The organism is Nocardia sp. NPDC102475 (genome assembly GCF_055584605.1).
Genome location: NZ_JBVJLS010000011.1, coordinates 1 through 55,323 on the forward strand (window position 1 = coordinate 1; position 55,323 = coordinate 55,323).

The following is a 55,323-nucleotide window of genomic DNA, read 5'->3' on the forward strand; positions in this document are numbered from 1 at the left end:
TGGCAAGCCACCCAACGGCAAGAACCGATCAGCCACACCCTGCCGCCCTGGGCATTCAAGGCGTCTGGCCCTGAACACCTACAACCTTATGGAGATTCCGATGATTTCCGATGGAGTTGTGTGATGCGGAAGTACTCCGAGATCCAGGCGATCTCACCGGTCCCCGCACACCTGGACCTGGTGATCCGCGCGGAGCGGATCATCGGGACGGCGGGGGAGGCCGGCGGCTCGATCGGCGTGCGCGACGGCCGGATCGTGGCGATCGAGCCGCTGGACTCCATCCTGACCGCGAAAACGGTCGTCGAACTGGCCGCCGACGAGGTGCTGCTGCCCGGCGTTGTGGATGCGCACGTGCACGTCAACGATCCCGGCCGCACCGAATGGGAGGGCTTCCCGAGTGCGACCAAGGCGGCCGCGGCGGGCGGTGTCACCACCATTATCGATATGCCGCTCAACAGCATTCCGCCGACCTGTGATCTCGCGGCACTCGAAGTGAAGCGCAAGACCGCGCAGGACCGCGTGCATGTCGACGTCGGATTCTGGGGCGGGGCGATCCCCGGAAATCTGGCGGATCTGCGGCAGCTGCAAGACGCAGGGGTATTCGGCTTCAAATGCTTTGTGCTGCACTCCGGTGTCGACGAATTCCCGGCACTGGACGCCACCCAACTGGAACTGGCCATGCGGGAGATCCGCTTGTTCGACGGTCTTCTCATCGTGCACGCCGAGGACGCGCACTCGATCGAACACGCACCGATTCCACAGGGGGACAAGTACTCCGGCTTCCTGCGTTCGCGCCCGCGCGGTGCGGAGAACCTGGCTGTCGCCCAAGTGATCGAACTCGCCAGGTGGACCGGCTGTCGCGTGCACATTCTGCACGTGTCGAGTTCGGATGCGCTGCCGATGATCGCCTCGGCCCGCCGCGACGGCGTCCGGATCACCGCCGAGACCTGTCCGCACTATCTGTCGTTCGCGGCGGAGGAAATTCCGGACGGTGCAACGCAATTCAAATGCTGCCCGCCGATCCGTGAGAGCGGCAATCGCGAATTGCTCTGGGAAGGGTTGCGCGAGGGCACCATCGATATGGTGGTCTCGGATCACTCGCCTTCGACCGCCGACCTGAAGTGCTTCGACACCGGCGACTTCGCCCGCGCCTGGGGTGGCATTTCCTCACTGCAGCTCGGACTTTCGGCTGTCTGGACCGAAGCGCGACTGCGCGGATTCACCCTGGTGGATGTCGCGCGCTGGATGAGCCGAGCGCCCGCCGAATATGCGGGCCTGCGGCGCAAGGGCGCCATCGCGGTCGGCTACGACGCGGATTTCTGTGTCTTCGCACCCGATGACGCCTTCGTCGTCGACGTGCATCGCCTGCACCACAAGAACGCCGTCACACCGTACGCGGCCCGCCCACTCGCGGGTGCGGTCCGCGGTACCTGGTTGCGCGGCAACCGAATCGATATCGACAACGAGCCGCAGGGGCGGCTCCTGGCCCGAGGAGAAGCATGACCGATCAATCCGCCCCCGCCTTCAGACGACTGCCCGATCTCGCCTCACGCGCGCTCGCGGGCAGTGTGGTCTACGCCAATGACGAGTTGTTCGCCGAGCGGGAGAATCTGATCCGGCCCGGCCGTGCGGTTTTCAGCACCGAGGACTTCGGCCACAAGGGCAAGACCTACGACGGCTGGGAAACGCGGCGTCGTCGCGAAACCGGCAATGACTATGCGGTTGTCCGGCTGGGTGTGCCGGGGCGGGTGCACGGTGTCGTCATCGACACCTCCTGGTTCATCGGCAACTACCCGCCCTTCGCCTCGGTCGAGGCGACGAGTATGGAGGGGCAGCCCTCGCCTACGGAACTCCAGCAGGCCGAATGGGTGACACTGGTCGCGAAGTCGGATATCGCGGGCGATACCGACAACTTCTTCGAGGTCGCCGACGAGCGCCGCTTCACCCACGTACGGCTCTCGATCTACCCGGACGGCGGCGTGGCCCGCTTCCGCGTTCACGGCACGCCGCTGCCCGATCCCCGTTTCCTCAGTGGCACAGTCGATCTCGCTGCCCTGGAACACGGCGGCGATGTGGTCGACTGCTCCAACATGTTCTTCTCCGCGCCGACCAATATCCTGCTGCCCGGCCGGTCGCGGCAGATGGACGAAGGCTGGGAGGGCGCGCGTCGCCGCGATGTGGGCAATGATCACGTCACGGTGCGACTGGGTGCGCGCGGGGCGATTCGGCGTGCGGAAATCGATACCTCGAACTATGTCGGCAATGCGCCGGGTTGGGCGGTGCTGCGCGGTGCCGATGCCGATTCCGGTGCGGATCTGGATGATCCGTCGACATGGACCGAACTGCTGCCGCGCACGCGGTTGCAGCCGGATGCGCGTCACTTCTTCCGGATCGGGGCCGGTGCGCCGGTCACCCATGTGCGGCTCGATGTTTACCCCGACGGCGGCGTGGCCCGGTTGCGGGTCCTCGGCGAGATCGATCCGGAGACCTTGATCGGTAACACCATCGCTTGGCTCGGCGCCCTGCCCGAAGCGCACGCGCTGCAGGTGCTCACCACCGATGGTGGGTTGTCCCGTGACGAAGCACGGAAGTTGCTCGCGGAACGGCCCTTTGCTAGCCCCGACGCGGTGCCGTCGGCTGTGATCGACGCGCTGCTCGCGTTGTAGTCGCTGGTCGGCCGGGCGATCGGAGCCCCCCACCGATCGCCCGGCCGACCGGCTCGGCCCGCGTCCGAAAACCGCTGGCACTTGTCGACCAGCTGATCTACGTTCGGCCCATGATGCGTACGGATGGGTCGGTCGAGCGGCAAGCCATTGTCGCCGCCGCCGTGACGGTGGTCTTGTGGGCTTCGGCCTTCGTCTTCATTCGCAGTGCGGGACACGACTTCTCACCGGGTGCGCTGGCACTCGGGCGATTGCTCGCCGCATCGATCACGCTGGTGACGGTGCTGGTCATCCGCGGTGAGGGCCTGCCGCCGCGGGCCGCGTGGCCGGGCGTCGTCATCTCCGGGGTGCTGTGGTTCGGCGTCTACATGGTGGCGTTGAACTGGGGTGAGCGCAATGTCGACGCCGGGACCGCGGCGATGATCGTCGGCATCGGTCCGGTGCTGATCGCGGTGCTCGGCGGATTGGTCCTGCGGGAAGGGTTTCCGACCCGGCTGATGGTCGGGCTGGTCGTGTCGTTCGCCGGAACCGTTGTTGTCGGACTGTCGACCTCCGATGGCGGCGGCGCGGCGGTGCTCGGTGTCGTGCTGTGTCTGCTCGCGGCCATCGTCTGGGCCGCATCGACCATCGCGCAGAAACCGGCGCTGGCGAGCGCATCCGCATTGCAGGTGGTCACCTTCGGCTCGGTCATCGGAACAGTCGCGTGTCTGCCGTTCTCCTGGCAACTGGTCACCGAGGCGGCCGACGCGCCGCTATCGTCGACGCTGAGTCTGGTGTACCTGGGTGTCTTCCCCACTGCTCTGGCTTTCACCACATGGGCCTACGCACTAGCCCGCACGACGGCCGGGAAAATGGGCGTGACAACCTACGCGGTCCCGGCGCTCGTCGTGTTGATGTCGTGGATTGCACTGGACGAGGTACCCGGCGTGCTGACCATCATCGGTGGCGTCCTGTGCCTGGCCGGTGTGGCCGTCACGCGGTCCCGGCCGCGCCTCACCCCATCCGTCGATCCGGAAACTGTCGAACCCGCTCCACGCTGATGGCGGTAGCCGGCTGAGTTGCGCGTTCCGCGGTGTGTGCGGCGGACGCGGGGCAGAATCGAAAGGCGTGGATACCGTTGACCCCACCGTGGACCTATTGGACCGCGCTTTGACCCAGATGGGCGAGGTCATCGCGGCGATTCGGCCGGAACAGGCGACTCTGCCGACACCCTGTGCCGGTTGGGATGTGCAGGCGCTCGTGCGACATGTCATCGGGCAGAGCCTGCGGAATTTCCTGGATTCGGCGCGTGGCGAGATGGCCGATTGGGCGGCGCCGCCCGCCGAGCTGAGTCCGAACTGGGCGGCGGAGTACCGCGCGGCCGCCGCACCCGTCCTGGACGTCTGGCATCATGCCGACCTCGAACGCCCGGTTCCGGTACCCGGCGGCGCACAAGCACCGCTGCGCAGCCGAGCCGACCAGCAGATCACCGAATTGGCCATGCACACCTGGGATCTCGCCCGCGCGACCGACCAGCCCATCGACTTCGACCCGGAAATCGCGGAGTACGGACTGGCCTGGTCGCACAAGCTGCTGCGCCCGGAATTCCGCGGACCGGAGAAGGCCTTCGACCTCGAGGTGCCCGTGCCCGCCGACGCTCCCGCATACGACCGGCTCGCGGGGTGGTTCGGCCGCGACCCTTCCTGGAAGTCGCCGGGGCCGCAGAACTGAACTGTCCCAATCGGTGTCCGCCTTGAAGGTTCCGGGGGCGGCCGGTGTGCGCGGCACGACAGTTGGCACTCGGATCGGCGCGCAGGAAGTCGGATCCCGGCACCGAGAAGCACCGCAAAGCTACCGCGCCAATACGACAGGCAACTCGAGCGGTCCGCGATGCCGAAAACCGGAGCGCCACCGAATTTCTCGTGGATCGCAGACGAGCGTCGGTGTTCGGCCGTCCAGCATCAAGGTCTCCAGCACGGCCCCGGCGATGGTCCGGACCAACGCGGTGCCGAGGCATGCATGCCCGCCGTGCCCAAGACCCAAGTGCGGATTATTCGTGCGCGCGAGATCGAGCTCGGCCGGATTCTCGAAGATCTCCGGATCATGGTTGGCCGATGCCAGACAGAGCAGCACGGTGTCACCGGAACGGATGGTGTGCCCCGCGAGATCGAGTTCGGTGGTTGCGAATCTGGGCCCCGAAACCACCTGCGGCGACAGGTAGCGCAGCAGTTCGTCCACCGCCGGTCGAGTATCGGCCATGGTGCGCAGCAACGCCAGCTGATCCGGATGGGTGAGCAGCGCCGATGCGGATCCGGCGATCAGGTCGACGAGCACTTCGTACCAGACGAACAGCAGATAGAAAATCATCGAGGCCAGCTCGTGCGCACTCGGCGAACCGGTCTCGTCACTCGAACGCACCAGCCGCCCGAGCACATTGTCGGCCCGCGCCCCCTCGATCGTCGCGATGACGATGGTGCGCATGGTGGTGAGCGTGTCGCGAGCACGCGGGGGAGTGGCGCTCGGCAGCAATGTCGAACGTGCCCAATGCAATAGCGCCGCGCGCTCCGGTGCTGCCAACCCGAGCAATTCGCCGAGCACGGCCGCGGGCAGGACAACGGCGAACCGCTCGATGAGATCGATCGTGCCGCCGCTGTCCACCTCCGGCAGACAAGCCGACACCAATCCCGGTGCCGTGCGCGCCCATTCGGCGAGCCGTCGCGGCGACAACTCGGCGGTGACGGCCCGGCGCAGCCGAGCGTGGTCCTCCGGTTCGCTCTCCAGGAATCCGAGGTCCAAGGGTGGCGGCACCACGAACCCGCGATAGTCCGTCTCCCCGGCATAGCGCGGCTGGGTGGAGAGCCGATTGTCGAGCAGTCCGGCCCGGACATCGGCGAACCGGGTTACCAACCAGGCGGGTGGGCCGTCTGGTGTCCGGACCCGATGCACCCCACCGTCCTCGCGCAATCGCCGCAGCGTAGGCCATGGATTCGCGGCGAACTCGGCGTCGAAGATCTGCAATGTCACGCCGCCATCATCCGGGGCGAGATATCGGCGAACCCGAGGTGTGGCGAAGGTCGCAGAATTTGCTGGTCATTTGGTCGGTGAGGTGCGAGGCTTAAGCGGTGACACATCCTCCGGATACCACGTCGGTCGCAGCGGACCCCGCGACCGACAAGCTCGACAGCGCGGTCTTCAAGGTGGCAGGGGTGGTCGTGCTCGGCGCGATCATGTCGATCCTGGACATCACCGTCGTAACCGTCGCGATCCCGAAATTCCAGAACGAGTTCCACACCACCACCGCGATCGCGGCCTGGTCGATGACCGGCTACACCCTCGCGCTGGCCAGCGTCATCCCGCTGACCGGCTGGGCGGCGGACCGGTTCGGCACCAAACGGCTGTACATGCTCGCGCTGACGCTGTTCGTGCTCGGATCGGTGCTGTGCAGCCAGGCCTGGAGCATGGAAACGCTGATCGCCTTCCGCGTTGTCCAGGGTCTCGGCGGCGGCATGCTGATGCCGCTCGGTATGACGATCATGACCCACGCGGCCGGTCCGCAACGCGTCGGGCGGGTGATGGCGGTGCTCGGGGTGCCGATGCTGCTCGGCCCGATCTGCGGCCCGATCCTGGGCGGTTGGCTGATCGACAGTTACGGCTGGAAGTGGATCTTCCTGATCAATGCTCCGGTCGGGGTGGTCGCGCTAGTTCTCGCCTTTGTCGTGTTCCCCGCGGATAACCCGGAGCCGTCGGAATCCTTCGACTTCCTCGGCATGCTGCTGGCCTCGCCGGGTCTGGCGCTGTTCCTGTTCGGCGTCTCCTCGATTCCGGGTGAGGGCACGGTCATGGCGGCGAAAGTGCTCATACCCGCCGCCATCGGTCTGGTGCTCATCGTGCTGTTCGTCTTCCACGCGCTGCGCACCGAACATCCGCTGATCGATCTGCATCTGTTCCGCAACCGATCGCTGACCTTCGCGGTGCTGACCATGGTGCTGTTCGCGACCGCCTTCTTCGGAGCGGGCCTGCTGCTGCCGACCTATTTGCAGCAGGTGCGCGGCGAAACGGCCATGGCGGCCGGTCTGCTGATGGTGCCGCAGGGCCTGGGTGCGATGTTGACGATGCCGATCGCCGGCCGACTCGTCGACAAGATCGGTCCGGGCAAGATCGTGTTGACCGGTATCTCGCTGATCTCACTCGGCACGGTGTTCTTCGTGCAGCTGAAGTCCGATACCTCGTATCCGTTCATGTTGGGCGCGCTGTTCGTGATGGGCCTCGGCATGGGCTGCACCATGATGCCGACCATGACCGCGGCGATCCAGACGCTGACCCACCAGCAGGTCGCGCGCGGTACGACGCTGATGAACATCATCAACCAGTCCGCAGGCTCCATCGGCACCGCGACGATGTCGGTGGTGCTCAGCAGCCTGCTGAACCGGCATCCGTTCGCCAAGCCCGCGATCGCGTCGAACTACGATCCCTCGATCGCGGCGCAGCTGCCGCCCGGTGCGGTCGAGACCGGATTGAGCCAGGCCGCGACGGCATTCAGCCACACCTACATCGTGGCGCTAGTGCTCATGGTGCTGACCTTGGTACCCGCGGCGTTCCTGCCGCGCACCAAGCCGCAGATGCCCGCGGTCGCCGACGCGCCGACCCTGGTGCATTAGCCGAAGGGTCCGAGTTCGCCTGTGCACCAGGCGAACTCGGACTACCTGCGGGCCCCGAGAAAATCCAGAACAAGCGGGCTTGCGGTGCTTCGGAATTCGTCGAAATAGGCGTGCCGAGCCCCCGGGATCCACGCCAGCCGCGCACCGGGAATCCGTTCCGCGAGCAACGGTGCGTTCGCCGCGGGATTGAACCGGTCCTCGCTCCCGTGCACGATCAGCGTCGGAACCGCGATATCCGCGAGCACATCCCATGCGTCGTGTTTATTGCTCGCGTAGAGATGTCTGCGCTTCGCGTAGGCGGGCATGCTCGGATCGCCGAGGGTGTTGAACGGCCCGGACGTGCTCGCCAGATACCCCGGGGTGTACATCAGTTCCAGCAGCGCCTGCCGTGCCGCCACCGGATCGGGCTGGGCCAGCGTCTTCCGTACCTCGGCGTCCCGCTCGACAGCGTGGCGACCACCCGGTGACGTGCAGCCGAGCACCAGCGCATGCACCCGATCCGGGAACCGCGCGGCCAGCCACTGCGCGACCCGGCCACCCATGGACGTGCCGTACACCGCCGCCTTCTCGATGCCGAGTTCGTCGAGCACCGCAACGGCGTCCTCGGCGAATCCGAGGGTGCTGTACGGGATATCCGGCTTATCGCTGCCACCGGTCCCGCGATAGTCCAGTGAGACGGTGCGATACGCGGTCTCGAAGTCGGCGCGGACTCCATCCCACCAGTGGTGATTATTGGCCTGCCCGGTGAGCAGCAGCAGCGGCGGACCGTCACCGCCGATCTGATACGCGATCCGGGCGCCGTCCGCGGCCTCGGCATACGGCACGTTCGGACTCCCCTCAGCTGTAGAGCGCGACGAAACGCTCCAACGAGCGCTCGATATCGCCCTTCAGCGCCCGCGCGACACCGGAACCGATCGGACCGAACAGGGGCGCGCCGCCCAGATCGATATCGACGGTGACCTCCGAGCCCGCACCCTTCGCGGCGACGAGCAGTTCGAGCTTGAATTTGGTACCGCCCTTGCCCGTGCCGTTCAAGGCGAGTCGCCGCGGGGGTTCAGCGGCCTTGACCGTCCAGGTGACCCGATTGCGCAGTCCCTTGACCGATGCGACACCGACCAGTTGGGTGCCGACGGTCAGTTCGGCGGGCACCTCGTTGCGCCACGCCTCGTGCATGATGAGCCATTTGTCGAGTTCGGTGAGGTTGGAGGTATGCGCCCAGGCCTCCTGCGGGGGAATCGGCACGTCGACGGACACCTTCAGCTTTGCCATTCGCGCATAGTATCCGGTACCCGCGGTTCGCTATTTATGGCATTCGGTCATACCGATCGGGCGGTACGCGAAATGCAATGGGGGCGCTGGCGGTTCGAGGAATCGGAATGTGGTCCTCGGATCGAGAGAGACTTCCCGGCGATGCTGCTACTGTGGGCGGGTCGTCGGGTGCCGAGCTACTTATCGGCTCGATCCGCCCGGTTGGTGATTCATCGAATCGCTTGCCGTGCGGGCACTCTGGGGTTGGTGCCGGTGTCGATGTGGCCGCATTCGACGAATGTTGATCCTGGTCGGCGTCGCGAGGAAGGCAAGACAACGCGTAGTGACACCGGCTGTCGCAACGACGAGAGAGCTGATGAATCAAGATATCGCCGTGGTGCTTTCATGGATCCTCGCCCCCGCTCTCATTATTGCCGTGGCGGCGGCGTTGTATGTAGCGCAATACGCGAAACAGCAGAAGATCCGCGCCGACACCCTCAATAGAGCGAATCGGGCGCAGGAGGAAACCCTCGAGCACTTCGCCGGCCAGACACTGCCGGCGATGACCGAGGCGGTGCGCCGCTTCGAGGCACCGGTTTCGGCCATCGAGGTGCCGACGGGTCAGGAGACCTCCCGATTCACCCAGTGCCTGCAATGGATTTCCGAGCGGTACGCCGACGACCTGCGCATGGTGCAGTCGGAGGCGCACGAGCAGGCCGTGCGTGAGGCCGAGGAAAAGGCGCAGCAGGCGATCAAGGCGACCGAGGAGGGCACTCGGGCCGAGATCGAATCCGCTTCGCGGGCCGCGACCAGTGCGGCGGTGCGTTCCTTCGGCACCTCCGTGGTCAGCCTCGGCGCGGATGTCAGTCAGGTGGTGAGTTCCGCGCTGCGCGAGCACCGCGACGACGAGGTCTATGCCACTCTCACCCGCATCGACCACACTGTGCAGCAGATGCTGCGGCAGGCCCAGTCGTATGTGATCGTCTGTGGTGGTCTGCCGGGTCGGCGCTGGCCCGCGCAGTCGCTCACCGATGTGGTCGGCGGCGCGATCGGGCGTGTGCGTGACTACCTGCGGGTGCGGGCCAACCAGCTCGACCGCATCGTCATCAGCCGCGCGGTGGAACCGCTCGTGCACACCCTGGCGACGCTGCTCGACAACGCGCTGCGCTACTCCCCGCCGACGTCTTATGTGGATGTGACCTTCCAGGAGGGCCATCACGGCGTCACCGTCATCATCGACGATGCCGGTGTGCGGATGAACGCGGAGCAGATGGAGGAGGCCAGGCAGGTGCTCGCCAACGAGCGCCCGATCGACATCCACCAGCTCGGCCCGTCCCCGCGCGTCGGTTTCCCGGGCATCGCGGCACTGGCCCGACGCTACGGATTCACCGTCTACATCGACGGCCCGAACGTCTACGGCGGTATGCGGGCGATGGTCTACATCCCCGAGGCGCTGCTCGTCACCGCGGTGGCCAACGCCGAACCGGTCGTTCCCGCCGTCACCCCGGCCCCGGAACCCGTGCCGACCACTGCCGCCGAGGATAAGCCCTTCGAATTATCCCCGGTTCCGGTCTTGGCCGGGGTGGGCGAACAACCCGCCGAGAACGAGGAGTTCGCTGTGCACGAGATCACCAGTGGCGGCCTACCCAAGCGACGCCGTCGGGCGGTGTCTTCGGTGCCCGCGCAAACCGGCACCGAATCCGAAGCGGGACAGGCTCGTCCCGAAATCGCCTCCGCCTGGCAGATGGGTTCCAAGAGCGGCCGTGAGGCTGCTGCCTCCGATAACAGCGAAGGGATGTCATCCTGATGAGCACACCGGTGACCGACAGCAGCAATCGGCTGGGTTGGCTACTCGAGGATCTCAGCAACGTTCCCGGCGTCCGGTTCGCGGTGCTGCTGTCCGACGACGGACTGCGGATCGCGCACTCCGACGGTGTCAACAAGGATGATGCCGAGCGTTTTGCCGCGGCCGCCTCGGGTCTTCGCTCACTAGGTAAGGCGCTCGGCGAATTCTGTGGTGGCCTCGACAATGGTGTGCGCCAGAACATGACCGAATACGACCAGGGCATGATCCTCATCACCGCGGCGGGCGAAGGTGCACTGCTCGGTGTTTCGACGACGCCCGAGACCGATATCGGGCTGGTCGCGCACCGCATGAACGAACTCGCCGGGCGGGTCGGGCACGAATTAGGCGCCCAGCCGCGCGGGAGGGTTGAGGGCGGCTTGACGTCATGACGAGGTCCCGGCGAGACCCCGACTTGGTCCGGGCCTACGTGCGCACCGGGGGGCGAATCCGTCCCAGTCGTGAGTTGGACCTGGTCACCCTAGTCGTCGCCGCCAAAGATCCGGCACCTGGTGCGACACCCGATGCGCGCCAGGTGCTGAACCTGTGCAGCCGTCGCAGTGCCCTGTCCATCGCCGAGATCGCCGCCTATCTCGACCTGCCGCCGTCTGTGGTGAAGATCGTCGTCGCCGATCTGCTGGACAGCGAACATCTGGCCACTCCGACCCCGGCCGAAGTCATGCCGGAGATCACCCTGCTCGAGGAGGTACTCAATGGGCTCCGCGCTCTCCCGGCCTGAGCGCACTGTCGACTATGTGCCGGAGACCGTGACCCGGTCGGTAAAGCTCTTGGTGGCAGGCAATTTCGGCGTCGGCAAAACGACATTCGTGAACAGCGTTTCGGAGATCCGGCCGCTGCGCACGGAGGAGACGATCACCGAGGCCAGTGTCGGCGTCGACGATATGGCCGGGCTACCCGGCAAATTGCAGACGACCGTAGCGATGGATTTCGGCCGTATCACGCTGAATCCCACACTCGCGCTCTATCTTTTCGGAACGCCGGGACAGCGGCGTTTCGTCCCGCTGTGGGAGGAGTTGGCACGCGGTGCGCTCGGCGCCCTGGTCCTGGTGGACACCCGGCGCATCGAGAAGGCCGACGAGGTGCTGTCCGTGCTCGAGGAGCGCGGGGTGCAGTATTCGGTCGCGGTCAACCAGTTCGAAGGCGCACAGCGCTATCCGCTCGAAGAGATCCGGGACGCATTGGATCTTGCTCCGGATACTCCGTTGACCTCGCTCGACGCGCGGCAGCGCAGCACTTGTCTGCGGTCGCTGATCACGCTCGTCGAGTTCCTATTCCATCGCCAGGAGTCTCGGAAGTAACCACGCATTGCACACTGATTCAACAAAGCCCGGCCCTGTCGCGTTGGGGTCGCCGATCGATACCGACGGCCCGCGCGTACCGCTCTACTCGGAGGAGTTCGCAGCAGATCCGCACCGCGCGTACCGTGATATGCGCAACCAGTTCGGATCTCTGGTACCGGTTGACCTATCGCCCGGTGTACCAGCCACTTTGGTGATCGGCTATCACACTGCCGTACGAATCCTCAACGATCCCGACCACTTTCCGGCGGATCCGCGGATCTGGCAGCGAAAAGTTCCCGGTGAATGCCCGGTCCTGCCGATGCTGGAATGGCGGCCGAATGCCTTGCGCAGTGCGGGAAACGAGCATTTGCGCTATCGACAGGCAAATGCGGCAAGCCTGGCCGAGGTCGATCTGCACGCACTGCATGCCGTCGTCGAAGATGCCGCCATTCCACTGATCAATGCCTTCTGCGGTGACGGTGCGGCCGATCTGATCAGCCAGTACGCATTTCCGCTCACCTTTCAGGTGTTGAACGACATGCTCGGCTGTCCGCCGGAGATCGGCCAGCAGGTCGCCACCGGGATGGCGGCCATCTTCGAAGGTGTGAACGCCGACAAGGGCAATGCGATGCTCACCGACGCGCTGTTCGAACTCGTCACGCTGAAGCGCAGCGTTCCCGGCGACGACATCACCTCGCGGCTGATCGCGCATCCGGCCGTGCTGTCGGACGAGGAGATGATCCACCAGCTCGTCACCGTGTACGGTGCGGGCATCGAACCGCAGCAGAACCTGATCACCAACACACTGCTGCTGATGATGACCGACGACCGGTTCGCGGGCAGCGTGCACGGCGGAAGTCTTTCCACCCGTGACGCACTCGACGAAGTGCTGTTCACCGACCCGCCGATGGCGAACTACTGCGTCTCCTATCCGAGACAGCCGATCCTCATCGACGGCGTCTGGCTGCCCGCGCACCAGCCGGTCGTCATCAGCATGTCCGGATGTAATAACGATCCCGCCGTCGGGGTGAGCGAATTCGGGCCCAATCGTTCGCATCTGGCATGGAGTGTGGGCCCACATTCCTGTCCGGCGCGATCGGTCGCCTATCTCATCGTCCAGGACGCCATCGACCAACTGCTCGACGCACTTCCCGAAATGCGTTTGGGGACAGAGCCCGAACAACTCGCCTGGCGGCCGGGGCCGTTCCATCGGGCCCTGGTATCCCTCCCGGTCACTTTTCCCAAATCCCCTCCGCTAGCCATGCTGTAAGGAGATTTCTGTAGTGCAACAACCTATTACCCTGGATCTCACGGGAACAGATATCCAGGGCGAATCCGCACGCCTGCGCGAGTGTGGGCCGGTGGCGCTGGTGGAATTGCCCGGCGGTGTGCGGGCGTGGTCGGTAACCGATGCCGGGCTGCTCAAGAAGTTGCTTGTCGACGCGCGGGTATCCAAGGATGCGAGCCAGCACTGGCCCGCGTTCATCAACGGCGAGATTCCGCAGGACTGGCCGCTTTTCCTGTGGGTCGCGGTGAACAATATGTTCACCGCCTACGGTGCGGACCACAAGCGGCTGCGCAAGTTGGTCGCGCCCGCCTTCACGCATCGGCGCACCGAGGCGATGCGCGGGCAGATCGAGCGGATCACCCAGGAACTGCTCGCCGATCTCGCGAAGACGTCCGCGGGCGAATCGGTCGATCTGCGTGAGGGTTTCGCGTATCCGCTGCCGATTCAGGTCATCTCCGAATTGATGGGTGTGCCCGAGGAACTCAATCCGGGCTTGCGCAAATGCGTCGACGGCATTTTCGACACCTCGCTCGGTCCGGAGGAGTCGCAGGCGAACTACATGGAGATGTATCGGATCCTCGGTGAATTGGTGGCGTATCGGCGCGACCATCCCGGCGACGATATGACCAGTCTGCTGATCTCACACCGCGACGAGGACGACGGGTCCCAGCTCACCGAGCAGGAATTGATCGATACGCTGCTGCTTGTCATCAGCGCCGGGCACGAGACCACGGTCAATCTGCTCGACCAGGCGATCTTCGCACTGCTGACCAATCCGGAGCAGCGCGCCGCACTGGTCGCGGAGCGGGCGACCTGGGCCGATCTGGTCGAGGAGGCGTTGCGGTTCGAGGCGCCGGTCGCACATCTGCCGTTGCGGTTCGCGGTCGACGATATCGAGATCGACGGGGTGCATATCGCCAAGGGCGAGCCGATTCTCGCCTCGTACGCGGCCGCCAACCGTGATCCGAGAGTTCACGGTGACACCGCTGATCAATTCGATGTGGCCCGAGATAGTAAGGACCACTTGGCTTTCGGCTACGGGGTGCACCATTGCCTGGGGGCGCCGTTGGCTCGGCTCGAGGCGCTGGTGTCATTGCCCGCGATCTTCGCGCGCTTTCCGAATATGCGGTTGGCGGCGGATCCGTCCGAGTTGGGGACGGTGGTCAGTTTCATCTCGAATGGGCATGCCAGGCTGCCGGTTACCCTGGAGTAGTCCACCTGAAAAGCCGGGCCCCCTTCCGATTTCGATCGGGAGGGGGTTCGTGTCTTTCCGGGGTCAGCTCAATGCGTCGATGCGGCCCTGTTTTCGGGCTTGGGCCAGTCCGCGGCGGGCCATCAATCCGTTGGCCAGCAACAGCAGTGTCTTGTTCGGGGGTGCGATGAAACCGGACTCGGTGTGGGGTGCGTAGGTCGCATCGGTGCCGTCGATTTCGATCCAGCCGGTGTGCTGGCGGCATTCGAGGCCGACGAGCTGTGGGCGGTAGGCGTGGGCGAGCAGGCCCGCGCGGCGGCCGCCCTGGGCGATTTCCGCTGGGACCGTGAGGTTTACGCCTGCCTCGCTCGAGCCGGTGACCTGCGCGGGGACCACCGCCGGATAGCCGTCGGACTGGCGGTAGGCGAGCAGACAGTGCGGCAGTTTCGTGGCGCGCGCGGCGGCCTTGGCGCTGTCCACCCGGGGGCCGGCGCCCTTGGCGGGCGGCTTCTGGGAATCCACGGTGGCGGGCAGCGGTTCGCCGAAAACCTCCGGTTCGCCGGTCGCATACAGATCCGGCCAGGCGATGATCCTGGTGACCGCGACCGTCACCAGCACCCGATCGGTGTAATACGCGCTCAGCCAGCGATCCCAGAAGAGGCCGCGCCGTGGTGCGCCGAGATAGGGCGTCGCCTGCTCGCCGACGCGGTCGAGGGTGTCGGGGTCGGGCTTGGCGTCGAAGGTGGCGATGCCCTGTACCAGTACGAAGCTCTGATTATTCGGGTCGCCGAGACCGTGCTCACGCGCGTGATATGCGAGCGCGACCTTCGGCTCTCGTTTGATCCGCTCCAGCTTGCGACCGAAGCCGAGCGAGGTCGTGAACCCGACCGTCCCCAACTCCCGATCCCGCATCCCGATCGGCGAAACCGCCGTCACCACCGCCCCACCGGCCGGAGTGATATAGGCCAATCCGACGGTGAGATCACCGTGCAAGACATCATCGATTTCGTCCGGCCACGTAACTGCCATGCGCCGCAGGTTAGTCCCCTTACCGGGGACCCATGTCGCTTATGCGCAATCAGCGGCGATTCGGTTGCTCCGGACGGCGATTCGCGCGCCGAGGTCGCTCGGACGCGCAGGCCGGTTCAGCTATCCTGCGCAAGATTGATCTATGGCGATCGGGGTGGATTATGGCGATATATGCCGAGGTTCGGAAGCTGGACGAAACAGCCGAGCAGGTTCGCTACGGGTACAGCAATGGTGTCGGAGGGGCCGAGGAGATCATCATCCTGGACAGGGCGACGAAGACGCTCGAGCCTGGGAGCGGGCAGGCCGAGACCATCCTGTTCAGGGCGGTCGCCCGCAAGATCGCGATGACTCGGGCGCAGACAGGAGCCCTGCCCGAACGCCTGGTGGTCGCGCACTAGGGGCCGTAGTAGTCAAACTCACCCCGACGACCCGCAAACCGGCCCTGCGCTTGCGGGCGTGGGGCTACTTGCGGCCGAGACACAGCGTATAGCTCCCGATTCTGCTGTCGCTACGCGAGTAATACTTGACAGTGCCGGGGAACTCTTTGCAGGCATACATTCTGGCAATCTCGGTAGCCCCGGTGGAGTAGTCCAGTTTGCCGAGGACACGGTACTGCGCGTCGGGTCCGAAGCAGTCGACCTTGGCGATGGAATCTCCGCCCGTCTCCATCACACATTCCCCGACATCGGCGACATCATGCTGGCGAATTTCCTTGTTCTCGCACGCCTTCAGGCCGAGGAAGTACGCGAGCATGATGCCGACGACGGTGGCTACCCCCAGCACGTTCTTCACAGGTGTCCGATTCGCGTCGGTCATGGCTTCTCTCTTCGCAGTCGTTCGTGCACTTCGAAGGGAACAACAGACACGACGTGCAAAAGGTTGGGTTGGTCCGGCTAGCGAGATGATCTCGACCCGTTGATCTTTGGGGATGCCGTGTGCCGAGCACCGTGGCACCGCTCGAGAGGCGGGTGAAGCGTCGGTGAGCTGCTCCTCGCGTCGCGAAAATAGTCTCATAATTCTCTCGGCCGCTTGCTCAGGTGCCGATAGAGCGTTGCGCGTGAGATGTGGAATTCGGCGGCGATCTCGTCGATGGGGCGGCCGGAATCTCGCATGTGGCGGGCGGATTCGATCATTTCCGAGGTCATTGCGCCTGGGCGGCCGCGGCGGTTCGGGCGGGTGGTGGGGACCTTGGCGGCCGGTATGTGGACGGGGTCGCTGTGGGCGGCCGGAGGCTGTGGATGGGCAGCGGTGCCGAGTAACCGCCGGGCACCATCGAGAATGGCCTCGCGTAGTTCGTCGGCGGGCCGGTCGGCGAAGATGACCACCGGATCGCTCAGTGCCGCATAGACCTGCGCGGCACGCACGCGGGTGGTGAAATCGGCGCGGGGCCCGGCGATCAGGTCCTGTGCAGACAGTGCGATGGTTCGTAGTCGCGCGAAGGTCGCCTCGTCGGCGGATAATGCCTGGTCCTGCATCTGCATCCGCAATAGCTGACCGTGCGAAAGCCACACCTCGAGCAACCCAGCCACCACCGCCCAGCGGCGCGCCTGCGCGTCCCGCCCGCGTGCCGCCGACTCGAGCACCGCTTCGCTGTCGACCAGCAGCGGCTCCACGAGTGCGGCAACGATATCGCTCTTGCTCGGGAAGTGGTAGAGCACAGCGGTTTTCGTCAGCCCGACCCGTTCGGCGATCTCGCGCACGGAAACCGTGTGGTATCCCCGCTCGGCGAACAGGTCGAGCGCGGTCTGCAGGATGCGGGCACGCGAATCATCGGCCATGGTTACCGATCCTACCGCTTGACTGACCGTTGGTCAGCGTCATACAGTGGTATCACTGACCAATGGTCAGATGATTTCGAGACAAGGAGTGGGCAATGCGGATTCTGATCTCCGGTGCGAGCATCGCCGGACAGACCCTGGCGTATTGGCTTGTGCGGCACGGCTTCCAGCCGACAATCGTCGAGCGTGCGGCCGGTCTGCGAGTCGGCGGCCAAGGGGTGGACGTGCGGGATCAGGCGATCGAGGTCGCCGAGCGCATGGGCATCATGTCGCAGATCCGGTCGGCGGCCGCCGATGTCGCCGGGATGCGGTTCGTGAACACCACCGGCGACTCCATCGCCCAGGTGGATATGCAGAAGATCAAGGACAAGTACGCCAGCGCCGAGGTGGAGATCATGCGCGGCGATCTCGTCCGGATCCTGCACGACAGCAACAGTGACGTGGAATACCTGTTCGGCGATTCGATCCGCGCCCTCGACGAGGAGGACGACGGCGTCACCGTCACCTTCGAACGCGTCCCGCAACGGCGGTTCGACCTGGTCATCGGCGCGGACGGACTGCACTCCACCGTGCGGCGCCTGGCCTTCGGTCCGGAATCGAATTTCGTTCGCCACCTGGACCACTACTTCGCCTTCGGCAACGCCGATGCGGCGCTCGGGCCCGACCGCTGGGTCAGCGTCTACAACACCCCGGGCGCGATGGCGGGCATCTACCGTTCCGGCAATCACGCACAGGCCAAGGCCTACTTCATATTCCGCAGCCCACTCCTCGATCTCGATCCGCGCGATACCGCCGCGGCCCGCGCGCTGCTGACCGACCGGTTCGGCACCGAATCCGCCTGGCACGTGGCACGGCTGCTCGACGGCGCACTCGCCGATCCGGACTTGTATTTCGACTCCCTGGGCCAGGTCCACATGGATTCCTGGTCGACCGGCCGCATCGCTCTCGTCGGTGACGCCGCCTATTGCGCCTCACCGGCATCCGGAGCCGGTGCCGAACTCGCCCTCGTCGGCGCCTACCGGCTCGCGGGTGCGCTCGCCGCCGCGAACGGCGATTACCGCACCGGTTTTCGCCGCTACGAGCAGAGCCACCGCGCACTGGTCGACCGCAAACAGCAAATCGGACCGAACCTGCGGCTGATGGTGCCGAAAACCCGCTCGGGCATGGCAATTCGGAATACCATCACGCGGCTCCCCGTGCTGGAGTCCATGGCAGGTATGGAACGCATCATGGCGCCGAAGACGAACGAGTCCTTGGCGGAATACCCGCAGATTCCGGTCACTGCCAAGGCATGCCGTCCGGCGCGCCAGGTCTGAACTCAGCGGCGCAGGAATTCCAGGGTGGCGCGTTCGAAGGCCGCCTTGGCCTCGATCATGACCCAGTGCCCGCTGTTCGGGAACACGTGCAGTTCCGCATTGGGAATCTGCCGCATCGGCACCAGCGCCATATCGGGCGGGCTGACCCGGTCGTCCAGACCCCAGGTGAGCAGGGTCGGGCATTGCACTTTGTGCAGCATCGACCAATAGGGCGGCGTATTCGAACTCGCCAGGAATTTCTGCTGCATCGCCCACGCGGCCGAGCCGTACATCATGGCGGCGGTCTGCTGGGTATCCGGATGCTGCGCGGCCGCCCAGCGTTCCTCGATGATCTCATCGGTGATCACCGCGGGGTCGTAGACCATAGCCCGCAACCAGCGCAGCAACTTGTCCCGATCGGGTTTGTCGGAGAATTCCTGCAGCAGCCGAATCCCTTCGCTCGGACTGGAACTGAAGATATTCGGACCGATCCCGCCGATGGTGACCAGCTTGCGCACCCGCTGCGGATGCTGAATCGCCAGATTGGCCGCGACCACCCCACCCATCGAATTGCCGACCATGGCAGCGGATTCGATGCCGAGCCCGTCCATGAATCGCAGCACCGCCGCGCCCGCGGTCAGCACGGGGTGTCCGTCCACCGGGTCGCTCACGCCGAATCCGGGGAATTCGAGGATGTAGCAGTGGAAGTGCTCGGCGAAGACCGCGAGATTCCCGCGATAGTTACGCCACCCGTTCACGCCGATCCCGGAGCCGTGTAGCAGCAACAGAGGTGGCCCGTCGCCCGCCTCGTGATAGCGCAGCACGCCCTGATCGGTGGCGAGCTCCCGTTTCGTGCCTTCGAATGTCACGTCCATACCCGACACGTTAGAACACGTTCTAGCTCGGATCGTGCACGACCGCTGATATCGACCCGCAAAACGAACCGTCGGGTACATAATGGCGCAACGCTGGGCGATTCGTGATGTAGCGCCCGCGCGAGAATCTATGATCTCCGCTTGGCAACTCGGCACCGCACGACGAGGACCGAATCATGAGCTACCGAACGATCACGACCGCGACCGTGCTCGGCACCACGATCGCCGCACTGGCCTGCACTGCGCCGACGGCGAATGCCGCGGTGACCAGGGTGGGGGTGATGCCGGATTCGAATTACGGCATGGCGACCAACTACGGCACCGACTGCCCGGCCACCGCCGAGGCCTATGTCAGCAATGCCGCCGAACTGGTCTCCTTCTACGACAACGGCGTCCTGTTCGGAGTGGTCCGACCGCTGGGCGGCATCGCCCTGCTGACCTGGATCCCGAAGACCACCGGCCCGCACAGGCTCAGCGCCGTGCAGGCCCCGGACGTCACGCCTATCGGAACGGTCGACGTCCGGGTCGGCACCGGCGTACATGTCGGCTTCGCCTGCGTCGTCTTCGGCAACTGATTCAGGCTGTTCGGCCTCGGGCGCTCAAAGCACTCCGATGGCCTTGAGTAGTAGCAGGGTCAGTCCGGCCGTGCCCGCGAAGGCGACGCCGCCGTCACGGATCACGATGCCTGCGGGCGAGCCGCTGACCTTGGACAGAATTCCGGATATCACCGCGACGATGATGCCGACGAGCACGGCGACGACAACGAACAAGACCTGAACGGTAGTGGACACTCGACGCTCCCTCGATGTGGATCGTCGCAGTGTAAAGAGTGCGGTGGCTATCGCGTAGCAAAGTTGCGGGATGTGCTGCGGCTAGGCCGGTTTGGTTGCCGCCAATCCGTACAGCAATGGGAGGATGGGGTCCGTCGGCGGGAGCCGGAACCAGCCGTTGTCGGTGCGGATCATGCGCGACCAGCGCGGCCATGGCAACATCTCGGTTTCGGTGAGATCGGAAATGCGCAGGCCCGCGCCGATCAGGGCATTGATCACCTCGCCGAGCCCGTGGCGCCATTCGTACACCGTCGTGTTGCTGGTCAGTGCCGGGCCGTCGGTGTAGGTGTGGTCGCTGTCGCGACGCTGCGCACCACGCCCCTCGAGGTAGTCATCGTGCAGGACAAGCGAATCCGGATCGACGCCAGCCGGTGGAGTCGGTCCGAGGGAGTGCAGCAGCGGGTGGAATTCGACGATGTACACGAGGCCGCCCGGGCGCAGCAGTTCGGCGAGCACCGCCGCCCAGCGCGGCAGGTCGGGCAGATAGCAGAGCGCACCCTTGCCGGTGTAGACGATATCGAATTGCCTGTGCCCCAACGCATTCGGCGCATCGTAGACATCGGCGCACACGTACTCGACGGCATCGGCGGCGAGTTCTCGGGCGTGCCTCATGGAGGCGGGGGAGAAGTCGAGACCGACCGATGTTGCCCCGCGCTTGGCGAATTCGATTGTCTCGGTACCGAGATGGCACTGTAGATGCAGCACATCGCGGTCGCGCACATCGCCGAGGACATCCCATTCGAAGGGTGCGAACCAATATGACGAATCGCGATCGCGATAGAACTCGCTGGCCGCGTGAATCGGGGCACGGGCATCCCAGTTACCGCGGTTCGCCAGCAGTTGATCGAGGCCGTCGTCGCTGTCCACCGAGCCATCGTATTTCGGGAGCCGGATGCCCACGGCGGGTCCGCCGACGATTCAAAGGATTCTCTCACGTAATTTTGGCACGGTACACGGAAAACCGAGGTTCACTGGAGTTACAGAGTTGTGCGGATCGGCAGTGTTGGGGCAGGTCCAGCCCAAGGAGGTCAGACCTTGCAGACAACCGCTTCGATCGCCATCGTCCGTCCGGATCCGGCAAAGCTCGGCGGTATCACGCCCGGTGTGGTGAGCGCCCGTGGGCGGCGTTCGCTCAATGCCGACGCCTTCGCCACCTACACCGACCCCACCGTCGGGCGTACCGCATTCGTTGTCGCCGACGGGGTCGGCGACAACCTGCCCGCGGCCAGGGCGGCGCGGACCGCGGCTTCGGTCGCCGCGCGAATCGGTGCGGGCAATGGTGCCTTGGCCGGAGTGATCGCGGCCCAGCAGGAGTTGCTGCGTGAATTCCCGGAAGAGCAGGCCGACAGTGTGCTCGTGATCGCCGTGTTGCCCGCCGCCGATCAGCCCGACGGGCCCTGCGATATCGCCTGGGTCGGGGACTGTCGCGCCTACCGCTGGAACGGCCGGGTGCTGCACCAGATAACCACCGACCACACCGTTGCGGAGTTCATGCGCGCCAGGGGGGTTCGCCCGGCGAACCGCATGGACCACCTCGTCACCACCTCCACCCGCACCGCGAGTCCGGATGTCATCGGTCGCGCCGCCACCGGATCGAGCCGGGGCCGACTGCTGTTGAGCACCGACGGCGTGCACAAGCGGCTCGATATGATCGAGATCAAGTCGATACTCGTCGCGGGGCAAACCGCCGCCAAAGCTGCGGAGACCTTGGTAGACAACGCATTACGGGCTGGCAGCACCGATAATGCGACGGCACTCGTCGTGGACTGCCGGTAACCCCGATTCCTGCTAGAACTAATTCGTCGGTGTGTCTAGTGGGAGTGTGGGGTTATGCGGGCGATTCAGATCAGTGAACTGGGCGGACCCGAGGTGTTGCAGGAGGTGGAGCTCGATGCTCCGGAGCCGGGTCCAGGTGAGGTTGCGATCGATGTCGAATATGTCGGGGTGAACTTCGCCGACCTGCAGGCGCGTTCGGTCGGGTATCGGGTCCGGGATCTGCCGTTCGTGCCGGGACTCGAACTTTCGGGGCGGGTGCGCTCGATCGGCGCCGATGTCGACGGGTTCACGGTCGGCCAGTCGGTGGCGGCGATCACCGATGGCGGCGCCTACGCCGAGGTCGCCGTGGTGACTGCCGCGACGGTATTCGCGGTGCCCGATGGTGTCGATTTGCGAACGGCCGCAACGCTTCCCACGGTCCTGCCGACCGCTTACGCGCTGATCAACACCGTCGGCAAGGTGCAGCCGGGGGAGACCGTGCTGGTGCAGGCCGCGGCGGGCGGGGTGGGCACCGTGGTGGGGCAGGTGGCCAAGCTGGCGGGGGCCGGCGCGGTATATGGCGTGGTCTCCAGCGAGGCCAAGGCGGAATACGCGCGCAAACTCGGTTATGACGACGCCTTCCTGGCCGAGACCTTCGAGACCGATGTCCGGGAGGCGACCGGTGGTCGCGGTGTCGATATCGTGCTCGACCCGGTCGGCGGGCAGACGTTGCGGCGCGGTCTCGAATCGCTGGCGCTGTTCGGTCGGCTGATCTCCTACGGCAATGCCAGTGGCGAGCCGGGCTGGCAGATCGGCCAGCCCGAGCTCTACCCGAGAGGTCTGTCGATCTCCGGATTCTCGATCCTCGGCCTCACCGCCGATGCACCGCAGGTATTGCGCGAGATTGCCGATCGGGCCTTCCGGTTGGTCACCACAGGTCAGGTGGAGTTGCCGATCACCGCGGAGTTCCCGCTGTCCGAGGTCGCCGAGGCGCACCGGTTGATGGCGAGTCGCGCCTCGACCGGCAAGCTGGTGCTCGCGGTCAACGGCTGAACTTATTTGTCGGCCAGCCAGTTTCCGTGAAATCCGTAGGGCACTCGGGCGGGTAAATGGATGGTCGCGACCGGTGGCGCGGCCAACTCGGACGCGTCGACGATGACGAGGTCGCTTCGGTCGGTGTCGGCGTTGTAGACGTAGGTCATGAGATAGCCGTCGCCGCCGGGGCGGTCGTCCGCGGGTGCGAATGCGGCCTCGGCCGGAATGCGGCCCGGACCGAATTCGTGTGCCGTGCTGGTGCCGGTGTGCAGGTCGTAGCGCAGTAATGCGCCGCTGTCCCCGGCGACGGTGGCGTGGCCGAAGCGGGAATCCAGACCCGCGAGCCGGTCGTCGATGCGCGGGAATTCGGCGTCGCGATCGTCGAGCTGTTGTTCTGCGACGGTGCCGGTGGCCAGATCGATGGTCCAGCGCCAGAGCGAGGCGTGCTCCGGAAGGTGCGCATCCTGCCGCCACAGATTGGGATAGCGGATCACATGCAGCACGATCCGGCCGGGCTCATCATGGGCATTGAGGGTGTGGAAGACGTAGCACGGATCGATCGGGAACCACCGGATCGCGCCGTACGGATCGTCACGTCGCAGCACCCCGAGCCGGGCCTGGTAATCGTCGCGCCACCGGAACGGCATGCCGCCACCGGATTTCGCGGTCTCGAGATCGAAAACCACTGGCAGATCCATGAATACGACATGGGTGGCGGTGAGGTTGAAGTCGTGGTGCATGGTCGCGGCGGGCACCTCGATCGGGCGGCTGACCACTAGATTGCCTGCGGCGTCCGCGCGGTGATAGGTCAGATAGGGCGCGGTAAAGGCGTAGCCGAAGAAATGCAGTTCGCCGGTGGTCGGGCAGGTCTTGGGATGCGCGGTCATGGCGGTGCGCAACTTGCCGTCGAAGTCGTAGGGCCCGACCGTATCCAGCTCGCGGGTCAATTCGTACGGATAGGACGATTCGACGAGTGCCAGGGTGCGTCCGGCGTGCCGGATGACATGTGTATTGGCGAGCCCCGCGGTGAGATCGAGGTTGCCTTCGGCATCGCGGACCTGAGCGCCGTCGGTGAAGGTTGAGGTGCGGACCCACCGGTTGCGGTAGGAGACCGCGCGGCCCTGTTCGAGCCGGACGCCGTGCACCATGCCGTCGCCGAGGAACCAGTGTGCGGAGGCCGCGGCATGCGGATTCGGGCCGTTGCGCAGGTACCAGCCGGTCAATTCGGCGGGAATCGTTCCGGTGACCGGTAATTCGTAGGCGGTGAGTTCTTCGGTGACGGGTGCGTAGTTGCCGGTGAGATGCGGAACCGAGGTGGACATGATGGGGCCGATCTGTTCAGGATGCGGAAGGATTGAGCGAGTTCGCCTTCGCCCGGATGTAGGCGACGTAGCGGATCGTGAAGAGCACCGGAAGGACGAAGGCGAGGACCTGCACGATGGTGCGCACACTCGAGGCGGAGTGCGCGAGCGCGGTCAGTGCGAGGCAGCCGATGACGAAACTCGCGGTCCACACCGAGGTGATGACATACGCCGTGCGGATGAAGACCGGATGATCCCAAAGTTCCTGCGGTGTGGTCTGTTTGGCGATCGGCAGCGTGAACGGCACGCGCACCGCCAGCGATAAGCCCGCTACCACGGCGAGCACTCCGGAGGACAGCGCCGGGGTGTATGGGTGCAGGGCGCTGTCCCGATCGGCGAAGGCGACGACGGTCAGCGCTGCGAAGAAGACGACCGAGCCGATATCGATGGCCATGGCTTCCGGTCGCTGACCGGCTCGGACCTGCTGGGCGATACCGAGTACCGAGACGCCGAGGGCGGCGAGCGCGGCCCACTGCCAGTACTGCGACGGGACTACCGCGAAGACGATCCATGGGGCGAAAGCGCGCAGATAGGACATGTCCGAGAACTCCTCGATATTCCAGTTTTGACATGTCTAAGTTAGAGGCTCAGCTTTCGACATGTCAATAGTGGAATGTAGGCTGATGGCATGAGTCTCCGGTATGCCCTGCTCGGACTGCTGGCCGATCGTCCGGCCAGTGGTTACGACCTGCTGCAACGATTCAAGGTGTCGCTGGCCAATGTCTGGCCCGCCACTCAGAGTCAGATCTATACCGAACTCACCAAGCTTGCCGATGCGGGCTCGATCGCGGTATCGGATGAGGGGCCGCGCGGCCGCAAGGAATACACGATTACCGACGCGGGCCTGGCGGATCTGCGGGAGTGGCTCACCACGACCAAGCCGAAACGTGTGGCGCGCAATGAAATGCTGCTGCGCGTCTTCTTTCTCGGCGCGGTCTCGCGGGCGTACGCCCGCGACTACCTGTCCGATATCGAAACCGGATCCAAGAAGGCCGGGGCCGAACTGGCCGCACTCGAGGCGTCGATCGACTGGGACGATGACGATCTGTCCGTTTACGGACGCATCGCGATGGAGTGGGGCAAGCGGTTCCACGCGATGAGCCAAGAGTGGGCCGAGTGGGCCATCGGTCAGATCCCGCAGCGCTAGGCCGAATATGTTTCGAACCGGGACTCCAGCCGGTCCTCGAATATGAATATCCGGATGCTCTGCTCACGAGGTAGAGAACTATCTTCACCAATATAGACCTGATCTTGAATGATCTTCATACTCGCACTGAGGTGATCGAATGGATCACATGTCGCCAATCCGCCGGATCGACGTACAGGAGTGTTGATGAAGATCGGAATTCCCCGCGAGGTCAAAAACCACGAGTACCGGGTCGCGTGCACACCCGCCGGTGCGCACGAGCTGGTTTCGCGCGGACACGAGGTGTACATCGAGGCCGGTGCCGGTCAGGGGTCGGCGTTCGAGGATATGGCGTATGCGGCCGTCGGGGCGCGGGTGCTGGACACCGCCGATGAGGTCTGGGGCACCGCGGAGATGGTGCTCAAGGTGAAAGAGCCGGTGGCCGAGGAGTATTCGCGCATGCGCGCGGGGCAGCTGCTGTTCACCTACCTGCATCTGGCGGCATCCAAGGAGTGCACCGACGCACTGCTCGACTCAGGAATCACCTCGATCGCCTACGAGACCGTCACCGGTAGGGACGGATCACTGCCGCTGCTCGCGCCGATGAGCGAGGTCGCGGGCCGGCTCGCGCCGCAGGCCGGTGCGTACCACCTGATGCGCAGCGGCGGCGGTCGCGGCGTGCTGATGGGCGGTGTGCCGGGGGCGCGTCCGGCGAACGTGGTCGTGCTTGGCGGTGGTGTCTCGGGGAGCAATGCGATCGCCGTTGCGGTCGGCATGCACGCGGACGTGACCGTGCTGGATCTGAATATCGCGCGACTGCGTGCCCTCGACGAGCAGTATCGCGGTCAGGTGCGGACCATCATCTCCAACTCCTTCGAGGTGGAGAGTCTGGTCCGGGAGGCGGATCTGGTGATCGGTGCGGTGCTGGTGCCCGGTGCGAAGGCGCCGACGCTGGTGTCCAATGACCTTGTCGCACAGATGAAGCCGGGTTCGGTGCTGGTCGATATCGCCATCGATCAGGGCGGTTGCTTCGCGGATTCGCGACCGACCACCCATGCCGAGCCGACCTACCGGGTGCACAATTCGGTGTTCTACTGCGTGGCCAATATGCCCGGCGCGGTGCCGTACACCTCGACCGTCGCACTCACCAATGCCACACTGCCGTACGCGATTTCGCTCGCCGAGCGCGGCTGGCGCGATGCGGTCGCCGCGGATCCGGGCCTGGCCGACGGTCTGAGCACACACCGCGGCCACCTGCTGTCCGAATCCGTTGCGGCGGCACACGATTACGCCGCCGAGAGGCTGGCCGCCTAGGGGATGGCCGCCGGGCGGGGTGGTGAGCTAAGCCATCGGGCTGGTTCGCGGGCGCACGTGCTCGAAGATGAGGATCGTCTCGGTGGAGGCGACCGCGGGATGTGCGCTCAGATGTTCCAGTACGAAGACCCGCAGCCCCTCGCTGTCGGCCGTGGCGACATGGATCAGATAGTCGTCGGCGCCCGCGATGAAGTAAACGTTCAGCACTTCGTCGAGTACGGCCAATTGCTCCCCGAACTCGGCGAGGTGCGGACGTGCGTTGGCATGCACCCGGACCGCGATCATGGCCTGTAGATTCCGCCCGAGTGCCGCCGGATCGATATCGGCGTGGAATCCGCGAATCACGCCGCGCTCCACCAGCGACCGCACCCGCCCCAGGCATGTCGAGGGCGCGATCCCCGCGACATCGGCGAGCGCACTGTTGGTCATGCGCCCGTCGCGTGCGAGCTGATCGAGCAGTATCCGGTCGATATCGTCCAACTGCACCGCCGGACGAGGCGTGGTCCGCACTGCACCGACCGCAGGCCCGATCGGTGAATCAATCTTCCTCACCAGGCCAACTGTATCGAAGATCATTCGATCCAGGGCCGGTCATCGCGCTAGGATCGTCGCGTGGATATCTATTGGCATGCTGTTACGCCGCCGCCGTGCGCCTGATCGGGCGCACCTGCTGAATTTCTGATTCGCGGTCCGGGCTGTTCCAGAGGGCGGTCTCGAGGTGATGTTGTGCGCCCGTTTCGAATCCCTGTCGAATTCGATGACGGAAGTGCATGGCCTTGTCTGATATCAAATCTATTGTTGCGGTTGAACATTCGGGTGTCGGCGCGTTCAGTGGTCCGGTTCCCATCCTGACCGCGGCGGTGCTGTGGGGGACCACCGGAACCACCAGTTCATTGGCTCCCGCGGGTGCGCCCGCGGCGGCGATCGGATCTGCCGGGTTGGTGCTCGGTGGGTTGTTGTTGTTCTTGTCCACCGGTGCGCGGTTGCGATGTACGCGCAGCGAGTGGTGGTTGGTCGTCGTCGGGGCGTTGGCCGTGGCGGGGTATCCGGTGACCTTCTATCCGGCCGTGGTGCGGACGGGCGTGGCCGTCGCCACCGTGATCGCCCTCGGTAGTGCGCCGGTTTTCGCCGGGCTATCGGCCTGGGTTGCCGGGCAGGGTAAACCGACCCGGCGATGGGTCGGTGCCACCGCGGCGGCGGTACTCGGCTGTGCTGTCCTCGTGCTCGGGCCCGAAATGATGGGCGGGACCGCACCGGTCGATCTGTTCGGCATCGTGCTCGCCGCATTCGGTGGACTCACCTACGCCGTCTATTCGCTGATCGGTGGAAGGCTCATCGCGCACGGCCATTCGTCGAATGCGGTGATGGGCACGATGTTCGGCATCGGCGGATTGCTCGTGCTGCCGGTTGTGGTGTGCACCAATACATCCTGGCTGCACACCGGTCGCGGCATCGCGGTGGCGCTGCATCTGGCAGTGTTCACCACCTTCGTCGCCTACCGCCTGTTCGGTTACGGTCTGCGACATACGTCCGCGCAGGTGGCGACGACATTGACGCTCGCGGAACCCGCCGTGGCTGCGGTGCTCGGTGTGGTCGTGGTCGGTGAGCGGTTGCCGATCGCGTCGTGGTGCGGGCTGGCGGTGCTGGCGCTCGGGCTCGCATTCCTGACACTCGGCGCGCGCGACCGCTGACAGGCGGCTCGACGCCTACCGATTCGCCTGGGCCAGTGCGGATTCGGCGGCGTCGAGCACCTTGCCGAAGGAGTAGAGGATCACCGGTTCGGCGAGCACGCGGGTGAACCATGCGGCCGCGAAGGGCAGGCGCGCTTCGGCGGTGGTGGTCCAGGTGACTCGCGTGCCGCCGTCGACCTCGGTGAAGATCAGCTGGCCTTACTGACCCGGGGCGGGCGCTTTGGCGCGCAACACCTCCAAGAACGCGCGCATCCACTGCGGATGGTCCGGCCAGGCGCGACCCGTCACGATATTGCCGTCGATATGGGCCGGACTGTCTTCCCATTGTGCGCCAACGGCATTCAGGTCAGGTGCCAACGCCGGATAGGCGCTCGACGAGCGCCCGTTCAGCGCGCCGACGGCAAGGAGAATCAGCGGACCATGGCACAGCGCCGCGATCGGTTTGTCCTCGTCGACGAAATGTTTGACGACCCTGCGGCACTCCGCATTGCCGCGCAGATACTCCGGCGCCCGTCCGCCGGGCAGTACCAACGCCGCGTACCGACTCGGATCGACATCGGCCAGCGCGATATCGGCGGGCCAGGTGTGTCCGGGTTTCTCGGTATAGGTATCGAAACCGTCGACGAAGTCGTGCACGACGAACTGCAGTTTCTTGGCGGTGGGGGCGGCCACCTGGACCTCGTACCCCTCCTCGAGCAGCCGCTGGTAGGGGTACATGACCTCCAGGTCTTCGGCCGCGTCTCCGGTGATCAGCAATACGCTTGTCACGGCACATCACCTCCGGTGCGAATTTTATCGACAATGGCAGCGCAGGCACGGGCTTTCGAGTTATGCGGGACGGGGGTGCGGGCGGATCTGTTCGAGTTGGGCGGCAACGGACAGGATGGTGGTCTCACCATTCGCCGGTCCGACCAGTTGGACCGCCAGCGGGAGCCCATCACTGGCCATGCCCGCGGGCAGTGACGCGGCGGGATGCCCGGTCACATTCCAGAATCCGGTGAAGGCGACCATGGGGACCGAGGCGAGTTGGGCGCGGACGGGGTTCGCATTGTCGAGGACGCCGACCCGCGGCGGACGGTGCGCGATAGTGGGGGTCAGCAGCAGATCGCACTTGTCGAAAATGCGATCGGCCTTGCGCGCCAAGGCTTCACCGCGACGCATGGCCCATTCGACGACCGGCCGGCGAGCCCAGGAACCGAGCATCAGGTTTTGGCGAGTGCGGCGTTCGAGCCGTTTCGGATGATCGACGAGGGGGATCTCGGCGTGCACGCCCCCGTAGAACTGCGGATAGAAGGCGGATGTGAAATCGGGATAGTCCGGATCGATCTCGGTGACCGTATGCCCCAGTTGGGCAAGGAGTTCGGCGGTGTCGTGTACCGCGCGCACATGTTCGGGAACCGCCTTGGCGAGCACCGTCTGTGATTTCGTGGAGTAGCCGATGCGCAGGCTGGTCGGTGTGCGCCGGGCGGCCTCCTCGAACGACAGCTCCGGATCGGGGGCGCGGAAACGGTCGGCCGGTGTGGCGCCGCGGATGACGTCGTAGACGATCGCGGAATCCAGCACGCTTCGGGTGAGCGGGCCGATGACGCCCAACGCCCACCACAGATGTTCGTTCGGTGCGGTCGGCACCCGTCCGCGCTGGGTTTTCAGGCCGAAGAGTCCACAGCAGGCGGCAGGAATCCGGATCGAGCCGCCGCCGTCACCGCCGAGTGCGGCGGGCACCAGCCCCGCCGCTACCGCCGCTGCGGAACCACCGCTGGAGCCGCCGGCCGAGCGGGTCCTGTCCCACGGATTGCGGGTCAGCCCGTAGGTGGTGGATTCGGTGTAGGGCCACTGCCCGAACTCCGGCATGGTGGTCTTACCGACGATGACCGCACCCGCCGCCCGGAGCCGCCGCACCACCTCGGCATCGGCGACCGCCGGAGTGAGGTTGGCGCGGGTGCCGAAGGTGGTCGGGACGCCCGCAACGTCGATCTCGTCCTTCACCGCGATCGGCACGCCGTGCAGCGGTCCGCGCGACGCGATGTCCTGCTGATCGCGTTCGATGGCTTCGGCGACGGCTTGCTCGTGCAGGACGCTGGTGAAGGCATTGAGCTCGCCCGCCTGGTCGATCCCGTCGAGGGTCGCCTCGATCAGTTCACGGGCCGTCAGCACCCCTTGATCCAGCAGCTGTCGCTGCTCCCACACACCCGCGGACACGACCTCGCGAAGATCCATCTCTACCGCTCCCTCCGACCCACACGTCGTGTCGATGCGAGCTGCGAGCAGTCGCCAAGCTGGCGTGACCTGTGGAATCAGTCATTGATCCGAGCACCCGACAGTAGATAGTCAACTGACCATTCCGCAATCGATACGGTCCGCACGTGCGCTGGGTTCAATGTTGCAAGTAACAATATTTCTGAACGCTACAGCCAGGGCACCCCGGCCCGCAGCAACACATTGGCATACGGGCGGGCCTCACCGGTGCGCACCACGAACCGGCAGGCCCCGATGCGCTGTTTGAAGTCGTCGTGGTCGATCAACTCCGCGTTCAGGCGGCCGCTGAGCAAGGCCGCGGCCTCCGGATTCTGGTCTGCGACGTCGCGGCTGCCCCAGGCGGCTTCGACGGTGACCTCGTCGAGGATCAGGTCGAGGATCGGCTCGAACCGGGGGAATCCATAGCTGATGCCCAGGTCGATGACCGGCACGCCGACGGGTGTCGGTAGACCGGAGTCGCTGACGGCGAAGAGGTCGGTATGGCGCAGCGCCGTGAGCGCGGCGAGCAACTCGGCGTGAATGAGTCCGCTGGTGCGCAAAGTTCGGTTCCTTCTCGAAGAGGGTCAGACAAGTGGCTGGGCCACGGGGATGGCCGCGAGCGCCGTGACGATCTGGTCCCCGGTGGGGTAGGAGGCGTGGGTTCCCGGCGTCTGGACGGCGAGCGCGCCGGCCGCGGTGGCGTAGGCCACGGCGCCGCCGAGCGGCATACCATCGGCGAGCGCGGTGGCCAGCGCACCGACGAAGGCATCGCCCGCTCCGGTGGAATCCACCGAATTCACCTGTGGCGCAGCCTGATATCCGCCTGCGACCGGTGCGGGCACATCGCAGCGGTGCGCCCAGACCGAACCGGCGGCGCCCAAGGTGGCGACGACGGATTGGACCCCGCGCAGGCAGAGTGAACGGGCCAGGTGGAATGCCTGTTCGGGTGTCCGCGCGGTGTTCCCGGTCAGTGCCGACAGTTCGGATTCGTTGACGATCAGCGGGTGGCAGCGGCGCAGCAGCTCATCCGGCAGCGCCGTGGCGGGCGCGGCATTGAGGACGAACCGGCGTGCCCGCCGCGCGGCCCATTCGACCACGTTCGGCGGCACTTCCAACTGTGCGACAACGACTTCCGCCGACCGCAGCAAGTCGGCCTCGGCCATGGTGTCGAGTTCGGATTCGGGTTCCCAGCGGAAGTTGGCGCCGGGATCGACCACGATCTGGTTCTCGCCGTCGGCGACGGTGATATAGGCCGTGCCGGTCCGTACGTCCCGCACCTCGCGCAGCGCGGTGAGCTCGATACCATACTCGCGCAACGATTTCCGCAATCCGGGATCGGCGTCACGACCGATTCTGCCGATGAATTCGACCCGGCCGCCCGCTCGGGCCGCCGCGACGGCCTGATTGGAACCCTTGCCGCCCAGGTTGGTTCGCGAGCGCAGCGCCAGCACGGTTTCCCCGGGCCGTGGCAGCTGCTCCACCTCACAGACGATGTCCTGGTTGACCGAGCCGAGGACGACAACCGTCACGACTCGGCTCCGTTCGCGGTGACCTCCAGATTGCCGGGTGCGGCGCCGGTGATCAGGGCGACCAGCCGGTCACCGTCCACCTCGTCGATCCGATGTGCCGCAACGGATCTGCCGCGCCGCAGCACCACCACGTTGTCACAGATCCGCATGACCTGTGCCAGATCGTGGCTGATGATCAATACGGTGATCCCGCGCTCGCGCAGGCCGCGCACCAGCTTCTCGACCGCCGCGGTCTCCCGCACGCCGAGTGCGGCGGTGGGCTCGTCCATGATCACCATGGATTTGCCCCAGGCCACCGCGCGGGCGATGGCGATGCTCTGGCGTTGACCGCCACTCATCCGGCGCACGGTGGTGCGCACCGATGGCACATCGACATCCAGATCGCGCAGGATCTCACCGCTGCGGGCGATCATCGCCCTGCGGTTGACGATGCCGAGCGGATATACCAACTCGCGGTTGAGAAACAGGTTCTGCCACACGGCCAGATCGTCGATGAGGGCGAGATCCTGATACACGGTCTCGATGCCCATCTTGCGCGCGACCTCCGGCGAGCGCAGGCGCACCGGTTCGCCTTTGAACAGGATCTGCCCGGTATCCGGTGTCTGCACGCCCGTCAGGCAGCGCACCAACGTCGACTTGCCCGCGCCGTTATCACCGACCAGCGCGGTGACCTCGCCCTCGGGAATCGTCAGCGAGACCCCGGCCAGCGCCCGCACCGAGTCGAAGGACTTGGTGAGCTCGCGCGCTTCTAGCAATGGAATCGTCATGTCCTGGGTCTACTTTCGGAAGCGGGCGATCCCGGCGGCCAGCAGCAGCACCGCGCCGACGGCGACCGGCTGGTAGTACTGCGAGATGCCGAGAATGGTGAACCCGTTGATCAGCGAGGTGAACAGCACCGCACCGCAGACGGTGCCGAGCACCGACGCCTTGCCGCCGGACAATGACGAACCGCCGAGCACCACCGCGGCGATCGAGCTCAGCAGGTAGGTGGTCTGCAGCGACGGATCCGCGCCGCCGTTGCGGGCGACCAGCATGACACCGGCAATGCCGCACAGCAATCCGGACATGGCGTAGGCGAACAGCCGGATGCGGTTCACCGAGATACCGGTGTCGCGCGCGGCCTCGAGTCGTCCGCCGGTGGCGAGCAGATGGGTGCCGATCCGGGTGCGGAAGATGATGCCCGCCACGACCAGTGCCGCGAGCAGTGCCAGCAGCCAGAACCAGCGCACCGGTCCGATGCCGTCGAGTGCGAGCCGTTGCAGGAAGCGGGAACTCACGGCCTCGGTATTGCCGTGCGTCAGCAGCAGTGTGATGCCGTTGAGCACGCTCAGCATGCCGAGTGTGACGACGAAATCGGTCATATGCAGTCGGCCGACCAGCACACCGTTGACGACGCCGACCGCCAGTCCACTCAGGATCGCGGCCCCGATGGCGACCGCCATCGGGTAGCCGTGGCTGGCCAGATAGCCGAGAACGGCTGCCGCCCATGGCAAGTTGGCGCCGACCGACAGATCGATGCCGCCGACGGTGATCGCGAACTGCTGACCGAGCGCGAGCACGGTGAGGATGGTCGAGGCGACCAGCAGATCGCCGATATTGTCCGCCGTCAGGAAGTTCGGGGTGGCGATGAAGAACGCCACCCACAAAACGACCAGGGCGAGCGGTGCCGCGAATTCGGCGACCTTGGCGAGGATCTCCGTGCGCCCCTCACGCGCGCGGAGTTCTTCGGTTGCCTCTGCGGTCACTTGTTCAGTAGCCCTTCCACTGGGTTGTCGAAGGCGACGATCGGACGCGGGAACGCCGCGATCTGCTGGTCGACATTGTCTTTGCCGATGAAGGCGATGGGGGAGACCACGCGCTCGGGCAACTTCTTGCCCTGGTGCTCGGCCAGGCAGCTCTGCACCGCGAGTTGTCCTTCGGCATACGGGTATTGGGTCACCGTGCCGGTTAGGGTGCCCGCCTTGACAGCGTCGAGGGCGGCCTGGATGCCGTCGACGGAGATCACCTTGATCTGACCGGTCCGGCCCGCGTTCTTGATCGCCTGTGCGGCGCCGAGGCCCATGGTGTCGTTGGCGGCGAAGATGCCGGTGATATCCGGATGCGCCTTCAGGATCGCCTCGGTGACCTGCAGCCCCTTGTCCTGTTCGTAGTCGGCGGGCGCCTTCTGGACGATCTCCAGCTTGCCCGTGACCGCATCGGTGAAGCCCTGATCACGGTTGATGCCGTTCTGCTCGCCCGCGATGCCCTGCAGGATGGCGACCTTGCCGGTGCCGCCGAGCGCCTCGAGCATCTTCTGCCCGGCGATCCGGCCCGCATCGAGATTGTCCGAACCGATGAAGCTCGCATACGACACCCCGGCCTGCGCGGAGGCCTTCGCGTCGATCTGGGTGTCGAGATCGAGGATGGGAATGTTCTTGCGCGCTACCGGCGTCAGCGGAGTGATCACATTCGTGGCATTGACCGGCACCACACCGAAGCAGTCGTAACCCTGCGCGGCCAGGGTGGAGATCTGGGCGTTCTCACCGTCGGCGTCCGTCTCGGACTGACCGGCCTGCACCGTGACCTTCACCCCGAGCTTCTGTCCCTCCGCGAGGGCGCCGTCACGCAACGCCGCCCAGTAGGGGTTGGTGAAGTTCCGGGTGACGATCGCGATCTTGAAGTCGCCGTCGCTCCCGTCCTGTCCACCGCGACCGCAGGCAGCGGCGGCAAGCGCGCCGATGAGGACAAGCGGCGCCATTGCACGCCTGAATCGAGCATTCATCGTGAGTTCGACCTATCCATCTCAGGTATCAACTCGTGTTGATCAACGCGAGTTGATGAGTAGTGTGTGACCCGAGTCACCGGCTGTCAAGTACTTGCGCGCAGTGCTTGGATGGACGGTCGGAGCAAGGAGAGATTTCGGATGGTAGTCACACGAGCCGACGTGGCGCGGCTGGCCGGCACGTCACCGGCGCTGGTGAGCTATGTGCTCAATGGCGGACCGCGGCAGGTCGCGCCCGCGACCAAGGCTCGCATCGAGGCCGCCATCGCCGAACTCGGCTATCGGCCCAATATGTCCGCGCGCAGCCTGCGCATGAACCGCGGACATGCACTGGGCATGGTGATTCCGGACGGCGCGAACCCGTTCTTCGCCGAACTGTCCGCGGTCATCGAGGCGGCCGCCTTCGCGCGGGGCTACCCGCTGTTCGTCGGCAATGCCGCCGGTGACGCGGAACGCGAACGAGCCTATGTGCGCACCTTCATCGATCGCAGAGTCGAAGGGCTGCTTGCGATTTCGTCGTCCTGGGAGACCGGCATCGCCGATGCCTGCGAGGAGGCGGGCATGGTGCTGGTGGCACTGGACCGCGTCATCGATCCGGCGCGTTGCGCGCACGTCATGTGCGATTCGGTGGCGGGCGCGGAGCATGCCGTCGCCCATCTCATCGAACACGGCCACCGCGAAATCGCCTGTCTGAGCGGCCCGCACGTGTCCACCGCCGAAGACCGCGTGCAGGGCTATCGAAATGCGCTGGCCGCCGCTGGACTCGCTGAAGGACGCATCGTGCGAACGGATTTCGGCGGAGCTTCTGGCTACCGCGCACTAGCCGATCTGATGGCCGACTCGCCCCGCCCCACAGCGATTTTCGTCACCAGCGACCTGCAGGCAATGGGTATGCTCCGCGCCGCCTACGATGCCGGTCTGCGCGTACCCGACGACCTCGCGGTGGTCGCCTTCGACGGAATCGAATACTCCCGCTACACCCGCCCGGGTCTGACAACTATGGTTCAGCCCACCCGTCTCATGGGCGAAACTGCGATTGATCTGCTGCTACAACAACTCGACGACCACACACCCCGTCCCGGAGTGGTGAACCTCGAAGCGGTACTTCACACCAGAGGTTCGTGCGGCTGTCCCGACGAGTTCTGAGGGTTACTGATCGACGGTGAGGCCCTTGGCTTCCAGGATCGCGGCCAGGTTCGAGACCTGGATGGGGGTCTCACCCGTTTTGTAGCGTTCGATGTAGGTGGCCTCGGCGGAGTCGCGGTCGCGGGAGGCCGCGATTGCGGATCGGATTTCTTCGCGTCGGATGACGACGACGCCGTCGCAGTCACCCTTGACGATATCGCCGGGGTAGATGACTTGGCCGCCGAAGACGAGGGGCTGATTGATGGGGCCGAGGGTTTCCTTGACGGTGCCCTCGATGCAGACGTGTTTGGCGAAGACCGGGAATCCGAGTTCGCGGATTTCTCGGGTATCGCGTACGCCGCCGTCGGTGACGAGAGCGGAAATGCCGCGGGCGGTACACGCATTGGCGAGGACGTCGCCGAATTGCCCGGCCGGCTGGTCGCCGGACGCCACGACGAGGACATCGCCGGGCTGGGCGTAGCTGATCGCGACCTGCAGCATGATGTTGTCGCGGGGATGGCAGACGACGGTGAATGCGGATCCGCAGAAGGACATGTCGCGGTCGATGGGTTTGATATCGGAGTCGAGTGCACCCTTGCGGCCTTGGGCCTCGTGGATGGTGGCCGCCGAGAAGGTGCCGATTTCGTCGATGAGTGCGCGGTCGGCGCGGTCGATCTTGGTGGTGATGTGAACCATGGTTTCTCCGTGATGGGTCGGGCTGTGGTCAGCTCAGTGCGGCAACGGCTTTCGCGATTTCGGCGGCGGCGGTGCGCAGCACGTCCTCCGAGGTGGCGAAGGAGATGCGCAGGTATGACGGTGCGCCGTAGGCGGAGCCCTGGATCGTCGCGACCGACGCGGCCTCGAGCAGATACAGCACGACGTCCTGGTCGTCGTGCAGCACTCGCCCGTCCGGTGTCCGCTTGCCGAGGAGTCCGGCGCATCCGATGAACAGGTAGAACGCGCCCTGCGGCCGCACCGGTGCGAGTCCTTCCACGTCGGCGAGCAGGTCGAACATGAGGTCGCGGCGCGCGCGGTAGCTCACGATCGACTCGGCGACGAATTTCTGGTCGCCGGAAATCGCTTCGGCCGCGGCCGCCTGGCTGATCGAGGACGGACAGGACGAGCTCTGCGACTGCAATTTGTTTATCGCCGCGATGAGCTGCGGGTGCCCTACTCCGTACCCGACTCGCCAGCCGGTCATCGCATAGGACTTGGACACTCCGTTGACGACGAAGATCTGATCGCGCAGTTGCGGCGCCACGGACAGCAGGCTCGGGGTGCGCTGATCGGTGAAGACGATCTCGTCGTAGATCTCGTCGCACAAGACGCTCACGTGCGGGTGCCGCTCCAGCACGGTGGCGAGTGCCGAGAGTTCCCTCGCGCTGTACACCGCGCCGGTCGGGTTGGACGGCCCGTTGAGGATCACCCATTTCGTGGCGGGCGTGATCGCCGCCTCCAATCCTGCTGCGGTGAGCAGGAATCGGTCCGATTCGGGACAGTCCACGACAATGGGCGTGCCACCGTGCAAGGTGACCATATCTGGGTAGGACACCCAGTACGGCGACGGCACGATGACTTGGTCGCCTTCTTCGACCGTCGCCATCAGTGCCATGAAGATGACCTGCTTGGCCCCGCCGCCGACGGTGATCTCGCTGTCGCCGATCGTGATTCCGGTCCGGTCCAGTATCCGCGCCGCAATTGCCTGCCGCAGCTCCGGAATACCGTTCACCGCAGTGTATTTGGTGAGCCCGGAGTCCATGGCCGTGATCGCTGCGGCTTTCACATGATCGGGGGTGTCGAAATCCGGTTCGCCGACGGTCAGGTCGAGGATCACCCGACCCGACGCGCGCAGCTCGCGAACCAGTTGTGCCGCAGCAGAACTCGGCGACTCACGCATCCGCTGGACACGGACGGCGAGGGCGACAGGGGACATGCTTCCTCCAGGGATCGACATAGGGGTTCAGAACGCCAGCAGCACTTTGGCGGAGGCCGCGGCATCCTTGGCGACGGCGAAGGCCGCCAAGGCATCTCGAACGGGGAACTCGTGGCTGATGACCGGCTCGACGACCAGGCTCCCGTCGGCGAGTGCGTCGAGCACCGCGTCGATCTCGTCGTTGAACCGGAACGATCCGACGACCTCGAGTTCGCGCGTGATGACCAGCGACAGCGGTGCGGGCTGAAGTCCGGTGGGCAGTAGCCCGAGCAGCACCACCCGGCCACCTCGGGTGGCGCCGCGAATGGCGGATTCGAGTCCGAAGCGGTTGCCGGAGCATTCGATGACGATGTCGGCGTCCACCGCGGCGATCGTGTCGGTGTCGTCGGCCTTGAATGTTGTGGTCGCGCCGAGTTCGCGAGCGATGGCCAATGGATAATCGTGGATGTCGACTGCCGTGATCGCGGCGGCACCGGCCCGGCGCAGCACCGATACCACCAGCGCGCCGATCGGGCCGCAACCGATCACCAGTGCGGTCTTTCCCGCGACGTCCCCTGCGCGCGAAACTGCATGCCAGGCAACCGAAGCCGGTTCCGCGACGGCGGCCGTTCGCAGCGAAAGACGATCGGGCAGCGGACGGAGCATCCGGGACGGTATCACCGCATACCGCGTGAATGCGCCTTGCGTATGGGGGAATTGGGCCGCGCTGCCGAGATAGGTGCACCCGGGTGAGAGGTTGGGGCGATCGGCCGGATAGCGCGGGCTGTCGCCGCCGGGTGTCGCCGGATGCACCGCCACCCGGGTGCCCGCCCCTGGCCCGCTCTCATCCGCGGCCTGCAGGACCACCGTGCCGACCACCTCGTGTCCGAGCAGCATCGGCGCCTTCAGGATCGATTCGCCTGCGGCTCCGTGGGTCCAGTAGTGCAGGTCGGAGCCGCAGATACCGCCGTACGCGATCTCGACGACCGCATCGGAGGATCCCGGCGGTGTCAGGGCGATGGCTTCGACGCGAAGATCGCCTGCGGCGTACGCCACGACTCCCATTGTGCGAGAAAATAATTCGGTTGACGACATCGCCGTCTCAATCCTGTCGCCGGACGAATTCGAGTCCGCCAGGCACCTGGAAGGTGGGCGTGATCTCGATCAGGCCCAGGTTCACATGCCGCGGTGCGTCGATCGCGAATTCGATGGTCTCGGCGATGTCCTTTGTCGTAATGGATTCGTAGCCTTCGTAATAGGTCTCCCAGGCCGCCCGCATCGCCTCGGGTGTGCCACCGAGATTGCGTCCGAAGATTTCGGTCTCCACCCGGCCGGGGCAGATCTCGGTGACCCGGATGCGCTTGCCGATGACATCGTTGCGGAGCTGGCGCGAGATCTGGTGGATCGCGGCCTTTGTCGCGTGATAGGCCGTGTGGCCGTAGAAGTTGTACAGACCCGCGATGGAGCTGATATTGACGACATGGCCGAGGTCTCGTTCGACCATGCCCGGCATCAGCAGCCGGCACAGATGCAGCACGGCACGGAGATTGACATCGACCATGGCATCGACCGATTCCGGTGCTGCGTCGAGGATATTCCCGGTGGCCGATACCCCGGCATTGTTGACCAGGATGTCGATTTCGAGGTGGCCGACCGCACCGGTGAGTGCGGCGGTGTCGGTGATATCGACGGCCAGGGGGATCATTCCGGTCCGTGCGGCCACTTCGTCGAGCCGCGCGGCATCGCGGGCGACGCCGTAGACGGTGAGGCCACGTTTGGTGAGCGTCTCGGTGATCGCGGCACCCATGCCGGTATTGGCTCCGGTGACGAGGGCGGTTCGGTAGTCGTCGAAAGGCATGACACTCCTTGTCTCGGGTGAGGCCGGTCTGCTTCTGGTCAGAGCGTGTCGCGCAGGGGCAGGTGCGCACGGTCGGTGACGGTGCTGACCGCCGCGAGTGTGCCGAGGGCGGTGGCGACGGCATAGACGGCCGGGACATAAATGCCGAAATGCGGGATGAGCCAGGTCATCAGCAGCGGTGCGGTACCGCCGAACAGCGCCGAGGAGATGTTGTAGCCGAGGCCGTAAGCGGAGTACCGGACCCGGGTCGGGAACAGTTCGACGATGAGGATGTGGATGACCGCGGTGTGCCCGGCGAAGACGACCGCCATGATGCAAGCGCCGAGCACCGCGAGTGCGAAGCTGCCGGTCGCGATGAGGGCATAGCAGGGGATGGCGCCGACGGCCATCGCGAACGCGGCACCGGCGATCACCTTCTTGCGGCCCAGCTTGTCCGACAGTGCGCCCATGAACGGAATCGCGATGCTGATCGCGACCAGACTGGCGGCGGTGACGATAAGTGCTGTGCCGGTGGAGAATCCGATCTTGTCGCCCTTGAGGAAGGTCGGCATGTAGGAGAACAGCACGTAGTAGCCGGAGCCGTTCATCAGCGGGATGAACAGGGCGAGCAGCATGGCCCTACGGTGTTCGGGCGTCGCGAACGCTTCCTTCAGCGGATTGCGTGACAGGCCACCGGATTCCTTGAGCTTGCCGAAATTCGGGGTGTCGCTGATGGCGCGGCGGATGTACCAGCCGATCAGGCCCATCGGGATCGCGATGAGGAACGGAATCCGCCAGGCCCAGCTGCCGAATCCGCCGCCGTGGATGGCATTCGCGTTCAACCACGGGGACATCGTGAAGGCGACGAGGGTGCCGGTGAGCAGCGCGAGGAAGGAGGCGATCTGGGCGTAGCTGGTGATCAGTCCGCGCTTGCCCTCGGGCGAATGTTCGGCGAGGAAGGTCATCGCACCCGCGGCCTCACCGCCGACCGAGAATCCCTGTGCCAACCGCAAGGCGACCAACAACACGGGTGCCGCGACGCCGATCGCCGCGTAGGTCGGCAGGATGCCGATACCCGCCGTCGCGACGCTGATCAGCATGATGACGAAGACGAGCATCTTCTGGCGGCCGATCTTGTCGCCGAGGATGCCGCAGATCACCGCGCCCAGCGGACGCACGAAGAAGGAAATCGCATATCCGGCGAAGACCAGCAGCAATGCGTCACTCGACTTGGAGACATCGAAGAACACGATGGCAAGGGCGGTCGCCATGAAGGCGAAGATGCCGTTGTCGTAGAGCTCGACGAAGATGCCGACGCAGCCGGCCAGTACGACCTTGCGGATCGAGCCGGACGGCGCCGCGTGCGTATGGTCGGTGGGCACGGACCCGGCCGGGGCCGGAGAGATCGTGTCGGTCATGGGTACTCCAGGTGGCAAGTGTTGGTGTGGACGGGAATTCGGAGGCTGTCGTAGGCATTTGCCACACGGGTGCGTAGTCGATCGATCGCGGCCTGCTGCGCGCGGTAGCGGCGCACCGCGTCGGGAATGCCGATGTGCCGGAATCGGATTCGCTGACCGGGCCGGGCTTGGCCCAGTTGCGACAAGCCGGTTGCGGTGACGACCGCGAGCACCGGATAGCCCGCTGTCACGCCCCGGCCGCGGTGCAGTACGAGCAGCTCGTTTCCGGCGGGCACTTCGACGGCTCCGATCGGTACGCCCCGGGATAAGACCTCGGTCCGGCTCTCTCGTTGTGGGACGGCCCCATCGGGACTCAGCCGAAGTCCGATGTGATTGCTGTTGTCGCCGACGACGAACGCGGTGTCGAACAGTCGCGTGGCGGTCCTGCCGAATTCGGCGATATCGGGTCCGTCGGTGACGTCGACAGTCCAAGTTCGGGTGAACGCGTGACGTTCGATGTCGAAGTGGAACAAAGGAATTCGGAAGTGCGGGTGGTCGAGTAGCGGACCGTCGACCTCGACATCGACATTCGCACCCGCTGTCAGTTGTCGACCGAAACCGAGTACCGGATCCGGAGCGCAGCTGTCGAGCAGGTAGTTCGCGGAAATCGTCCCGTGCACCGCGATGTAGACCCGGAGACCGTCACGGATGTCGCGAACGGTGAGCTCGGCGCCTGCCGCCCACATGAACGGTTCCCACTGGGCGCGGGTGACACCGTCGACGCATACGTCGGCGGGCGCACCGGTGATCGCGACGAGCAGATCGGTGCTCGCGACCGCACCGAAATCCAGCGCGACCAGTTCGAGCAGCGGCGCCGTGCGCGCACTGCCGACCAGAGCGTTCGCGACCTCGGCGCTGTACTGGTCGAGGGCGCCGCCGGTCAACTGGCCGATCCGGGCGGCCCGGCGGCGGCCCAGATCCTGGACGGTGGTGATCCCCGGGGTCCTCACAGTGATGGTCTCAGCCATGCAGCACCCCCTCGAACCGGGACCATTCGTGGGCCGCAATGGCATGGAACAAAAACGTATCGCCTGGCCGGAAGGCGGACAGCGGCTCTGTTGTCGGGTCGACCATGGTGCGCGGGGTTCGACCTATGACAGGCCATCCGCCGGGCGCGGGCCGTGCCGATACGACCGCCTGCCGACCGGCTACCGCCACGGCTCCGGCGGGTACATGCGGGCGCGGGACGACACGTCGGGATACCGGACGCGGAAAGGCGGGACCGTCCAGCATCGGCGCGCCGCCCGGAGATCCGAAGCAGCGCATGGTGAGTGGCGCGGATCCGTGCACGCGGATCACCTCGGCCGGGAACAACCCCAACTGGTCGGCCACATCGTCGAGATCCGGACCGTACTCGCCGCCGTAGACCACGGGGATATCGAAATGCCGGGCCGGGCGTTGTTTCGGTGCCACCGATTCTTGTGCGAAATTCGCGAGCAGCAGTCGAATATCGTCGTGAGTGCATGCCGCGCAGTCGAATTCGATGAGCACGGCGTCGTAGGTCGGAATGATGCCGGTAATCGCGAAGTGGTCCGCATCGGTGTCCAGGGCGGCCGCGATCGCGTGCACAGCTCGCCAGCATTCTTCTCGGTCGGCACCCTGCGCGGTGACGCGTACGGCGGAATCACCGCAGTCCGCGACCTGGAATGCGGCTCCCGCTATGCCGAACATGGTTCGTTTCCCTGACCGGCACGATCCGCGAGGATCTGGGGCAGCGGGACTATCTGCACACCTGCGGCAGTGAGCGCGGTCCGGATCGCCCGTGCACGGCGCACCGCGTCTCCGTTGTCGCCGTGCAGAAGCAGCGTGTTCGGCTGGACGGAAAGCCTTGTGCCGTCGACGGATTCGATGAACTCCTCGGTCACCATGCGCACCGCGCGCCGGGCGAGGACCGCAGGGTCGTGAATGACCGCACCCGGCTCGGATCGCGGGACGAGGGTGCCGTCGGCGCGATAAGCGCGGTCCACGATGCCGACGATGCCGACCCGAATCCCCCGTGCGCGAGCGTGGTCGGCGAGTTCGCCGTCTTGGGCGAGCACGATCAGGTTCGGATCGAACGACCCGACGGCATCGACCACAGCCGCGGCGTAGTCGGCGCGGGTCGCCACCAGGTTGCCCAGTCGGCCGTGCGGCGCCACATGCGACACCCTGGTGCCGTGCGCGGCGGCGAAGGCGTGCAGCGCGCCGAGTTGGTACAGGACATCGGTGCGGACCTCGTCGGCCGAGAGGTCCATGGCCCGCCGGCCGAAGCCGACCAGATCCGGGAAGCTGGGGTGCGCGCCGATCCCGATGCCGCGGGCAACGCACTGCCGGACCGTGCGGTCCATGGTCTGCGGATCGCCCGCGTGGAAGCCGCAGGCGATATTGGCGGAGGTGAGGACGTCGAGCAGTGCGTCGTCATCGCCCATCGTCCACGCCCCGAAACTCTCACCGATATCGGCGACGAGATCGATCTGCCATGCCATGGATGCCTCCGCTGGGTGGGAAACTGCGAGCACCGTATGAGTGAACGTGCGGTGTAAAAGGACGCTACGCAGGTTCGCCCTCGCGCGGGTAATACCGGTTTCGGGTGAGGCAATAACAAACCTCTATGGTGTCTGAGCAGCGACTATGCGGCGAGCTGACAATGTCGGCCGGAATTCGGTACCGCCGCGTTTCCGTAGGACAACAATACGGAAATCATCGCGTGCGACGACGTTGCTGCGAGAAAGGTGGATCGACGACGTGGATACCCGACGCTTGTTTTCGTTCGTGCGCATCGTGGATGCCGGCAGCATCACCCGTGCGGCGGATATCCTGCACATCGCGCAGCCCGCGCTGAGCCAGCAGATGACGGCCCTGGAGGCGCAGTTCGGTCAGCAGCTGCTGATTCGGCACAAACAAGGCGTCGAACCCACCGATGCGGGCCGGGCCCTGTACCGGCACGCGCAGATCATCCTGCGTCAGGTGCAGAGCGCACAGGCCGAGGTGAGTGTGGTCGGCCGCGAACTGGCGGGCGGTGTTTCCGTCGGGCTGGCGCCCTACAGCACGGTCAACGCGATCGCCCTGCCATTGCTGACCGCGGTGCGCGAACGGTATCCGAGCATCCTGCTGCATATCAACGAGAACTTCGGCGGCGTGCTCAGCGAGGCGATGATGACCGGCCGGATGGATATGGCGCTGCTGTACGACACCGGACCGATCAAGGGTGTGACCTTCGAGCCGCTCCTTACCGAGGAACTGATGGTCGTCGCCCCGGCGGGGACCGGGCTGCCCGGTACGACCGGTTCCGCGGTCTCGATCGCGCAGCTGAAGGGACTGCCGCTGCTGCTGCCCGGCCCGATGCACACGATCCGGAAGGTGGTGGAGCAGGCCTACGATCACGCGCTGGAACATGCGCATGTCGTTGGGGAGGTGGAGTCGGTCGCGCTGATGGCGCAGGCCGTGCGAAATGGCTTGGGCGCCACCGTTTTACCGTTGTCGGTGGCCCGCCGGATCATGACCGTCGAGAACTTGGAACTGCGCCGCACCGAACCGGCGATCACGGTCCAGGTCTCGTTGGGCACCCCGACCAATCAACCGCTGTCCAAACCGGCGGAAGCCGTGCGCGAGATATTGCGCGCCGTCGTGGCCAACTACGTCAGGAACAGTGCGGGGCGCACGGCTCAATAACCCCGTCGGATATCGATGGTCGCGAGCAGCGGCTGTCCGGCGGCGAACCGTTCGACATTCGTCGCGACGTGATCGGCGAGCACCGCGGTGAGGCCCGTCGAGGGATTGGCGACATGCGGGGTGACGATGGCATTGGGCAGTCTCCAGAGGGGATGGTCCGCCGGAAGTGGTTCGGGTTCGGTCACATCCAGGGCGGCGCCGCCGATCGATCCGTCCTCGAGTGCGCGTACCAGCGCATCGGTGTCGATGAGCGAGCCACGGGCTACGTTCACGATCCAAGCGGTCGACTTCATTCTCGCGAGAGCGTCCGCATCCACGAGGTGTGCGGTGTCCGGTGTCGCCGGTGCGGCGAGTACGAAATGATCTGTTCGCGACCAGATTTCGGTCGTCCGGTCCGCGGCGACCGTCTCGGCGGCGCCGGGCACCGCAGCGCCCGACCGGGTGACTGCCAATACCTGTGCACCGAATGCGGTGAGCAAGGGGATCATGGCGCGGCCGATGCCGCCACAGCCGACGATGGCCACGGTCGAGCCGTACAGCGTCCCGACCCGCGGGTCGAAATCCGTTTTGCGCCAGGATGTCGCGCGTACCTGTTCGGCAAGGACCCGTACACCGGCGAGCAGGAGCAGGACGCCGTGCTCGGCGACGTTGCGCGCGTACGCACCGGCCGCTGAGGTCCAGACGCGAGTCTCATCGATGATCCCGGCGGAGATCCAGGGTTCGACGCCGGCGGAGGGCAACTGCACCCAGCGCACTGCGTCGGGCAGCCGGTCGGGGAAGGTGGCCGGTCCCTGCGTCCACACCACCGCGTCCGCGTCGGCGAGTGGAACGAGAATGCCGTCGCCTTGCTCGATCGCTCTGGCGAGGGCGGGATCGGAATCGGGACCGAGGTGGATTCGGGGACGGCTGATATTCGGCACGGTTGCCTTTCGGGCTGGAAGTGGATCAGACGACGGCGGTCAAACCGCCATCGACATACAGGATCTGGCCGTTGACGAAATCCGAGGCGGGCGAGGCGAGGAACAGCAGCGCCCCGACCAATTCCTCGGTACGTCCCCAGCGTCCAGCCGGTGTGCGCCTGGTGAGCCAGTCACTGAAATCGGAGTCGTTGACCAGCGCCGAGGTCAACTCGGTATCGAAATAGCCGGGCGCGATCGCATTGACCTGCAGTCCCAATGGAGCCCAATCCGCGCACATGCCGCGGGTGAGCATTTTCAGCCCGCCCTTGCTCGCCGCATACGGTGCGATACCCGCCCGGCCCAATTCGCTTTGCACCGAACAGATATTGACGATCTTGCCGCGTCCGCGTTCGACCATAGCGCGGGCGAATTCGCGCCCCACACAGAAGGCGCTGAAGAGGTTGGTATCGAGCACGCGACGGAAATCGGCGTCGGAGAATTCGAGCAGCGGACTGCGATGCTGGACTCCGGTGTTGTTCACGACGATATCCACCGGACCGATCTGGTTTTCGACCTGCTGCGCCGCGGCGATCACCCGCGCGGAGTCCGTCGCATCGAACGCACAGACGTGGACTAGTGCGCCGGTCTTGTCTGCGATCTCGTCCCGGCTGCAGGCGAGTGCCGCGGCGTCACGGCCGTTGAGGACTACCGTCGCTCCCGCCTCGGCGAGCCCGGTTGCCAGTGCATATCCGATACCGCGGCTCGAACCGGTGACGAGGGCGATCTTGCCCTCGATATCGAAACTCCGGTGCGCACTCACCGCGCCACCGCCCGGTCCCGCGCGAAATCGACAACCGACCGCGCGATCTCGTCCGGCCCCGCCCCGACATCCAGTACGAGCCCGAACTCATCCGGGTCCAGCGCCTCCAGCGATGCGAGTTGCGAATCGAGCAGGACGGGTCGCATGAAATGCCCGCGCCGTGCCACCATCCGCGACCGAATCGTGGCGGGTGCACCGTCGAGGTGCACGAAAGCGACTGGCGCAGAGATACTTCGGAGCACATCCCGATACCGTCGCCGCAGCGCGGAACACGCCACCACACCGGCACTTCGCGTGCCCATCCAGTCGCGCACGGCCTCGAGCCATGGTGCCCGGTCCACGTCCGTCAGCGGGATACCCGCGGCCATCTTCGCGACATTCGACGGAGAATGCAGATCATCGGCATCCAGGAACTCACCGCCCACCATCCCGGCGACCTGCCGCCCGATCGTCGACTTCCCGCAACCCGTCACGCCCATCACCACAATGTGGGGTCGCCGATCGCCGCCCATGAATATTCCCGTCCGCCGGTGTCCAGATACGCAGATCGACCATGCCCGAACCCACCGCCACAGGGCAATGATCAGGCGATACCGGTTCTGGAGGACGTCATAACGAAAGGCGAGGGCTCAATGTTGTGCGGCTGCTTTTCGATCCACGGCTGGTAGCAAGCAAGCCACACCGACGGCCGCGAGGCCGTCGGTGTGAATGAGGCTCGGTTATCCGCAGTGGACTCCGAATTCTTCCCAGAGGTCGTCTTTGATGCGGCCGCCCCAGTCGATGCACTTGCCTTCGGCTTCGACCTTCGCGTACGCGTAGTCGGAGAAGACGCGGTCGTCGTTTATGACCACCTGGGAGTGGTCCTTCGACTGCCGCACGGCGGCGCCCATCGAGATCGGCTCGCCCGGCTTGTCGCGCACGGTGACCACACAGTTGGTCCTGCCGTTGTAGGTGAGAAAGACTGTGCCGCCCTTCAACTCGTGCGAGTCGATCACCTTGAAGCCTTCACCACACTGGCCGTCGTACGTTGCCGCGGACGCAGTGGCTGGGAGGAATACTGCCAACCCGGCAGTGATCCCGATGGCGGCCGCACAGACGGCGATCGGCTTCTTGATGTTGATCAAGGTCGAACCCTTTCGTCTTTCATGTGACATCTAGCGTTCGGCTAGTTACCCCGCACGCTCGGCACCCAAACTCGGGCACCATCGCTGCGGCCACGCCGAACCTACGGCGGCGGTTGATGACTGAGTATTTGCGGCCTCCCAGATCTGGGAACGCATCAGCCCCAGACCAACAGCAAGACCACCGCGGCGATGAACAAGCCGAGGATGCCGGCACTGGTCCAGCCCCATGCGGCGCCCTTGGAGATGGCGGGCAGCAGTGATACGAGTGCGGCGCCGAGGCCGATCGCCCCGAGTCGGTCGAAATCAGGGAAAGTATGTTGAGCGCATACTATGTGTGCTATACACGCTGTAGGGCATATACATGGCATGTGCTAGTTGCACATGATGTGTGTGACGCACATCGCGTGGTATACCTGGTGCTACGGAATCCAGGCGCAGGTCGGCGCGGATCGGCAGAAGGACCCCGAAATGGACAAAACCCTCGACAAGATCGAGTTCGAGACCATGCTGTTCGGCCGGTACAGCCTCGCCTCCCGGCAGCCCGGCGGGCGTCGACTCGATCGCAACACGTATACGTTGCTCAATCGGCTGCGGGTGGCAGGCCCGATGACGCTCGGGCAGCTGAGCGAGGCGGTGGGTCAGGATGTGTCGACGTTGAACCGGCGGACCGCGGCCATGGTGCGCGACGGTGTGGTGGAGCGCATTCCGGATCCGGATGGCGGCATGGCCCGCAAATTCCGCATTACCGCCGAAGGTGAACGGCAACTCGACCGCGAACGCGACGAATCGCTGCAAACCTTGGCGACGATCCTCGCGGACTGGTCACCGCAGGACGCGGCCACCTTCGCCGATTACCTGCAGCGTTTCAATATCGATATCGAGCGCTATCTCGGCCGTCCCTGGCCGCGCCCGTAGTCGTCAGATCGCGGTGCCGATGTCCTGGGTGACCAGATGGTCGAGGGCTCGCTCCGCGACGGCGGCGATCGTCATCGATGGATTGCAGGCCGCGGCATTACCCGGCAGGAGCGCGCCGTCGACCACATAGAGACCGCGCTGACCCAGGACCCGGCCGTCGAGATCGCAGACCGATCCCATGCTCGCGCCGCCGAGGGCATGCCAGGTGGACGGGAACAGCGCGTTGGTGTCGACCAAAATGCTTGTCGGGCCGGCGATTCGGCGCACGGCCGGATCGATGTGATTGTTCTGGATGCTCGCGTCGCCGTTCTTCGGCCACTGCAGGATCGCGTCGTCGGTCGCCGAATCGTAGACGAACCGGCCCCGGTCCGCGCTGACGCCGTATCCGACCAGCATGGTGCTCTTCGGATCCATCTGCATCGGCGGGATGGAGGCTTGGATGACGGTGAACGCGGCCTGCGGATCGTCCCAGTTCTTACTTCCGTAGACCACCGGACCGCCCTGTGCCGCACCGAAATCGGAGATGGGGTCGGTCCAGACGTAGATCCGGTCGGCATTGGTGCCCCACTGCTGACCCAGCCCATCGGGCAGGTCCGGAATCTTCCCCTTCGCACCGGCGCGCACCAGCAGTTTGGTGGTGTTCAGGCTGCCCGCCGACAGCACCAGGGCATTGGCCGTGATGATCTTGTTTTCCAGGACATTGCCGGAGGTGTCGAGCCGCTCGACGTACACGACCCAGCGGCCGTCGGGGCCGCGTTCGACATCGGTGACCTGGTGCAGCGTCTGCACCTCTACTCGTCCGGTCGCCTCGGCCGCGGCGATGTAGGTGACATCGACCGAATGCTTACCGCCGTTGTTCACGCCCATTGCGCCGTCGCCGTTGGTGTACGACGGTTTCATCTCACCGCGCAGCTCGGCGAGTGCGTAGTTCCAGTCGATGGGCATCGGAATCTTCGACAGCGGCAATCCGGCCTGGCGCACGTGGTCACCGAATACGCGTGCGGCCGTGTAGTTCCGGTTCGAGATCAACTCGTCGGGCGCCACCGCGAGCCCGAGCATGCGCGCCACCCTCGGGTAGTGCACCCGATCCATGGTCGCCCAGTCGAGTTCCCCGGGCAGATTCGCATCGAATACCGGCTGCGTCGGCTGTAGCGACATGCCCTGGTAGATCAGCGAGCCGCCGCCGAGGCCCGCGGCGCACAGGGCGGTCATATTCGTTCCGGGTACCGCCTCGACCAGGCCGGTATACGGTTCGAATACCAGTGGTGCACCGAATAATGTCGGGCTGGACCGGTACCAGAGCACCCGCTTGTCGAGTGCCGAGGCGCGCGGGAAGGTCTCCGCATTCGGCCCGGTCGGCCAGCGCATTCCGCGTTCGAGCAGCAGCACCGGGACGCCGGCCTGGGCCAAGCGCAGCGCGGTCACCCCGCCACCGAATCCGGATCCGACCACCACGACCCGGCGTTCCTCCCGGGTGAGTGGGACGCTGTTGACCCGTGCGGCGATGCCGTGTGTCGGGTTGGTGGTTCGTGAGCCGAGTATGGCGGCGCCGGCCGCCGCGGTGGCGGTCAACAGGGTCCGGCGGGTGATCACCGACATGCACATCCTCACTCGCATCCGGACTGCCTTGTCCGGTTTGCTCGACAGTTTGCTGGAGACTGTCGGTCGCGTCAAGCGGTAGCGTTGGGTGGATGACAGCGTCGCGCCGACCGAACCTGGGGCCAAAAGCAGCGGCTGGAAACCGGGCGGCTCTGATTCGGGCGGCTCGAACTGTATTCGCGGAGAACGGATTCGACGCACCGCTGAGTTTGATCGCGCGCGCGGCAGGTGTCGGACAGGGTGTGCTGTACCGGCATTTTCCGACCAGGGAGAGCATGGCGCTGGCGGTATTCGAGGAGAATATCGTCGAGTTGGAAGTGCTTGCCGCCGACCCGGCGACCACGGTCGGGGATGTGCTGGCCCTCATCGTCGATCAGCTGAATGCGTCCGCGGCCTTCATCGCCATGATCTATCCGTCGAACACCGAGGACGAGCAGTTGCTCGGCGCAGCATGGCGGCTACTCGGCCTCATCGCCCAGAAACTCGACGACCCGCGCCAGCGCGGCGATCTTCGCGCCGATGTCACGGCAATGGACGTCGTATTAGCGGTAGCGATGCTGGCGGCCGTGCTGGCGAAGACGGACCCGAAATCCAGGCAGGCCACATCCCGGCAGGCGTGGGCGATATTGGAGCGTGGGCTGCGCGCGTGATCTGCGGGTACGGTTTCTAGCATGAGCAAGGCGATAGTCGAGCTGTCTCATCCGATCTCGGACGGCATGCTCACCTATCCCGGCCTGCCTGGACCGCGAGTCACCACACACATTGCACGTGACCGGTCGGCGCTGATCGATATGACCTACGAAATCGCGCGCGTGGATACCGTCGGCAATGCGGGGACATATATCGACGCGCCCTTCCACTTCCATGCCGACGGCGCCGATATCGCCGAGCTGCCGCTGGAACGGCTGTTCAACGTGCCGATCGTGATCATCCGCGCGACGGGAAGCCGCGTAGTCGGACCGGATGTGCTCGGCGACCCTGCCCGGCTATGGGGCAAGGCGGTGCTCGTGCACACCGGATGGTCGGCTCGGTGGGGTTCGTCGGCGTACCGGGGCCCCGGGCATCCGTTCTTGGTCGGCGAGGTCGCCGATGCGCTGGTCGCCGCCAATGTGGCACTGGTCGGCATCGACTCGCTCGATATCGACGACACGTCTCTGCCGACGCGGCCGTGCCACCACACGCTGCTCGGGGCGGGAATCCCGATCATCGAGCAGCTGACAAACCTGGACGCGGTCCCCGACACCGGTGCCAGGCTGGTCGCACTCCCGGCGCCGGTGTGTGGGATGGGCTCGTTTCCGCTACGCGCGGTCGCCTGGACCGATCCCTCAGTATTTGGGTGAGGTCGGCGGCTGGTACGCCGGATCGACCAGGCGCATGCCCGCGATGTCATCGCGATTGTGCCACTGCGGCAAGGCTTTCCAGCGATGATGGAGGCGCTCGAGTGCGTCCGTATCGAGTTGGATGCCCAGGCCGGGTGCGTCGGGGACGGTGACGGCGCCCCCTTCGAAGACAATTGGTTCGGCGATCACATCCTCGGGCTGCCATGGGTAATGGGTGTCGCAGGCGTAGGTCAATTCGGGGACGGTGGCGGCCACGTGGGTCATTGCCGCGAGGCTGATTCCGAGGTGAGTATTGGAGTGCATCGAGACGCCTTTGCCGTAGGCGTGGCAGACGGCGGCCAGGTCGCGGGTGGCGAACAGCCCGCCCCAGAAGTGATGGTCGGACAGCACGATCTGGACGGCATCGAGATCGAAGGCGGTCCGCACCTCCTCGATCGAGGTGACGATCATATTGGTGGCCAACGGCATTCCGGTGCGGCGATGCACTTCCGCCATATCCTCGCGGCGGGCGGTCGGGTCTTCCAGGTATTCGACGACGCCCGAAAGTTGTTCGGCGACAGTCGTTGCGCTGCTCAGCGACCAACCGCCGTTGGGATCCAGCCGCAGCGGATGATCCGGAAATGCCTTGGCCAATGCCTCGATCGCGGCGACTTCCTCCTCGGGCGGGAATACGCCACCCTTGAGTTTGAACGAGCGGAATCCGCCATGGGCGGCGAACTTCTCGGCCAGACGGACGACGCCGTCGGGATCGATGACCTCGCCCCAGTCGTCGGTCGGTGCGTCGGGGAACGGATGGTCGGCCCACTTGTAGAACAGGTAGCCGGAATAGTCGACCCGGTCGCGGACCTTGCCGCCGAGCAAGGCGTGCACAGGTAGGCCGAGTTCGCGACCGTGGGCGTCGAGTGCGGCGGATTCGAAGGCCGATATCACGCTGAGTCGCACCTTGTCGGTGGTGAGGGTGCCGCGCAGTCCGCCCGCGATCGGGTTGTCGATCAGCACCTCCCCGGTGGTGTTCGCGCCGAGCAGGCGGATGGCGTTGACCGCGGCGACCGGCATACCGATCAACTGTGGGGCCAGGTCGGCCGCGCGATCGAGGTAGACGCGGTCGCCATAGGTTTCGCCGAGACCGCAAGCACCGCTGTCGGTTTCGATCTCGACGATCAGGCGCGGCGTATAGGGCTGGTGCACGCCACCGACATTGAGCAGGGGAGCGTCGGCGATGAGGATCGGGGTCAGTCGAACATCGGTGATAACGGGGGACATATCAGTCTCGCTTTCCGTCGACGCGGCGCGGCAGCCGCCACGGGTTGGCCTCGCGCAGGGCGGGTGGGAGCAGTTCGTCCGGGAAGCCCTGCCAGGCGATCGGCCGCAGGAAGCGGGCGATGGCGGCGGTGCCCACCGACGTGGTTGTCGGGGCAGTGGTGGCCGGATATGGGCCGCCGTGCTGTTGGGCCCAGCTGACGGTGACGCCGGTGGGCCAGTCGTTCCACAGCAGTCGGCCCGCGAGTGCGGTGAGGGCGGGCAGGAGGGGGCGCACATCGTCGATCTCGGAGTCCTGCGCAACGATCGTGGCAGTGAGTCCGGGCTCGAGTTCGTGCAGAACCTGTTGCAACTCGACGAGATTCGCATATTCGACGACCAGCGCCGCCGGGCCGAAGCATTCCGCCTGCAGGGCCGCACCGCCTGACAGGAAATCGGTGGCGCGCACGCTCAGCAAGGTCGGCACGAGCAGATCGACGGGTGCCGAAATGGCAGTGACTGCGGAACTTTCGCGCAGGGTGGTGACGCGCGATCGGAAGCCGTTGGCGATGTGCTCGTTGAGTAGCGGCCGTGGTGGCACGGCCGCGGCCGCGGTGGTCAGCGCGTCGGTGAGTCCGTGCTCCGACGGCAGCAGCAGCACACCGGGTTTGGTGCAGAACTGTCCGGCACCGAGGGTGAACGATCCGACGAATCCCTCGACGATCTGTTGTCCGCGCGCGCGAATCGCACCGGGCAGTACCACTACCGGATTGACGCTGCCGAGTTCGCCGTAGAACGGGATCGGACGCGGTCGTGACGATGCGATATCGAACAGCGCCCGGCCACCCGAAAGGGAACCGGTGAACGATGCGGCGGCGATATCCGGATGGCGCAGCGCGGTAGTGCCCGCATCGACGCCGTGGATGACCGCGAAGGTGCCTTCCGGTGCCCCGCCCGCTGTCAGTGCTTCGCGCACGATCGCGCCGGTCCGTTCGGATAGCCGTGGGTGCCCCGGATGTGCTTTGAGGACAACGGGACAGCCTGCGGCCAGTGCCGAGGCGGTATCGCCGCCCGCGACGCTGAACGCGAACGGGAAGTTGCTCGCGGCGAAAACTAGTGTGGGGCCGATCGGTACGAGGCTGCGCCGGATATCGGGTCGCGGTCCCATCGGCCAGCTCGGATCGGCGTGATCCACGGTGGCGGCGAGGAATTCGCCATCGGCGAGCACTTCGGCGAACAGTCGCAACTGGAAGGTGGTGCGGGTCAATTCGCCACGCAGGCGCGGTGTTTCGGGCAGATTGGTCTCAGTCGCGGCGAGCGGTACGAGTTCATCGGCGGCGGCATCGAGGGCGTCGGCGATCCGGGTGAGCCACTGTGCGCGTTCGGCGGGTGTGGTGTCGGCGAGGCGGCCTGCGGCGTCGGTCGCGGCGGCGATGATCCGCTCGAGTTCGTCGAGGTCGGTGTCCATGAAATCCTCCCGAATGTTGTGGCTGTTCATGCGATCGTGGCGACCAGTGCGGTCAGTTCGGCGAGCTCGTACGCGGTCAGATCGGTCAGGGGCGGCCGCACCGGCCCGGCCGGATGACCGATGGCGGTCAGTCCGGCCTTGACGATCGACACCGCATAACCGGGAGCGCGGTCACGAATATCGAGATAGGGGATGACGAAGTCGCGCAACCGCCGGTAGACCTCATCGCGGTCACGGGCCCGCACCGCTCGGTAGAAGTCGAGCGCGAACTCCGGCACGAAGTTGAAGATCGCGGAAGAGTATGTGGTGACACCCATTTCGGCATAGGGGAGGGCGAAGGTCTCCGCCGTCGGCAGCCCGCCGATATAGGTGAGCCGGTCGCCGAGCCGGGCATAGATGCGCGTCATCGTCTCGATATTGCCGACACCGTCCTTGAACCCGACCAGATTCGGGCAGCGCTCAACCATCTTGGCCAAGGTCACGTCATTGCATGTCGCGTTGGCGCGGCTGTAGAAGATGACACCGAGCGAGGTGGCGGCGCAGATGGCTGCGACATGTTCGACCAGCCCGTCCGGTCCGGCTTCGGTGAGATACGGCGGCATGAGCAGAATGCCTTCGGCCCCAGCGGCTTCGGCAGAGCGGGCCTGGTCGATCGCCGCGGCAGTGCCCGCGGTGGCCGGCGCGACAACGGGGATCCGGCCACCGGTCTCGGCGACCGCGGCGCGCACCACCTGATCGATTTCGGGTGGCGTCAGCGAGAAACCCTCACCCGTACCACCCGCGGCGAACAGACCGGCCACCTCGTATTGCGACAGCCAGGCAATGTGTTTGCGGTAGGCGGCCTCGTCGAAGGCCAGCTCCGCATCGAAATGCGTGACAGGGAAGGACAGTAGCCCGCGGCCAAGTGCCGGGCCCAGCTCGTCGGCGGACAGATGGGACATGTGGTTCCTCTCATGGAGCGGGCGGCAGCGAATCGAGCAGTTCGATGACTCGGTGCAGCGCCGGATTGGCGCAGTCGCGCCGCCAGATCGCGTGCAGGACAACGGGATCCTCGACGCCGATGAGCGGGCGGAACCGCACGCCGTCGGGATGCAGGTGGGTGGAGGTTTCCGGCACCAGGGCCAGGCCGCGTCCGGCGGCCACCAGCGCGA

The 55,323-nt window shown here is 65.6% G+C and carries 60 protein-coding genes (1 of these 60 only partly in view); 24 read left to right on the forward strand and 36 right to left on the reverse strand.

Features of this window, described 5'->3' with window-relative positions; genetic code table 11:
* Positions 1-123: 123 nt before the first annotated feature.
* The 4 genes from allB to ACZ60G_RS20515 all read left to right on the forward strand — a co-directional run bounded on the left by allB (position 124) and on the right by ACZ60G_RS20515 (position 4,373).
* On the forward strand, positions 124-1,503 hold the full coding sequence (allB, locus tag ACZ60G_RS20500; protein ID WP_465811627.1) for an allantoinase AllB: 1,380 nt from the start codon (positions 124-126) through the stop codon (positions 1,501-1,503).
* Positions 1,500-2,666: an allantoicase gene (gene alc / locus ACZ60G_RS20505; RefSeq protein WP_465811628.1), complete on the forward strand. Its 1,167-nt coding sequence runs from the start codon at positions 1,500-1,502 to the stop codon at positions 2,664-2,666. Before allB ends, alc begins: the two co-directional genes overlap by 4 nt.
* Before the next feature lie 110 nt (positions 2,667-2,776).
* Complete coding sequence (locus ACZ60G_RS20510; protein WP_465811629.1) at positions 2,777-3,703, forward strand: DMT family transporter; 927 nt, start codon at positions 2,777-2,779, stop codon at positions 3,701-3,703.
* Between the two features lie 67 nt (positions 3,704-3,770).
* Positions 3,771-4,373: a TIGR03086 family metal-binding protein gene (locus tag ACZ60G_RS20515; RefSeq protein ID WP_465811630.1), complete on the forward strand. Its 603-nt coding sequence runs from the start codon at positions 3,771-3,773 to the stop codon at positions 4,371-4,373.
* Between the two features lie 120 nt (positions 4,374-4,493).
* Here the strand turns inward: ACZ60G_RS20515 and ACZ60G_RS20520 are convergent, their stop codons facing one another.
* Entirely contained in the window at positions 4,494-5,666 is a 1,173-nt protein-coding gene (locus tag ACZ60G_RS20520) for a cytochrome P450 (RefSeq protein WP_465811631.1), read from the reverse strand.
* Between the two features lie 98 nt (positions 5,667-5,764).
* Here ACZ60G_RS20520 and ACZ60G_RS20525 point away from each other — a divergent pair, with 98 nt between their 5' ends.
* Positions 5,765-7,300 (forward strand): DHA2 family efflux MFS transporter permease subunit, encoded by a 1,536-nt coding sequence (locus ACZ60G_RS20525; protein WP_465811632.1) that lies wholly within the window; start codon positions 5,765-5,767, stop codon positions 7,298-7,300.
* A gap of 41 nt (positions 7,301-7,341) precedes the next feature.
* On the opposite strand, the gene ACZ60G_RS20530 is transcribed toward ACZ60G_RS20525, so the two are convergent.
* The gene (locus tag ACZ60G_RS20530; protein ID WP_465811633.1) at positions 7,342-8,124 is read right to left on the reverse strand and encodes an alpha/beta fold hydrolase; all 783 of its coding nucleotides are present in this window, start codon (positions 8,122-8,124) and stop codon (positions 7,342-7,344) included.
* A 13-nt stretch (positions 8,125-8,137) separates the two neighbouring features.
* Positions 8,138-8,569, reverse strand: a complete 432-nt coding sequence (locus ACZ60G_RS20535; protein ID WP_465811634.1) for a type II toxin-antitoxin system Rv0910 family toxin — start codon at positions 8,567-8,569, stop codon at positions 8,138-8,140.
* A 355-nt stretch (positions 8,570-8,924) separates the two neighbouring features.
* Between ACZ60G_RS20535 and ACZ60G_RS20540 the strand changes: the two genes are divergently transcribed.
* Genes ACZ60G_RS20540 through ACZ60G_RS20565 form a run of 6 tightly spaced genes read left to right on the forward strand, consistent with a single transcriptional unit; the run spans position 8,925 to position 14,193 of the window.
* The gene (locus ACZ60G_RS20540; RefSeq protein ID WP_465811635.1) at positions 8,925-10,355 is read left to right on the forward strand and encodes an ATP-binding protein; all 1,431 of its coding nucleotides are present in this window, start codon (positions 8,925-8,927) and stop codon (positions 10,353-10,355) included.
* On the forward strand, positions 10,355-10,783 hold the full coding sequence (locus ACZ60G_RS20545; protein ID WP_062987265.1) for a roadblock/LC7 domain-containing protein: 429 nt from the start codon (positions 10,355-10,357) through the stop codon (positions 10,781-10,783). The genes ACZ60G_RS20540 and ACZ60G_RS20545 overlap by 1 nt, the downstream gene beginning before the upstream one ends.
* Complete coding sequence (locus tag ACZ60G_RS20550) at positions 10,780-11,130, forward strand: DUF742 domain-containing protein (RefSeq protein WP_063037917.1); 351 nt, start codon at positions 10,780-10,782, stop codon at positions 11,128-11,130. The genes ACZ60G_RS20545 and ACZ60G_RS20550 overlap by 4 nt, the downstream gene beginning before the upstream one ends.
* Positions 11,105-11,710 (forward strand): GTP-binding protein, encoded by a 606-nt coding sequence (locus ACZ60G_RS20555; protein WP_465811636.1) that lies wholly within the window; start codon positions 11,105-11,107, stop codon positions 11,708-11,710. The genes ACZ60G_RS20550 and ACZ60G_RS20555 overlap by 26 nt, the downstream gene beginning before the upstream one ends.
* 43 nt (positions 11,711-11,753) lie before the next feature.
* Positions 11,754-12,962, forward strand: coding sequence for a cytochrome P450 (locus tag ACZ60G_RS20560; RefSeq protein WP_465811637.1), 1,209 nt, complete (start codon positions 11,754-11,756; stop codon positions 12,960-12,962).
* Between the two features lie 13 nt (positions 12,963-12,975).
* On the forward strand, positions 12,976-14,193 hold the full coding sequence (locus ACZ60G_RS20565) for a cytochrome P450 family protein (RefSeq protein ID WP_465811638.1): 1,218 nt from the start codon (positions 12,976-12,978) through the stop codon (positions 14,191-14,193).
* Positions 14,194-14,256: 63 nt separating this feature from the next.
* On the opposite strand, the gene ACZ60G_RS20570 is transcribed toward ACZ60G_RS20565, so the two are convergent.
* Entirely contained in the window at positions 14,257-15,201 is a 945-nt protein-coding gene (locus tag ACZ60G_RS20570) for a pyridoxamine 5'-phosphate oxidase family protein (RefSeq protein WP_465811639.1), read from the reverse strand.
* Positions 15,202-15,362: 161 nt separating this feature from the next.
* Here ACZ60G_RS20570 and ACZ60G_RS20575 point away from each other — a divergent pair, with 161 nt between their 5' ends.
* Positions 15,363-15,599 (forward strand): hypothetical protein, encoded by a 237-nt coding sequence (locus ACZ60G_RS20575; protein WP_465811640.1) that lies wholly within the window; start codon positions 15,363-15,365, stop codon positions 15,597-15,599.
* Between the two features lie 64 nt (positions 15,600-15,663).
* On the opposite strand, the gene ACZ60G_RS20580 is transcribed toward ACZ60G_RS20575, so the two are convergent.
* Positions 15,664-16,017, reverse strand: a complete 354-nt coding sequence (locus ACZ60G_RS20580) for an LppU/SCO3897 family protein (RefSeq protein ID WP_465811641.1) — start codon at positions 16,015-16,017, stop codon at positions 15,664-15,666.
* A 194-nt stretch (positions 16,018-16,211) separates the two neighbouring features.
* Entirely contained in the window at positions 16,212-16,979 is a 768-nt protein-coding gene (locus ACZ60G_RS20585; protein WP_465811642.1) for a TetR family transcriptional regulator, read from the reverse strand.
* 95 nt (positions 16,980-17,074) lie between these two features.
* Between ACZ60G_RS20585 and ACZ60G_RS20590 the strand changes: the two genes are divergently transcribed.
* A complete protein-coding gene (locus ACZ60G_RS20590) occupies positions 17,075-18,295 on the forward strand; it encodes an FAD-dependent monooxygenase (protein ID WP_465811643.1) in 1,221 nt (406 codons plus the stop codon).
* Positions 18,296-18,297: 2 nt separating this feature from the next.
* Here ACZ60G_RS20590 and ACZ60G_RS20595 read toward each other — a convergent pair whose 3' ends face one another.
* Entirely contained in the window at positions 18,298-19,149 is an 852-nt protein-coding gene (locus ACZ60G_RS20595) for an alpha/beta fold hydrolase (RefSeq protein ID WP_465811644.1), read from the reverse strand.
* Positions 19,150-19,325: 176 nt separating this feature from the next.
* Between ACZ60G_RS20595 and ACZ60G_RS20600 the strand changes: the two genes are divergently transcribed.
* A complete protein-coding gene (locus ACZ60G_RS20600; RefSeq protein ID WP_387287717.1) occupies positions 19,326-19,724 on the forward strand; it encodes a hypothetical protein in 399 nt (132 codons plus the stop codon).
* A 24-nt stretch (positions 19,725-19,748) separates the two neighbouring features.
* Here the strand turns inward: ACZ60G_RS20600 and ACZ60G_RS20605 are convergent, their stop codons facing one another.
* Positions 19,749-19,940 (reverse strand): hypothetical protein, encoded by a 192-nt coding sequence (locus ACZ60G_RS20605; RefSeq protein ID WP_062987240.1) that lies wholly within the window; start codon positions 19,938-19,940, stop codon positions 19,749-19,751.
* 81 nt (positions 19,941-20,021) lie between these two features.
* On the reverse strand, positions 20,022-20,846 hold the full coding sequence (locus tag ACZ60G_RS20610) for a class I SAM-dependent methyltransferase (protein ID WP_465811645.1): 825 nt from the start codon (positions 20,844-20,846) through the stop codon (positions 20,022-20,024).
* Positions 20,847-21,014: 168 nt separating this feature from the next.
* Here ACZ60G_RS20610 and ACZ60G_RS20615 point away from each other — a divergent pair, with 168 nt between their 5' ends.
* Positions 21,015-21,755, forward strand: a complete 741-nt coding sequence (locus ACZ60G_RS20615) for a PP2C family protein-serine/threonine phosphatase (protein WP_465811646.1) — start codon at positions 21,015-21,017, stop codon at positions 21,753-21,755.
* Between the two features lie 54 nt (positions 21,756-21,809).
* Positions 21,810-22,787: a quinone oxidoreductase family protein gene (locus tag ACZ60G_RS20620; protein WP_465811647.1), complete on the forward strand. Its 978-nt coding sequence runs from the start codon at positions 21,810-21,812 to the stop codon at positions 22,785-22,787.
* A gap of 2 nt (positions 22,788-22,789) precedes the next feature.
* On the opposite strand, the gene ACZ60G_RS20625 is transcribed toward ACZ60G_RS20620, so the two are convergent.
* Both ACZ60G_RS20625 and ACZ60G_RS20630 read right to left on the reverse strand, forming a co-directional pair.
* The gene (locus tag ACZ60G_RS20625; RefSeq protein ID WP_465811648.1) at positions 22,790-24,091 is read right to left on the reverse strand and encodes a carotenoid oxygenase family protein; all 1,302 of its coding nucleotides are present in this window, start codon (positions 24,089-24,091) and stop codon (positions 22,790-22,792) included.
* A gap of 16 nt (positions 24,092-24,107) precedes the next feature.
* Positions 24,108-24,668: a hypothetical protein gene (locus ACZ60G_RS20630; RefSeq protein ID WP_465811649.1), complete on the reverse strand. Its 561-nt coding sequence runs from the start codon at positions 24,666-24,668 to the stop codon at positions 24,108-24,110.
* Positions 24,669-24,758: 90 nt separating this feature from the next.
* Between ACZ60G_RS20630 and ACZ60G_RS20635 the strand changes: the two genes are divergently transcribed.
* Together ACZ60G_RS20635 and ald are read left to right on the forward strand one after the other, a co-directional pair.
* Positions 24,759-25,277: a PadR family transcriptional regulator gene (locus ACZ60G_RS20635; RefSeq protein ID WP_465811650.1), complete on the forward strand. Its 519-nt coding sequence runs from the start codon at positions 24,759-24,761 to the stop codon at positions 25,275-25,277.
* A gap of 186 nt (positions 25,278-25,463) precedes the next feature.
* Positions 25,464-26,570, forward strand: a complete 1,107-nt coding sequence (ald, locus tag ACZ60G_RS20640; RefSeq protein WP_465811651.1) for an alanine dehydrogenase — start codon at positions 25,464-25,466, stop codon at positions 26,568-26,570.
* A 27-nt stretch (positions 26,571-26,597) separates the two neighbouring features.
* On the opposite strand, the gene ACZ60G_RS20645 is transcribed toward ald, so the two are convergent.
* Positions 26,598-27,101, reverse strand: a complete 504-nt coding sequence (locus ACZ60G_RS20645) for an Lrp/AsnC family transcriptional regulator (protein ID WP_433635256.1) — start codon at positions 27,099-27,101, stop codon at positions 26,598-26,600.
* A 239-nt stretch (positions 27,102-27,340) separates the two neighbouring features.
* Between ACZ60G_RS20645 and ACZ60G_RS20650 the strand changes: the two genes are divergently transcribed.
* The gene (locus ACZ60G_RS20650) at positions 27,341-28,261 is read left to right on the forward strand and encodes an EamA family transporter (protein WP_465811652.1); all 921 of its coding nucleotides are present in this window, start codon (positions 27,341-27,343) and stop codon (positions 28,259-28,261) included.
* A 198-nt stretch (positions 28,262-28,459) separates the two neighbouring features.
* Here the strand turns inward: ACZ60G_RS20650 and ACZ60G_RS20655 are convergent, their stop codons facing one another.
* The 7 genes from ACZ60G_RS20655 to ACZ60G_RS20685 form a co-directional block, all read right to left on the reverse strand.
* Positions 28,460-29,029, reverse strand: a complete 570-nt coding sequence (locus ACZ60G_RS20655; RefSeq protein WP_465811653.1) for a DJ-1/PfpI family protein — start codon at positions 29,027-29,029, stop codon at positions 28,460-28,462.
* Between the two features lie 60 nt (positions 29,030-29,089).
* Positions 29,090-30,478 (reverse strand): amidase, encoded by a 1,389-nt coding sequence (locus ACZ60G_RS20660; RefSeq protein ID WP_465811654.1) that lies wholly within the window; start codon positions 30,476-30,478, stop codon positions 29,090-29,092.
* Between the two features lie 188 nt (positions 30,479-30,666).
* On the reverse strand, positions 30,667-31,056 hold the full coding sequence (gene rbsD, locus ACZ60G_RS20665; protein WP_040689574.1) for a D-ribose pyranase: 390 nt from the start codon (positions 31,054-31,056) through the stop codon (positions 30,667-30,669).
* A gap of 24 nt (positions 31,057-31,080) precedes the next feature.
* Positions 31,081-32,025 (reverse strand): ribokinase, encoded by a 945-nt coding sequence (locus ACZ60G_RS20670; protein ID WP_465811655.1) that lies wholly within the window; start codon positions 32,023-32,025, stop codon positions 31,081-31,083.
* Complete coding sequence (locus tag ACZ60G_RS20675; RefSeq protein WP_465811656.1) at positions 32,022-32,792, reverse strand: ATP-binding cassette domain-containing protein; 771 nt, start codon at positions 32,790-32,792, stop codon at positions 32,022-32,024. The genes ACZ60G_RS20670 and ACZ60G_RS20675 overlap by 4 nt, the downstream gene beginning before the upstream one ends.
* A 9-nt stretch (positions 32,793-32,801) precedes the next feature.
* Positions 32,802-33,770, reverse strand: coding sequence for an ABC transporter permease (locus ACZ60G_RS20680; protein ID WP_040689581.1), 969 nt, complete (start codon positions 33,768-33,770; stop codon positions 32,802-32,804).
* Positions 33,767-34,762 (reverse strand): sugar ABC transporter substrate-binding protein, encoded by a 996-nt coding sequence (locus ACZ60G_RS20685; protein WP_465811657.1) that lies wholly within the window; start codon positions 34,760-34,762, stop codon positions 33,767-33,769. The genes ACZ60G_RS20680 and ACZ60G_RS20685 overlap by 4 nt, the downstream gene beginning before the upstream one ends.
* A gap of 165 nt (positions 34,763-34,927) precedes the next feature.
* On the opposite strand from ACZ60G_RS20685, the gene ACZ60G_RS20690 reads away from it, so the two are divergent.
* Positions 34,928-35,932, forward strand: coding sequence for a LacI family DNA-binding transcriptional regulator (locus ACZ60G_RS20690; RefSeq protein ID WP_465811658.1), 1,005 nt, complete (start codon positions 34,928-34,930; stop codon positions 35,930-35,932).
* Between the two features lie 3 nt (positions 35,933-35,935).
* Here the strand turns inward: ACZ60G_RS20690 and ACZ60G_RS20695 are convergent, their stop codons facing one another.
* Genes ACZ60G_RS20695 through ACZ60G_RS20730 form a run of 8 tightly spaced genes read right to left on the reverse strand, consistent with a single transcriptional unit; the run spans position 35,936 to position 43,582 of the window.
* Positions 35,936-36,607, reverse strand: a complete 672-nt coding sequence (locus tag ACZ60G_RS20695) for a 4-carboxy-4-hydroxy-2-oxoadipate aldolase/oxaloacetate decarboxylase (RefSeq protein ID WP_465811659.1) — start codon at positions 36,605-36,607, stop codon at positions 35,936-35,938.
* Positions 36,608-36,635: 28 nt separating this feature from the next.
* A complete protein-coding gene (locus tag ACZ60G_RS20700) occupies positions 36,636-37,844 on the reverse strand; it encodes an aspartate transaminase (RefSeq protein WP_465811660.1) in 1,209 nt (402 codons plus the stop codon).
* 27 nt (positions 37,845-37,871) lie between these two features.
* Positions 37,872-38,888: an L-idonate 5-dehydrogenase gene (locus ACZ60G_RS20705; protein WP_465811661.1), complete on the reverse strand. Its 1,017-nt coding sequence runs from the start codon at positions 38,886-38,888 to the stop codon at positions 37,872-37,874.
* 37 nt (positions 38,889-38,925) lie between these two features.
* Positions 38,926-39,681: an SDR family oxidoreductase gene (locus ACZ60G_RS20710; RefSeq protein ID WP_465811662.1), complete on the reverse strand. Its 756-nt coding sequence runs from the start codon at positions 39,679-39,681 to the stop codon at positions 38,926-38,928.
* A gap of 38 nt (positions 39,682-39,719) precedes the next feature.
* Positions 39,720-41,078 (reverse strand): MFS transporter, encoded by a 1,359-nt coding sequence (locus ACZ60G_RS20715; RefSeq protein ID WP_465811663.1) that lies wholly within the window; start codon positions 41,076-41,078, stop codon positions 39,720-39,722.
* Positions 41,075-42,085: a 5-oxoprolinase subunit C family protein gene (locus ACZ60G_RS20720; protein WP_465811664.1), complete on the reverse strand. Its 1,011-nt coding sequence runs from the start codon at positions 42,083-42,085 to the stop codon at positions 41,075-41,077. Before ACZ60G_RS20720 ends, ACZ60G_RS20715 begins: the two co-directional genes overlap by 4 nt.
* Positions 42,078-42,788: a 5-oxoprolinase subunit B family protein gene (locus ACZ60G_RS20725; protein WP_465811665.1), complete on the reverse strand. Its 711-nt coding sequence runs from the start codon at positions 42,786-42,788 to the stop codon at positions 42,078-42,080. The genes ACZ60G_RS20720 and ACZ60G_RS20725 overlap by 8 nt, the downstream gene beginning before the upstream one ends.
* Positions 42,776-43,582 (reverse strand): LamB/YcsF family protein, encoded by an 807-nt coding sequence (locus ACZ60G_RS20730; RefSeq protein ID WP_465811666.1) that lies wholly within the window; start codon positions 43,580-43,582, stop codon positions 42,776-42,778. Before ACZ60G_RS20730 ends, ACZ60G_RS20725 begins: the two co-directional genes overlap by 13 nt.
* 274 nt (positions 43,583-43,856) lie before the next feature.
* Here ACZ60G_RS20730 and nac point away from each other — a divergent pair, with 274 nt between their 5' ends.
* Positions 43,857-44,768 carry a nitrogen assimilation transcriptional regulator NAC gene (gene nac, locus ACZ60G_RS20735; protein ID WP_465811868.1) on the forward strand — a complete coding sequence of 304 codons (912 nt, stop codon included), beginning with the start codon at positions 43,857-43,859 and terminating at the stop codon, positions 44,766-44,768.
* Here the strand turns inward: nac and ACZ60G_RS20740 are convergent.
* From ACZ60G_RS20740 to ACZ60G_RS20755, 4 genes are all read right to left on the reverse strand, one after another.
* On the reverse strand, positions 44,762-45,688 hold the full coding sequence (locus ACZ60G_RS20740; protein ID WP_465811667.1) for a D-isomer specific 2-hydroxyacid dehydrogenase family protein: 927 nt from the start codon (positions 45,686-45,688) through the stop codon (positions 44,762-44,764). The two genes, nac and ACZ60G_RS20740, sit on opposite strands and share 7 nt — an antisense overlap.
* Before the next feature lie 25 nt (positions 45,689-45,713).
* Positions 45,714-46,487, reverse strand: a complete 774-nt coding sequence (locus tag ACZ60G_RS20745) for an SDR family oxidoreductase (protein WP_465811668.1) — start codon at positions 46,485-46,487, stop codon at positions 45,714-45,716.
* Positions 46,484-46,999, reverse strand: a complete 516-nt coding sequence (locus ACZ60G_RS20750) for a gluconokinase (RefSeq protein ID WP_465811669.1) — start codon at positions 46,997-46,999, stop codon at positions 46,484-46,486. The genes ACZ60G_RS20745 and ACZ60G_RS20750 overlap by 4 nt, the downstream gene beginning before the upstream one ends.
* A gap of 207 nt (positions 47,000-47,206) precedes the next feature.
* Positions 47,207-47,611, reverse strand: coding sequence for a hypothetical protein (locus ACZ60G_RS20755; protein ID WP_465811670.1), 405 nt, complete (start codon positions 47,609-47,611; stop codon positions 47,207-47,209).
* 390 nt (positions 47,612-48,001) lie between these two features.
* Here ACZ60G_RS20755 and ACZ60G_RS20760 point away from each other — a divergent pair, with 390 nt between their 5' ends.
* A complete protein-coding gene (locus tag ACZ60G_RS20760; protein WP_465811671.1) occupies positions 48,002-48,526 on the forward strand; it encodes a MarR family winged helix-turn-helix transcriptional regulator in 525 nt (174 codons plus the stop codon).
* Positions 48,527-48,529: 3 nt separating this feature from the next.
* Here the strand turns inward: ACZ60G_RS20760 and ACZ60G_RS20765 are convergent, their stop codons facing one another.
* Positions 48,530-50,125: a GMC oxidoreductase gene (locus ACZ60G_RS20765; protein ID WP_465811672.1), complete on the reverse strand. Its 1,596-nt coding sequence runs from the start codon at positions 50,123-50,125 to the stop codon at positions 48,530-48,532.
* A 92-nt stretch (positions 50,126-50,217) separates the two neighbouring features.
* Here ACZ60G_RS20765 and ACZ60G_RS20770 point away from each other — a divergent pair, with 92 nt between their 5' ends.
* Both ACZ60G_RS20770 and ACZ60G_RS20775 read left to right on the forward strand, forming a co-directional pair.
* Entirely contained in the window at positions 50,218-50,775 is a 558-nt protein-coding gene (locus ACZ60G_RS20770; protein WP_465811673.1) for a TetR family transcriptional regulator, read from the forward strand.
* A gap of 21 nt (positions 50,776-50,796) precedes the next feature.
* Positions 50,797-51,465, forward strand: coding sequence for a cyclase family protein (locus ACZ60G_RS20775; RefSeq protein WP_465811674.1), 669 nt, complete (start codon positions 50,797-50,799; stop codon positions 51,463-51,465).
* On the opposite strand, the gene ACZ60G_RS20780 is transcribed toward ACZ60G_RS20775, so the two are convergent.
* The 4 genes in view from ACZ60G_RS20780 to ACZ60G_RS20795 are tightly spaced (at most 26 nt apart) and all read right to left on the reverse strand, a layout consistent with a single transcriptional unit that may run on beyond the window.
* Positions 51,451-52,728: a glucarate dehydratase family protein gene (locus ACZ60G_RS20780; protein ID WP_465811675.1), complete on the reverse strand. Its 1,278-nt coding sequence runs from the start codon at positions 52,726-52,728 to the stop codon at positions 51,451-51,453. The two genes, ACZ60G_RS20775 and ACZ60G_RS20780, sit on opposite strands and share 15 nt — an antisense overlap.
* Before the next feature lies 1 nt (position 52,729).
* Complete coding sequence (locus ACZ60G_RS20785) at positions 52,730-54,172, reverse strand: aldehyde dehydrogenase (NADP(+)) (RefSeq protein ID WP_465811676.1); 1,443 nt, start codon at positions 54,170-54,172, stop codon at positions 52,730-52,732.
* A 26-nt stretch (positions 54,173-54,198) separates the two neighbouring features.
* Complete coding sequence (gene kdgD / locus ACZ60G_RS20790; RefSeq protein ID WP_465811677.1) at positions 54,199-55,113, reverse strand: 5-dehydro-4-deoxyglucarate dehydratase; 915 nt, start codon at positions 55,111-55,113, stop codon at positions 54,199-54,201.
* 10 nt (positions 55,114-55,123) lie between these two features.
* Positions 55,124-55,323 carry the end of a LysR family transcriptional regulator gene (locus ACZ60G_RS20795; RefSeq protein WP_465811678.1) on the reverse strand. The gene runs 691 nt beyond the window's last position, so the window shows 200 of its 891 coding nt (coding positions 692-891); the start codon falls outside the window, past its right edge; its stop codon occupies positions 55,124-55,126.

What these genes read in the sequence shown, in the direction of transcription:
- ACZ60G_RS20765 (WP_465811672.1), bottom strand. Translation starts at nt 50,125, where the DNA reads ATGTCGGTGATCACCCGCCGGACCCTGTTGACCGCCACCGCGGCGGCC.
- ACZ60G_RS20730 (WP_465811666.1), bottom strand. Translation starts at nt 43,582, where the DNA reads ATGGCATGGCAGATCGATCTCGTCGCCGATATCGGTGAGAGTTTCGGG.
- ACZ60G_RS20600 (WP_387287717.1), top strand. Translation starts at nt 19,326, where the DNA reads ATGAGCTACCGAACGATCACGACCGCGACCGTGCTCGGCACCACGATC.
- ACZ60G_RS20675 (WP_465811656.1), bottom strand. Translation starts at nt 32,792, where the DNA reads ATGACGATTCCATTGCTAGAAGCGCGCGAGCTCACCAAGTCCTTCGAC.
- ACZ60G_RS20695 (WP_465811659.1), bottom strand. Translation starts at nt 36,607, where the DNA reads ATGGTTCACATCACCACCAAGATCGACCGCGCCGACCGCGCACTCATC.
- ACZ60G_RS20545 (WP_062987265.1), top strand. Translation starts at nt 10,355, where the DNA reads ATGAGCACACCGGTGACCGACAGCAGCAATCGGCTGGGTTGGCTACTC.
- ACZ60G_RS20550 (WP_063037917.1), top strand. Translation starts at nt 10,780, where the DNA reads ATGACGAGGTCCCGGCGAGACCCCGACTTGGTCCGGGCCTACGTGCGC.
- ACZ60G_RS20685 (WP_465811657.1), bottom strand. Translation starts at nt 34,762, where the DNA reads ATGGCGCCGCTTGTCCTCATCGGCGCGCTTGCCGCCGCTGCCTGCGGT.
- ACZ60G_RS20595 (WP_465811644.1), bottom strand. Translation starts at nt 19,149, where the DNA reads ATGGACGTGACATTCGAAGGCACGAAACGGGAGCTCGCCACCGATCAG.
- ald (WP_465811651.1), top strand. Translation starts at nt 25,464, where the DNA reads ATGAAGATCGGAATTCCCCGCGAGGTCAAAAACCACGAGTACCGGGTC.
- ACZ60G_RS20690 (WP_465811658.1), top strand. Translation starts at nt 34,928, where the DNA reads ATGGTAGTCACACGAGCCGACGTGGCGCGGCTGGCCGGCACGTCACCG.
- ACZ60G_RS20725 (WP_465811665.1), bottom strand. Translation starts at nt 42,788, where the DNA reads ATGTTCGGCATAGCGGGAGCCGCATTCCAGGTCGCGGACTGCGGTGAT.
- ACZ60G_RS20575 (WP_465811640.1), top strand. Translation starts at nt 15,363, where the DNA reads ATGGCGATATATGCCGAGGTTCGGAAGCTGGACGAAACAGCCGAGCAG.
- ACZ60G_RS20780 (WP_465811675.1), bottom strand. Translation starts at nt 52,728, where the DNA reads ATGTCCCCCGTTATCACCGATGTTCGACTGACCCCGATCCTCATCGCC.
- ACZ60G_RS20770 (WP_465811673.1), top strand. Translation starts at nt 50,218, where the DNA reads ATGACAGCGTCGCGCCGACCGAACCTGGGGCCAAAAGCAGCGGCTGGA.
- ACZ60G_RS20590 (WP_465811643.1), top strand. Translation starts at nt 17,075, where the DNA reads ATGCGGATTCTGATCTCCGGTGCGAGCATCGCCGGACAGACCCTGGCG.
- ACZ60G_RS20710 (WP_465811662.1), bottom strand. Translation starts at nt 39,681, where the DNA reads ATGCCTTTCGACGACTACCGAACCGCCCTCGTCACCGGAGCCAATACC.
- ACZ60G_RS20650 (WP_465811652.1), top strand. Translation starts at nt 27,341, where the DNA reads ATGGCCTTGTCTGATATCAAATCTATTGTTGCGGTTGAACATTCGGGT.
- ACZ60G_RS20570 (WP_465811639.1), bottom strand. Translation starts at nt 15,201, where the DNA reads ATGGCAGTTACGTGGCCGGACGAAATCGATGATGTCTTGCACGGTGAT.
- ACZ60G_RS20720 (WP_465811664.1), bottom strand. Translation starts at nt 42,085, where the DNA reads ATGGCTGAGACCATCACTGTGAGGACCCCGGGGATCACCACCGTCCAG.
- ACZ60G_RS20635 (WP_465811650.1), top strand. Translation starts at nt 24,759, where the DNA reads ATGAGTCTCCGGTATGCCCTGCTCGGACTGCTGGCCGATCGTCCGGCC.
- ACZ60G_RS20700 (WP_465811660.1), bottom strand. Translation starts at nt 37,844, where the DNA reads ATGTCCCCTGTCGCCCTCGCCGTCCGTGTCCAGCGGATGCGTGAGTCG.
- ACZ60G_RS20535 (WP_465811634.1), bottom strand. Translation starts at nt 8,569, where the DNA reads ATGGCAAAGCTGAAGGTGTCCGTCGACGTGCCGATTCCCCCGCAGGAG.
- allB (WP_465811627.1), top strand. Translation starts at nt 124, where the DNA reads ATGCGGAAGTACTCCGAGATCCAGGCGATCTCACCGGTCCCCGCACAC.
- ACZ60G_RS20705 (WP_465811661.1), bottom strand. Translation starts at nt 38,888, where the DNA reads ATGGGAGTCGTGGCGTACGCCGCAGGCGATCTTCGCGTCGAAGCCATC.
- ACZ60G_RS20540 (WP_465811635.1), top strand. Translation starts at nt 8,925, where the DNA reads ATGAATCAAGATATCGCCGTGGTGCTTTCATGGATCCTCGCCCCCGCT.
- ACZ60G_RS20510 (WP_465811629.1), top strand. Translation starts at nt 2,777, where the DNA reads ATGATGCGTACGGATGGGTCGGTCGAGCGGCAAGCCATTGTCGCCGCC.
- ACZ60G_RS20775 (WP_465811674.1), top strand. Translation starts at nt 50,797, where the DNA reads ATGAGCAAGGCGATAGTCGAGCTGTCTCATCCGATCTCGGACGGCATG.
- ACZ60G_RS20555 (WP_465811636.1), top strand. Translation starts at nt 11,105, where the DNA reads ATGGGCTCCGCGCTCTCCCGGCCTGAGCGCACTGTCGACTATGTGCCG.
- ACZ60G_RS20620 (WP_465811647.1), top strand. Translation starts at nt 21,810, where the DNA reads ATGCGGGCGATTCAGATCAGTGAACTGGGCGGACCCGAGGTGTTGCAG.
- ACZ60G_RS20750 (WP_465811669.1), bottom strand. Translation starts at nt 46,999, where the DNA reads ATGGGCGGCGATCGGCGACCCCACATTGTGGTGATGGGCGTGACGGGT.
- ACZ60G_RS20580 (WP_465811641.1), bottom strand. Translation starts at nt 16,017, where the DNA reads ATGACCGACGCGAATCGGACACCTGTGAAGAACGTGCTGGGGGTAGCC.
- ACZ60G_RS20715 (WP_465811663.1), bottom strand. Translation starts at nt 41,078, where the DNA reads ATGACCGACACGATCTCTCCGGCCCCGGCCGGGTCCGTGCCCACCGAC.
- ACZ60G_RS20630 (WP_465811649.1), bottom strand. Translation starts at nt 24,668, where the DNA reads ATGTCCTATCTGCGCGCTTTCGCCCCATGGATCGTCTTCGCGGTAGTC.
- ACZ60G_RS20785 (WP_465811676.1), bottom strand. Translation starts at nt 54,172, where the DNA reads ATGGACACCGACCTCGACGAACTCGAGCGGATCATCGCCGCCGCGACC.
- kdgD (WP_465811677.1), bottom strand. Translation starts at nt 55,113, where the DNA reads ATGTCCCATCTGTCCGCCGACGAGCTGGGCCCGGCACTTGGCCGCGGG.
- alc (WP_465811628.1), top strand. Translation starts at nt 1,500, where the DNA reads ATGACCGATCAATCCGCCCCCGCCTTCAGACGACTGCCCGATCTCGCC.
- ACZ60G_RS20625 (WP_465811648.1), bottom strand. Translation starts at nt 24,091, where the DNA reads ATGTCCACCTCGGTTCCGCATCTCACCGGCAACTACGCACCCGTCACC.
- ACZ60G_RS20660 (WP_465811654.1), bottom strand. Translation starts at nt 30,478, where the DNA reads ATGGATCTTCGCGAGGTCGTGTCCGCGGGTGTGTGGGAGCAGCGACAG.
- ACZ60G_RS20585 (WP_465811642.1), bottom strand. Translation starts at nt 16,979, where the DNA reads ATGGCCGATGATTCGCGTGCCCGCATCCTGCAGACCGCGCTCGACCTG.